45 protein-coding genes and 4 pseudogenes are annotated in these 50,888 nt (G+C 64.8%); 24 read left to right on the top strand and 25 right to left on the bottom strand.

Annotated features, from left to right (window positions below; translation table 11 throughout):
• The first annotated feature begins 148 nt into the window (after positions 1-148).
• The 4 genes and pseudogenes from IVA87_RS04315 (at position 149) to IVA87_RS04300 (ending at position 3,368) form a co-directional block, all read left to right on the top strand.
• Positions 149-1,063, top strand: a complete 915-nt coding sequence (locus IVA87_RS04315) for a DUF692 domain-containing protein (protein ID WP_247305053.1) — start codon at positions 149-151, stop codon at positions 1,061-1,063.
• Positions 1,053-1,832, top strand: coding sequence for a DNA-binding domain-containing protein (locus IVA87_RS04310; RefSeq protein WP_247332823.1), 780 nt, complete (start codon positions 1,053-1,055; stop codon positions 1,830-1,832). The genes IVA87_RS04315 and IVA87_RS04310 overlap by 11 nt, the downstream gene beginning before the upstream one ends.
• Positions 1,832-2,340: pseudogene (locus IVA87_RS04305) on the top strand (DoxX family protein). The gene IVA87_RS04310 and the pseudogene IVA87_RS04305 overlap by 1 nt, the downstream one beginning before the upstream one ends.
• Before the next feature lie 215 nt (positions 2,341-2,555).
• Positions 2,556-3,368, top strand: a complete 813-nt coding sequence (locus IVA87_RS04300; protein WP_247305044.1) for a class I SAM-dependent methyltransferase — start codon at positions 2,556-2,558, stop codon at positions 3,366-3,368.
• A 28-nt stretch (positions 3,369-3,396) separates the two neighbouring features.
• Here IVA87_RS04300 and IVA87_RS04295 read toward each other — a convergent pair whose 3' ends face one another.
• Together IVA87_RS04295 and IVA87_RS04290 are read right to left on the bottom strand one after the other, a co-directional pair.
• Positions 3,397-4,950: a L,D-transpeptidase gene (locus IVA87_RS04295; RefSeq protein WP_247332822.1), complete on the bottom strand. Its 1,554-nt coding sequence runs from the start codon at positions 4,948-4,950 to the stop codon at positions 3,397-3,399.
• Positions 4,951-5,226: 276 nt separating this feature from the next.
• Positions 5,227-6,663: an oligosaccharide flippase family protein gene (locus IVA87_RS04290; RefSeq protein WP_247305038.1), complete on the bottom strand. Its 1,437-nt coding sequence runs from the start codon at positions 6,661-6,663 to the stop codon at positions 5,227-5,229.
• A gap of 262 nt (positions 6,664-6,925) precedes the next feature.
• Between IVA87_RS04290 and IVA87_RS04285 the strand changes: the two genes are divergently transcribed.
• Together IVA87_RS04285 and IVA87_RS04280 are read left to right on the top strand one after the other, a co-directional pair.
• Positions 6,926-8,014 (top strand): glycosyltransferase family 1 protein, encoded by a 1,089-nt coding sequence (locus tag IVA87_RS04285; RefSeq protein WP_247305035.1) that lies wholly within the window; start codon positions 6,926-6,928, stop codon positions 8,012-8,014.
• Positions 8,011-9,078 carry an endo-1,4-beta-xylanase gene (locus tag IVA87_RS04280; protein ID WP_247305032.1) on the top strand — a complete coding sequence of 356 codons (1,068 nt, stop codon included), beginning with the start codon at positions 8,011-8,013 and terminating at the stop codon, positions 9,076-9,078. Before IVA87_RS04285 ends, IVA87_RS04280 begins: the two co-directional genes overlap by 4 nt.
• Positions 9,079-9,188: 110 nt before the next feature.
• Here the strand turns inward: IVA87_RS04280 and IVA87_RS04275 are convergent, their stop codons facing one another.
• Positions 9,189-10,139 (bottom strand): DUF6492 family protein, encoded by a 951-nt coding sequence (locus IVA87_RS04275; protein ID WP_247305029.1) that lies wholly within the window; start codon positions 10,137-10,139, stop codon positions 9,189-9,191.
• Between the two features lie 186 nt (positions 10,140-10,325).
• Positions 10,326-13,790, bottom strand: coding sequence for an AAA family ATPase (locus IVA87_RS04270; protein ID WP_247332821.1), 3,465 nt, complete (start codon positions 13,788-13,790; stop codon positions 10,326-10,328).
• 200 nt (positions 13,791-13,990) lie between these two features.
• On the opposite strand from IVA87_RS04270, the pseudogene IVA87_RS04265 reads away from it, so the two are divergent.
• Positions 13,991-14,107 (top strand): annotated as a pseudogene (locus IVA87_RS04265) (LLM class flavin-dependent oxidoreductase); the annotation flags it as partial.
• Positions 14,108-14,136: 29 nt separating this feature from the next.
• On the opposite strand, the gene IVA87_RS04260 reads toward IVA87_RS04265, so the two are convergent.
• The gene (locus IVA87_RS04260) at positions 14,137-15,162 is read right to left on the bottom strand and encodes a histone deacetylase family protein (RefSeq protein WP_247332820.1); all 1,026 of its coding nucleotides are present in this window, start codon (positions 15,160-15,162) and stop codon (positions 14,137-14,139) included.
• Positions 15,163-15,542: 380 nt separating this feature from the next.
• Here IVA87_RS04260 and IVA87_RS04255 point away from each other — a divergent pair, with 380 nt between their 5' ends.
• The 4 genes from IVA87_RS04255 to IVA87_RS04240 all read left to right on the top strand — a co-directional run bounded on the left by IVA87_RS04255 (position 15,543) and on the right by IVA87_RS04240 (position 18,221).
• Positions 15,543-15,776, top strand: a complete 234-nt coding sequence (locus IVA87_RS04255; protein WP_091884042.1) for a hypothetical protein — start codon at positions 15,543-15,545, stop codon at positions 15,774-15,776.
• Positions 15,777-15,786: 10 nt separating this feature from the next.
• Positions 15,787-15,963 carry a hypothetical protein gene (locus tag IVA87_RS04250; protein WP_247305023.1) on the top strand — a complete coding sequence of 59 codons (177 nt, stop codon included), beginning with the start codon at positions 15,787-15,789 and terminating at the stop codon, positions 15,961-15,963.
• A 268-nt stretch (positions 15,964-16,231) separates the two neighbouring features.
• Entirely contained in the window at positions 16,232-17,821 is a 1,590-nt protein-coding gene (locus IVA87_RS04245; protein ID WP_247305635.1) for a gamma-glutamyltransferase, read from the top strand.
• Positions 17,822-17,969: 148 nt separating this feature from the next.
• On the top strand, positions 17,970-18,221 hold the full coding sequence (locus IVA87_RS04240) for a hypothetical protein (protein ID WP_247332819.1): 252 nt from the start codon (positions 17,970-17,972) through the stop codon (positions 18,219-18,221).
• Positions 18,222-18,277: 56 nt separating this feature from the next.
• On the opposite strand, the gene IVA87_RS04235 is transcribed toward IVA87_RS04240, so the two are convergent.
• From IVA87_RS04235 to IVA87_RS04220, 4 genes are read right to left on the bottom strand one after another with little or no spacing between them, the layout of a single operon-like run.
• Positions 18,278-19,564 carry an FAD-binding oxidoreductase gene (locus IVA87_RS04235; RefSeq protein WP_247305018.1) on the bottom strand — a complete coding sequence of 429 codons (1,287 nt, stop codon included), beginning with the start codon at positions 19,562-19,564 and terminating at the stop codon, positions 18,278-18,280.
• Between the two features lie 12 nt (positions 19,565-19,576).
• Complete coding sequence (locus IVA87_RS04230; RefSeq protein WP_247305016.1) at positions 19,577-20,308, bottom strand: amino acid ABC transporter ATP-binding protein; 732 nt, start codon at positions 20,306-20,308, stop codon at positions 19,577-19,579.
• Positions 20,305-20,958, bottom strand: a complete 654-nt coding sequence (locus IVA87_RS04225) for an amino acid ABC transporter permease (protein ID WP_247305632.1) — start codon at positions 20,956-20,958, stop codon at positions 20,305-20,307. The genes IVA87_RS04230 and IVA87_RS04225 overlap by 4 nt, the downstream gene beginning before the upstream one ends.
• A 17-nt stretch (positions 20,959-20,975) precedes the next feature.
• Entirely contained in the window at positions 20,976-21,734 is a 759-nt protein-coding gene (locus IVA87_RS04220; protein ID WP_247305013.1) for an ABC transporter substrate-binding protein, read from the bottom strand.
• Between the two features lie 179 nt (positions 21,735-21,913).
• On the opposite strand from IVA87_RS04220, the gene IVA87_RS04215 reads away from it, so the two are divergent.
• Positions 21,914-22,570, top strand: coding sequence for an XRE family transcriptional regulator (locus IVA87_RS04215; RefSeq protein ID WP_247305011.1), 657 nt, complete (start codon positions 21,914-21,916; stop codon positions 22,568-22,570).
• A gap of 165 nt (positions 22,571-22,735) precedes the next feature.
• Here the strand turns inward: IVA87_RS04215 and IVA87_RS04210 are convergent, their stop codons facing one another.
• Entirely contained in the window at positions 22,736-24,001 is a 1,266-nt protein-coding gene (locus IVA87_RS04210) for a D-amino acid dehydrogenase (RefSeq protein ID WP_247305010.1), read from the bottom strand.
• 71 nt (positions 24,002-24,072) lie between these two features.
• On the bottom strand, positions 24,073-25,401 hold the full coding sequence (locus IVA87_RS04205; RefSeq protein ID WP_247332818.1) for an aspartate aminotransferase family protein: 1,329 nt from the start codon (positions 25,399-25,401) through the stop codon (positions 24,073-24,075).
• Positions 25,402-25,560: 159 nt separating this feature from the next.
• Between IVA87_RS04205 and IVA87_RS04200 the strand changes: the two genes are divergently transcribed.
• Positions 25,561-26,109, top strand: a complete 549-nt coding sequence (locus IVA87_RS04200; protein ID WP_247280835.1) for a cupin domain-containing protein — start codon at positions 25,561-25,563, stop codon at positions 26,107-26,109.
• A 228-nt stretch (positions 26,110-26,337) separates the two neighbouring features.
• Here the strand turns inward: IVA87_RS04200 and IVA87_RS04195 are convergent, their stop codons facing one another.
• The 3 genes from IVA87_RS04195 to IVA87_RS04185 are packed head-to-tail and all read right to left on the bottom strand — an operon-like array spanning position 26,338 to position 30,141.
• Complete coding sequence (locus IVA87_RS04195; RefSeq protein ID WP_247332817.1) at positions 26,338-28,599, bottom strand: xanthine dehydrogenase family protein molybdopterin-binding subunit; 2,262 nt, start codon at positions 28,597-28,599, stop codon at positions 26,338-26,340.
• On the bottom strand, positions 28,592-29,647 hold the full coding sequence (locus tag IVA87_RS04190) for a xanthine dehydrogenase family protein subunit M (protein ID WP_247305004.1): 1,056 nt from the start codon (positions 29,645-29,647) through the stop codon (positions 28,592-28,594). Before IVA87_RS04190 ends, IVA87_RS04195 begins: the two co-directional genes overlap by 8 nt.
• Positions 29,644-30,141, bottom strand: a complete 498-nt coding sequence (locus tag IVA87_RS04185; RefSeq protein WP_247305002.1) for a 2Fe-2S iron-sulfur cluster-binding protein — start codon at positions 30,139-30,141, stop codon at positions 29,644-29,646. The genes IVA87_RS04190 and IVA87_RS04185 overlap by 4 nt, the downstream gene beginning before the upstream one ends.
• 240 nt (positions 30,142-30,381) lie before the next feature.
• Between IVA87_RS04185 and IVA87_RS04180 the strand changes: the two genes are divergently transcribed.
• Positions 30,382-31,023 carry a TetR/AcrR family transcriptional regulator gene (locus IVA87_RS04180; protein WP_247305630.1) on the top strand — a complete coding sequence of 214 codons (642 nt, stop codon included), beginning with the start codon at positions 30,382-30,384 and terminating at the stop codon, positions 31,021-31,023.
• A gap of 55 nt (positions 31,024-31,078) precedes the next feature.
• Here IVA87_RS04180 and IVA87_RS04175 read toward each other — a convergent pair whose 3' ends face one another.
• A complete protein-coding gene (locus tag IVA87_RS04175) occupies positions 31,079-32,344 on the bottom strand; it encodes an MFS transporter (protein WP_247305001.1) in 1,266 nt (421 codons plus the stop codon).
• Positions 32,345-32,520: 176 nt separating this feature from the next.
• Here IVA87_RS04175 and IVA87_RS04170 point away from each other — a divergent pair, with 176 nt between their 5' ends.
• The 8 genes and pseudogenes from IVA87_RS04170 to IVA87_RS04135 all read left to right on the top strand — a co-directional run bounded on the left by IVA87_RS04170 (position 32,521) and on the right by IVA87_RS04135 (position 39,878).
• Positions 32,521-32,940, top strand: a complete 420-nt coding sequence (locus IVA87_RS04170; protein WP_247304999.1) for a hypothetical protein — start codon at positions 32,521-32,523, stop codon at positions 32,938-32,940.
• Between the two features lie 73 nt (positions 32,941-33,013).
• Complete coding sequence (locus tag IVA87_RS04165; RefSeq protein ID WP_247304996.1) at positions 33,014-33,310, top strand: hypothetical protein; 297 nt, start codon at positions 33,014-33,016, stop codon at positions 33,308-33,310.
• Positions 33,311-33,319: 9 nt separating this feature from the next.
• Positions 33,320-34,759: a TolC family protein gene (locus IVA87_RS04160; protein ID WP_247332816.1), complete on the top strand. Its 1,440-nt coding sequence runs from the start codon at positions 33,320-33,322 to the stop codon at positions 34,757-34,759.
• A gap of 13 nt (positions 34,760-34,772) precedes the next feature.
• Positions 34,773-36,119, top strand: a complete 1,347-nt coding sequence (locus IVA87_RS04155; RefSeq protein WP_247332815.1) for a copper oxidase — start codon at positions 34,773-34,775, stop codon at positions 36,117-36,119.
• Positions 36,120-36,139: 20 nt separating this feature from the next.
• Positions 36,140-36,594, top strand: a pseudogene (locus IVA87_RS04150) (cupredoxin family protein).
• 17 nt (positions 36,595-36,611) lie between these two features.
• Entirely contained in the window at positions 36,612-36,911 is a 300-nt protein-coding gene (locus tag IVA87_RS04145; protein ID WP_247304986.1) for a copper-binding protein, read from the top strand.
• A 331-nt stretch (positions 36,912-37,242) separates the two neighbouring features.
• Positions 37,243-39,384, top strand: a complete 2,142-nt coding sequence (flhA, locus tag IVA87_RS04140; RefSeq protein ID WP_247304984.1) for a flagellar biosynthesis protein FlhA — start codon at positions 37,243-37,245, stop codon at positions 39,382-39,384.
• Positions 39,385-39,677: 293 nt separating this feature from the next.
• Positions 39,678-39,878, top strand: a complete 201-nt coding sequence (locus tag IVA87_RS04135) for a hypothetical protein (RefSeq protein WP_247280847.1) — start codon at positions 39,678-39,680, stop codon at positions 39,876-39,878.
• A 202-nt stretch (positions 39,879-40,080) separates the two neighbouring features.
• Here IVA87_RS04135 and IVA87_RS04130 read toward each other — a convergent pair whose 3' ends face one another.
• The 6 genes from IVA87_RS04130 to fliI all read right to left on the bottom strand — a co-directional run bounded on the left by IVA87_RS04130 (position 40,081) and on the right by fliI (position 46,490).
• Complete coding sequence (locus IVA87_RS04130) at positions 40,081-41,298, bottom strand: NAD(P)/FAD-dependent oxidoreductase (RefSeq protein WP_247332814.1); 1,218 nt, start codon at positions 41,296-41,298, stop codon at positions 40,081-40,083.
• A gap of 144 nt (positions 41,299-41,442) precedes the next feature.
• Positions 41,443-42,402: an AraC family transcriptional regulator gene (locus tag IVA87_RS04125; RefSeq protein WP_247304978.1), complete on the bottom strand. Its 960-nt coding sequence runs from the start codon at positions 42,400-42,402 to the stop codon at positions 41,443-41,445.
• Between the two features lie 253 nt (positions 42,403-42,655).
• A complete protein-coding gene (locus IVA87_RS04120; protein ID WP_247305627.1) occupies positions 42,656-43,696 on the bottom strand; it encodes an anti-sigma factor in 1,041 nt (346 codons plus the stop codon).
• Positions 43,697-43,902: 206 nt separating this feature from the next.
• Positions 43,903-44,448, bottom strand: coding sequence for a sigma-70 family RNA polymerase sigma factor (locus IVA87_RS04115; RefSeq protein WP_247304976.1), 546 nt, complete (start codon positions 44,446-44,448; stop codon positions 43,903-43,905).
• Between the two features lie 175 nt (positions 44,449-44,623).
• Entirely contained in the window at positions 44,624-45,043 is a 420-nt protein-coding gene (gene fliJ, locus IVA87_RS04110) for a flagellar export protein FliJ (protein ID WP_011084990.1), read from the bottom strand.
• 121 nt (positions 45,044-45,164) lie between these two features.
• Positions 45,165-46,490 (bottom strand): flagellar protein export ATPase FliI, encoded by a 1,326-nt coding sequence (fliI, locus tag IVA87_RS04105; protein ID WP_247304974.1) that lies wholly within the window; start codon positions 46,488-46,490, stop codon positions 45,165-45,167.
• 416 nt (positions 46,491-46,906) lie between these two features.
• Between fliI and IVA87_RS04100 the strand changes: the two genes are divergently transcribed.
• Positions 46,907-47,608: a response regulator transcription factor gene (locus IVA87_RS04100; RefSeq protein ID WP_016848562.1), complete on the top strand. Its 702-nt coding sequence runs from the start codon at positions 46,907-46,909 to the stop codon at positions 47,606-47,608.
• A 173-nt stretch (positions 47,609-47,781) separates the two neighbouring features.
• A pseudogene (locus tag IVA87_RS35275) lies at positions 47,782-47,967 on the top strand (DUF350 domain-containing protein); the annotation flags it as partial.
• Between the two features lie 141 nt (positions 47,968-48,108).
• On the opposite strand, the gene IVA87_RS04090 reads toward IVA87_RS35275, so the two are convergent.
• The 4 genes from IVA87_RS04090 to IVA87_RS04075 form a co-directional block, all read right to left on the bottom strand.
• Positions 48,109-48,981, bottom strand: coding sequence for a protein-glutamate O-methyltransferase CheR (locus IVA87_RS04090; protein ID WP_247304968.1), 873 nt, complete (start codon positions 48,979-48,981; stop codon positions 48,109-48,111).
• Positions 48,978-50,165 carry a chemotaxis response regulator protein-glutamate methylesterase gene (locus IVA87_RS04085; RefSeq protein ID WP_247304966.1) on the bottom strand — a complete coding sequence of 396 codons (1,188 nt, stop codon included), beginning with the start codon at positions 50,163-50,165 and terminating at the stop codon, positions 48,978-48,980. The genes IVA87_RS04090 and IVA87_RS04085 overlap by 4 nt, the downstream gene beginning before the upstream one ends.
• A gap of 75 nt (positions 50,166-50,240) precedes the next feature.
• Positions 50,241-50,606 (bottom strand): response regulator, encoded by a 366-nt coding sequence (locus IVA87_RS04080; protein WP_007600538.1) that lies wholly within the window; start codon positions 50,604-50,606, stop codon positions 50,241-50,243.
• A gap of 72 nt (positions 50,607-50,678) precedes the next feature.
• A partial coding sequence (locus IVA87_RS04075) for a chemotaxis protein CheW (protein WP_247304965.1) occupies positions 50,679-50,888 on the bottom strand: 210 nt, incomplete at its 5' end.

Below are 50,888 nucleotides of genomic sequence, written 5' to 3'. Positions count from 1 at the left end.
GGCATCGGGGCATTCCTTGAATCATCGCAAAGTCCTTCTCGCAAAAGAACTTTCGCTGATTCGCGCCCCGATGCGCCTCAATACTGTGAGAAATGCGGGCTAACGCACCGCGTCGCGCCCACGACAACGGTGAAGAGCGGAGGAATCCATGACGACGGCAATCGTGCCCGAGGCGTCTGCGGTGCCACTCCGCTACTCCGCTCCCATCGGCGGTGTTGCCGGGACGAGCTTCAAGCCCGAGCACCTCCAGGCCATCCTGAGCACGGGCCGGCAATGCGGCTTCTTCGAGGTGCATGCCGAAAACTATATGGGCGCGGGCGGCCCGCCGCATCGCGCGCTGGAGGCGATCCGCCGCGACCATCCGCTGTCGCTGCACGGCGTCTGCATGTCGATCGGCGGACCCCAGCCGCTCGATAAGGCGCATCTGGCCCGCTTCCGAGATTTGGTAGCTCGCTACCAACCAGCGCTGGTGTCCGAACACCTTGCCTGGTCAACGCATGAGACCAGCTTCTTCAACGATCTTCTGCCGCTGCCCTACACCGAAGCGACGCTGGCTTGCGTCTGCGACCACATCGACCAGGTGCAGGACGCGATCTGCCGTCCGTTGCTATTGGAAAATCCGTCCACCTATGTCGCCTTTCGCGAATCGTCGATGAGCGAGACCGATTTCATCCGCGCCATTGCCGAACGCACCGGCTGCGGGCTGCTGCTCGACATCAACAACGTCTTCGTATCCGCGGCCAATCACGGATTCTCCGCGCTTGAGTACCTCGCGGAATTTCCGCTGGCGCACGTCGGGGAGATCCACCTCGCCGGCCACGCAGAGCAGGCCGATGACGAAGGCGACCTGCTGCTGATCGACAGCCATGACGGCCCGGTCGCGGATGCCGTATGGAAGCTATTCGAGATCGTCATCCGGCGCCGCGGTGGCGTGCCGACGCTGATCGAATGGGATAGCAAGATTCCGGACTGGCCGGTGTTGCAGGCGGAAGCCGCCGCCGCACAGGCAATCCTCGATCGCTGCAATAAGACTGCAACTGCGGGAGACCGTCATGCCGCCTGAGCAGGGCCTGTCCTTTGCCGCCGCCTTTACGCTGGGACTGCTGGACCCCACGCGGGCGGCGCCCGCGATCGTGGCGGGTCCGAACGGCAAGGCCGCCGGCAAGCGCTACGCTGTCTACCGCAACAATGTCACGGTGAGCCTGATCGATGCCCTCGCCGCGATCTATCCGGCGGTGCAGCGCATCACCGGTCCTGATTTCTTCCGTGCCATGGCGCGCTTCCACATCTGCAGCAGCCCCCCGACTTCCCCGCTGCTGTTCGAATATGGCCGCGAGTTTGCCGACTTCATCACACGATATGAGTATGCGCAGACAATGCCCTGGCTTGCGGATGTTGCACGCATCGAGCGGGCGTGGCTCGATGCCTACCATGCGCAGGACGCCGCGCCGTTGTCGGCCGCTGCGCTGGCGGCCTTCGCCTCGGAACGGTTGGCCGATCTAGTCTTCATCGCGCATCCGGCGCTGCGCATCGTGCGCTCGTCCTTCTCGGCAGTGACGATCTTTGCCGCCAACCGCGATGACGCACCGATCGGGCGCATTGACGCGTCGACGCTGGAAGACGCGTTGATCACCCGGCCCGAATTCGACGTTATGGTGCGTCGCCTTCCGCCCGGCGGCGCAGTGTTTGCCGAACGCCTTGCTTCGGGCGAGCCACTCGGCGGGGCCGCCGCGTCGGCGCTGGATGCATGCCCCGATTTCGACCTCGCTTCCAACATCACCGGCCTGATCGAGGCTGGCGCATTCACTTCGCTTGCTCTCGGAGACGCATGATGATCACCGATCAACGCATGACTGCGGGAAGCGCCCTGCCATCACTTGGGCTGCTGCTCGACAACGCCAACTCTCTGGTACGGACGATTGCCGCGCCCTCGCTCGTTCAGCTCGTGCTGCGCGCGGCGCTCGCCGTTCCCTTCTGGCGCTCGGGCATTCTCAAGTGGGACGGCTTCCTCAGACTCAACGACACCGCGGTGACGCTGTTCAGCGACGAGTTCATGCTGCACCTGCCCGGCGGGCCCTATCACTTTCCTGCGCCGGCGGTAATGGCTTCCTGTCGGGATGTGGCGAGATCATGTTTCCAATCCTGCTGGTGCTGGGTCTCGGCACACGGTTCGCTGCGCTCGGATTATTGCTCATGACCGTCATCGTCGAGCTCACCGTGCCCGACGGCTGGCCGATTCACCTCACTTGGACGGCCATGGCACTCGCCCTCATGGCTTACGGACCCGGGTACATCTCGCTCGATCATCTAATCTGTCGCGCGCGATCGCACGCGCGATAGGACGCTGCGCGCCTTACATCCCGCTCAACCCGCTATCGACGGCGGGCGTCTGCGCGGTGCGACGGCGCGAAATCGTAGAACGAATGGCCGGCTTGGCCGACATCGCCTGGAGCGCGCCCGATGCGGAAACCGGCCTGGTTCACATCTTTGCTTGCGCGCTGAGCTAGCGGTCCATGGTAGCTTGATCTCGCGTCTGAACCTTCAGCGAGGCAAGCATGTCCGACACCGACAAGATTTTCGCCGGCTCCGTCCCAAAACTCTACGACGAATATCTCGTCCCGATGATCTTCGCCGCCTATGCCGACGACATCGCAAGACGGGTCGCTGCGCTCTCGCCTTTCGTACTGCTCGAGATCGCGGCCGGCACCGGCGCGGTGACGCGCGCCGTGGCGGCGGCGCTGCCGCGCAGCGTCCGCTATGTTGCGACCGATCTCAGCGAGCCGATGCTCGCGGTTGCAGCGCAGCGTCAGGCGGACGATGCCCGCATTGTCTGGCGCCAGGCGGATGCGTTGGCTCTTGCGTTCGGCGACGCGGAATTCGACGTGGTCTGCTGCCAGTTCGGCGCCATGTTCTTTCCGGATCGCGTCAAGGGCTATTCCGAAGCAAAGCGCGTTTTGAAGCCGAGCGGCACGTTCCTCTTCAACGTCTGGGACCGCATCGAGGACAACGTGTTCGCCCACGATGCAACGATCGCCTTGGCCAAGCTGTTTCCCGATGATCCGCCGCGTTTCATGGCCCGGACACCGCACGGCTATTTCGACCATGCGATCATCAGGGCCGATCTCGAACGGGCAGGTTTTGGCAGCGTCTCGATCGAAACGCGATCCGCAATCAGCCGCGCGCCAACAGCGGAAGACGTGGCGATCGCCTACTGCCAGGGCACGCCGCTGCGCGGCGAGATCGAGGCAAGAAGCGGCGGCGACCTTCAGGCGGCGACTGACGCGGTCACTGAGGCGATCCGGATGCGCCATGGCTCCGGACCGGTCGAAGCCAAGATTCAGGCTTTGGTGATCACGGCGCGGCCGTAAGCCTGCGCCGCAGGCGATCTCGGCGTCCCTACCAAAAGCCTCGCTGCACCGGCTGCGTCGATTGGTAATACTGATACTGGCCTCTCCGGCGCGGATTGACCGGTTGCACGTACGGATCGCGCTGGAAGAAGAAGCCGAAGCCGTTGCCGCCATTGTCCCAGCCGTCATCGCTCGCGATCATGGCAGGCGCGGTCGGCTTGCGCGTGATGAAGCCGCCCTGCGGCTGATTGCTCAGCACCGCAACGAACTCGGTGCGGTAATTGGTCTCGCTGCTCAACGGCTCGTCCGAGATGATGATCGAGGAGCGCGGCAACGCGGTCGGCGCGATACGGTCGAGCACGTCCTGCGGGATGGTGATCCGGTCGAGCGCGGCCCTCGCCTCGTCGCCGTTTTCGATCGTGACCACGCTCCAGCGCAGGCCCGTATCGGTCCTCGCCATCGCCGTGAAAATATGCGTGCCGAGCGGCTGGTCTGGGTTGCGGATCGTGACGGGGACCTCGATGCTGGTGTCGAACACCTCGCCGCCGCCATCGGGCGCCGGCTTGTGGGTGTTTCGCCGCACGTACAGCTTCTGCGTCGCACGGCTGATGTAGACCGAGACCGGCTCGAGCGCGAGCTTTGCATCGGTCGCCGCCTTCACGGCGTCGGCTTTCCTGGCCGCGGCGACCCTGGCGGCCTCCTTGGTGGCGGCGACCGCCTCGCGCTTCGGCTGCGCCGCGGCCTTTGCGGCATCGAGCTGCGTCGCTGCATCCGCAGCCTTGGCGGCGGCCTTCTGCTTCAGCTCCTCGGCCTTGGTCCGGGCCTGATCGGTCTTCGCGTTCGCGAGCATCTTGTCGGCGAAAGCGAGCTCGGCGTCGGCGCGAGCCTTCTGCTGTTCCAGCTTGCGCAGCGCCGCCGGCAGCGAAGCGGCTTCTTTTGCGGCTGCCGATGCCGCCTTCTTGGCCTCGTCGGCGGCCCTGGTGGCCTCCTCCGCCTCGGCGGAGAGCTTGTCGGCACGGCTCGGCGCCGCCGCAATGGCCTCCCGCTTCGGCATGAAAAGCGAAGGGTGGGAGAACGCGGTCGGGACCGTATCGTCCGGCGAGATGATCACGCGCATCCCGATATACGTCTTGTCGAACAGATTCTCGGCAAAGCCGAACGGCATCCGCACGCAGCCATGTGAGGCGGCATACCCGGGCAGCGGACCGCCGTGCAGCGCGATGCCGTTCCAGGTGATGCGCTGCATATGCGGCATCCAGGCATCATCATACATGGTCGAGCGGTGGTCCTTGTCCTTCTCGATGATGGCAAAGACGCCCGCCGGTGTCTCGCGTCCCGTGGTGCCTGTCGACACCGGCGCGCGCAGGATCCAGCCGTCGGAATCGTAGAAGGTGACCTGCTGGCTCTTGATCGACACGATCGCCATGATCGGCTCGCCGGCTACGCGCGGCGCCACCGCCTCGACCGGCTGACGGGCCTGCTTGGCAGCCGTCGCCGGCGCCACCGCCGCGAACATGGCCAGCGTCGCAAGCGCAATGATCCCGGTAGGCCCCTGACGCAGCACCGCTCTGGTGGATTGCGCCGTCGTCGATCGGTTTTTCATGCCATCCTCGGTCGAACTGCCAGTCCGCTGGTGTCGGTCAAATGTCAAATTGCTATCTCTGGATTAAGAAATCGCATCCGCCTTACGTTCCGTCTGTGGCGAGATTCGGCACGTTCCCGCGACAAATCTCTCCTATACGACGGTTCACATCGGCGGAAGGCGGCCCCCGGCCGAAGCTGGCCCGAAGCCGGCCTCGATCGCTGCGGCAGAATGTCCGGCTAACCTGGTTCAGCTGCACGGGACAATGCCGGGAGCGGGTCAGGCTCGCCATGATCGCTAAACGCCCAGCGCCTTCCGGTTGAACGTTCGCAGGAGGCGCAGCGACAACGTTCGCACGTTCGCGACGTTCAGCAGCCACGCCGCGGCGGCGTAAGCGAAGCCACCGGCGAGGCTCACGACGATGAGCGACCCGAGACCGGTGCCGCCCGCTTGCGATCGCGCGATCAGGATCGCGGCCGCCATCACCGCAGCGGAAGCGGCAACAGCGGCGAGGCGATTGAGGTCGAACGGGACCGGGTGGGCCCGATGCATCAAGAGGACAGCCACGAGGAAGCCGATCGCTTCGGTCGCGAAAGTCGCCAGCGCCGCACCGTAGAGGCCATAGCCGGCGACCAGCGCGAACATCAGGATCACGCTGACAACCAGCGTGAGGAAGGACTGTGCCGCCAGCATGAAGGGGCGTTCGGCGAGTTGGAAGCTGATCTGGACATAGAACTGATTGGCGATCCCGAACAAGCGGGCGAGCACCAGAGTCGGCAGCAGCGCGGACACGCCTGCGCGGAAGTCGACGCCGACCAGCGTGCCGGCGACCTGGTCCGCCGCCAGCGCAAGCCAGACCGCCACGGGCGCAACGACGACGAGCAGCAGCTCGAGGCTTTCGGTTAGCCGCTCCCGCGTCGTGTCATTGTTTTTCTCCGACAACGACCGGAACACCAGCGGCACCGTCGCCGCGGCAACGCTGGAGGCGATCATGACCATGAACTGGCGCGGCAGGTCCGCAGCAACGCCAAAAATGCCGGCGGCATCGTTGCCGAGCAGATAAGCGACGATGAGACGGTCGCAGGCCGAGTAGACCGCAACGGAAAGCCCGGCCAGCGTCAACGGAAGACCGTAGCGCGCCAGCTGCATGAACTGGCTGCGCTGGAAACGTCCGATCTTGGTGCGGTCACCGACCAAATTCAGGATGATGCCGGCGAGCGAGCCGAGGCCGAATGCCGCGAGCAGCCCCAATCCACCCCAGCCGAGCCAGATCCCGGCGAGCCCAAAGCCCACGCTCGACACGCTGCGCACGATCGAGATCGCCGCGAAGCGGTAGGGCCGCAGCTTGGCGCGCTCGAACTCCTGGCCGACATCGACCGCATTGGCCATGATCGCGACGAACATGCTGGCGATCAGCAGCTCGATGCTGACGTCGCTTCGGAACAGGAAGACCAGCGGGGTCGTCGCGCAGAGAACCGCGGCCGTCAGCGCAAAGGCGACCATCGCCGTGCCGCGAAAATCCACTTCCGCCGAGATCGCCTGATAGCGGGATACCGACAGCTTGATCCAGGCGAAAAAGATCGCGCCCAGGATTCCCGCAAGACTGATGCCAACCACATAGACGCCGTACTCCGCCGGCGTCAGCAACCGTGTGTAGGCCGTAACCGCGAAGAACCCCACCGCCGCAGGCAAGATGTAGGCGACGAGATAAATGGAGAAATGGCGATTCAGCATGCGGACTCGGGACCGGTAACGGCCGTGAGGATTAACGAAGCGTTAAAACACTTGGACTTTGGTGGAGCGATCGGACGGCGCGCTGGCGCCGGCAAGATAGCCGCATAAGTCTGCAAATCGGACCGCGAATGGAGCAATCGCGCGCTTATCGCGCGTTAGCGTTAAATTTGCCCTGTCCTTGAACGGGCCGGCGGGATCACGGAAAAGAAACAATGATATCGCAACGTCGCCCCGACTCCTCCGATGTGCTGATGTGACTGACATGGACGTTGCGGAACAAGCACGGGCGAAGCCGGCCTCTCGGCCGCATCGCGGCACCGACGCGCCGCTTGTGCCGGCAACCTCCGGCAACGCTGGCGGCGACAGGATGGTCCTCAACCTCTTCTTCGAAGAACGGGACGACCGCTGGTTTCCCGGTGACCGCCATCTCCGGCCGCTGCTGCGGCGCTTGCTGGTTGGCAAGTCCTATATCAGCGGCCAGCGGCGCGTGCTCCTCAATCTGTGTGCGGGCCTCGATCGGCTCGGCATCCGCTACCGAGTCAACGACTATCGCTACATCCAGAAGCACCCCGAGGAACTGGCCTGCATCATCGGCCGGCCGTTCGTGCTCGACTGGTTCAAGTGGAAAAACCCGCTGCTGCTCGGCGTCGCCATGTACGACCACCCGCTCGATGCGCCGGCGAGTCTGAAGGATCTCAACGTGAAGCGCGTGCTGGTGCCATGTGCCTGGTACGCCGACATGTTCCGTCCGCACTGGCCCCATGTCGGCGCCTGGCCCGTCGGCATCGAGACCGATTTGTGGACACCAGCGCCAACCGAGCAGAAGAGCGTCGACGTGCTGCTCTACGACAAGATCCGCTGGGATTACGGGCGCTACGAGGCGGAGCTGATCGAGCCGATCCGCAGGCATCTCGAAGCAAGCGGCCGCACTGTCGAAGTGATCCGCTACGGCCATTACAGGGAGGACGACTACAAGGCGGCGCTGGCGCGCTGCCGCAGCATGGTCTTCCTGTGCGAGCACGAGAGCCAGGGCATCGCCTGCCAGCAGGCGCTGTCGAGCGGCGTGCCGGTCTTTGCCTGGGATCGCGGCGGGCCGTGGCAGGATCCGAAATATTTTCCGCACAAGGTGAGGTACGAGGGCGGCGTGTCCTCGGTCCCCTATTTCGACGCGCGCTGCGGCATGACCTTCACGGATGCGGATGGCTTCGGATCCGGCTGGGCCCGCTTCTGGTCACACGTCGGCGCGGGGGACTTCGCACCGCGGGACTATGTGTTGGACAATCTGACGCTCGAGAAGGGCGCGCTTCACTATTACGAGATCGCCAAAGCGGCGATGCAGCCTCACGCGTGACTAGGCTCGACCGACGCGAATTCTTGCTCGGCAGCGCCGCAACGCTCGCGGCGGGGGCATCCGCGTCTGCAGTGCCGGCGTCGAAGCGTGCCCAGCGCCGTCCGGGCTTTGGCGCTGCGGCCACGCTCTGGGACCTGCAAGCCGATCCTCGGCTTGGGGACGCCATCAGCACCTATTGCACTCAGGTGGTGCCGGTGCTCGAGCTGAAATGGCCGATGCTGCGGCCGGATGCGCACACATTTGCTTTCGAGCGTGCCGACGCGATCTTGGATTTTGCGCAGGCGAACGATTTGACGATGCGCGGCCACGCGCTTGCCTGGTATCACGACATTCCCGACTGGACCAAGCAGATCAAGGACGGCAAGGGCGTCGAGCGCGCCTTCGTCGATCACATCGGCACCGTCGTATCCTACTACAAGAACAAGCTGACGTCGTGGGACGTCGTCAACGAGCCGATCCCGGACAATCCGAAGAAGATCACCGACCGGCGCGACACGTTCTGGACGCAGCATCTTGGTCACGGCTGGATTCCGCTGGCCTTCCGCACCGCCGCCGCGGCCGATCCCTTCGTCAAGCTCGCGATCAACGAATATGACATCGAATCGGCCAAGGACTCCTTCATCGCCAAGCGCACGGCCTACCGCAACCTGATCATGGACCTGCTCGACCAGGGCGTTCCGCTTCACGCCGTCGGACTGCAATCGCATCTGCATGCCGAGCTCGAAATCGACACACACGGGCTCGCCGAGTTCGTCACCGAGCTGCGTTCCTGGGGGCTCGAGGTGCTCGTCACCGAACTCGATGTCGACGATCAGAAGCTCGCGGGGAGCCCGGCGGAGCGCGACGCCATCGTCGCCAAGCGCGTCGACGATCTGCTGACGGCCATCTCAAGCAGCGGACCGGTGCGCTCGATCCTGACCTGGGGCATCTCGGATCGCTACAGTTGGATCAACGGCACCTTCGCGCGCAAGGACAAGCAGCCGAACCGTCCTCTGCCGCTCGACGGCGAGTTCAAGCCGAAGCCGTTCATGGACGTCATCAGCAAGTTCACGAAGGATGCTTGAGCGCGCTATCGTTTGAGCATGATCTCCGCGCAAACGCGTTCCGCGTTTGTCGCGAGGAAAAACCGCTGCACATTTTGCGCGAACGCCGCCCTTCGGGGTCGGATCATGTTCTAGCGCGTTTTCGGCACCTCGAATGCTGCAGCCTCGCCCATAAGGTCAGGCGACAGGCTCGGCGCGCGCTGGTCGCGCGAATTCAACCGGAATACCTCGCGGATGTCGACGATGGAAGTCGACGAATAGGATTGGATGCAGAGCGCGACCTGTTCTGGCGAGGCCGCGCGCATCATCGCTTCGATGGCCGGACGGTCGAGACGCGTGTCGTCCCAGTGCGACACCGCAATACTGTTTTCCGTGACCCGATGCGCAGCCAGATGCGCGGGTGAGCTCGCGACGAAATGACCATAGAGCAGGTATTCGGAAAACTTCTTCTTGCGGCATAGCGCCAGGACCCAGTTCAGTCCTGTCGCCGCCTTGATGGCGCCGGTCATCGCCCGCGCAGTGTCCTTGTCCCAGACCAGCGCGTTGCCGACATAATCGTCTGCCGGAAACGAGCGCTCCTCGATACCCAGAAGCTGATCGACGGTGCGGAGCCACAGGCCATGCAACGGGTGGTCGGCGCCGATCGCCTTTGGAGTAACGAAGAGCGGCGTCTTCTCGCCGCCGGCGTACTGGCCAACGTCGAATTCGCGGAAGAAGAGATTGTCCGAATCCAGGATGCAGACGCGCTGCTCCGGCGCGTTGAGAACGCCGGCGATCTTGAGGATCTGCTGGATGTGCCAGCCGTGCACCGGTGACGAGAGCAGCGAGAGCCAGACGCGCCGGCTGCTGATGAACTGGAGAGCCGGCGGGAGCGCGAAGAGCCATTTCGGCAGGTAACGCGAGGCCGGAACGATCACGCGCTTGTCGGAGGCAAACCGCTCGAACAGCGGCACGTCCTCATCGTTAACGAGAACATAATGCCGCGTGTATCCCGAGAGCCAGGTGTCGATGCTCTCGCTGAGCAGCGAAAAGCGCTCGATATCCTTGGCGTAGCTGGCGGTCAGCAGGGCAACGGAATGCATGGGCGCGCTCAAATGGGCCATCGGGCCGCAGTCATAGCCGCGCTGGGAGACGCTGCAAACTCACAAACGGAATCAAGGTAAAATGAAACGAAGCATTCGCCATCCGCCTGGAACCCCGTTCAATGCCCCGAAAACGCAGCGGTGCCAGTGCAGAAGCGCGCACCCTCTGCGGCAAGATCGCTCATGTCAGGGGACGACCTGTTCACGAACGGGCGCCTCCGCACCGAGGTCGTTGATCAGTTGCATCGCCTGCTTCAGGTCCGGCGTGTAGAAGCCCTCGCTGAACCTGCCGACGATGGGCACAAGCAGGAGACTTGCGTGCTCGCGCCTGCCGGCCTCGTGCCACAGCCGTGCCAGGCTGACGGCGGTGCGAAGCTCCCAGGACAATGCGCCCTGCTTGCGCGCGGTCTCCAGCGACAGGCCGAACATATCCTCGGCCTCCCGCACCGATGCCGGGGCACCGTCCGACAGCGTGATCTCGCCTTGCAGGCGATAGACTTCGGCGAGGTAGGAGTGATCGCCGGTCCGTCTTGCGGTCGCGAGCGCGCCGTCCAGTGCCCGCAAGGCAGCGTCGCGCATCCCGAGCTTGGCATAGGACTCCGCGAGCAGGCAACGAAACCAGCAGCCGGCGAGCCAGGAATCCATCGCCTCATACTCGTCGAGGCCGACGCGCATCTGGCTGAGGCCTTCGTCGGCTTCGCCGAGCTGAGCCAGTGCCCAGCCGCGCAGGATCGCCGCCTGCTGCTTCCAGTGCAGGAAATTGTGCTCGGTGGCGATGATCATCGCGCGATTGGCGTGATCACGCGTGCCCTCGACGTCGCGCAAATGCTGGCGGAGATAGGCGCCGAACACGAGTGCGAAGGCGAGCGTGAAGGGATGTCGGATCTTCTCGGCGTTCGCGATCGCCTGCTCGCTGTGCTGGCGCGCCGCGTCCGGACGGCCGAGGAACCACAGAAGATACCCGAGATAGGACAGCGAGACCACGCCGGGATCGATGCCGTGGCGCTCCATCAGACCGGAATGCAGGTCGGGACTGTAGAGGTTGATGCAGCGATGCAGATGATGCTGCGCGGCGGCAAAGCGGCCGCGATAGAGCATGGTCATCGCGATCGCGCGGTGCGCCTCGATCAGATAACCGGTCTGCTGCGCCGGCTCCGCCCGCTGGTTCAGCCGCTCGCGCTTGGCGAATCTCAACAGCTCGACGCTGAGATCGTGCGCGCGCGTGAGATCGGCGCGGATGAAATGGCACACCCAGAGCCCGCGCGTGGCGGCGAAGGCCTTTTCGTCGTCGTCGAGTTGCTGGCCAAGTTCGAGCGCGCGGATGTAGTTCTGCTCGACCTCCTGCACGGCATAGCCTTTGGCGGCGATCAGGGCGGTGCCGAGTGCGATCCGGAGCTCGAGCTCGATCTGGTCGGCGCCCTGCACGCGCGCATTGGCCTGCACGACGCTCAAGCCGCGGCGCAGATGACCGATCGCTTCCAGATTGGCGCCGCTCTTGGCCGCCTGCTTGCCGGCCTTGAGCCAAAAGCTGGCGGCACCCTCGCTCTGGCCGGATTCGGTCAGGTGATAAGCGAGCAGCTCCGGTTCGCGCTCGGTCTTCTCCGGATACATCTCGGCGAGCACCTGGGCGATCCGGGAGTGCAGCTTGCGGCGCTCGCTGTGCAAGAGGCTCGCATGCGCGGCGTTCTGGATCATCACGTGCTTGAAGGAGTAGAGCGCGTCCGGCGGATGGCCGCGGCGCATGATCAGGCCCGCCTGCTCCAGGTGATTGAGCGCGGCTTCGATCTGCTCGGCTGGCGTGTTGGCGACTGCGTGCAGCGTCTCGTAGGAAAACTCGCGCCCGATCGTGGCGCCGATCTGGGCGACCCGCTTGAACGGTCCCATGCGGTCCAGTCGCGCCATCAGCGAGTCCGTCAGGGTCGCCGGGATCGCGAGCTGCCGCCACGGACCCGACAGCACGTAGCGCCCGTGCCGCTCGGTCAGGAGGTTGGATTCTAGGACCGTCTTGGTCAGCTCTTCCAGGAACAGCGGCACGCCGTCGGTCTTGACGATGATCTCCTCGACGACCTCCTTGGGCAGCTCCCTGCCGGCGACGCGCTCGACCAGCGTCGTGCGCAGCGGCCGGCTCAGGCGGTTCAGCACCAGGGTCGTGATGTGCGAATGCGCGTTCCAGCTCGGCTGGAATTCGGATCGCGCGGTGATGATGACCAGGATCGGCCGGTTCTGCACCCGCTCGACCAGCAGGTCGATCACCTCGCGTGAGGTCGGGTCGATCCAATGCAAATCCTCGAACGCGATCACCAACGGCATCTCGCGCGCAAGGCCCAGGAAGTGATTGACCAGCGCCGTGACGGTCGCATCCTTCTGCTGCTGCGGCGAAAGGTCGAGCCGCGGATAGCGGTCGCCGGTCGGTATCGACAGCAGCGCGGCAAACAGCGGCGCGACCTGCTCGATGTCGCCATGCGCGGTGGCGATCGCGGTCTCCAGGCTCGCCAGCGACAGCGCGGACGCATCCTCCCGATCGAGGCCGAGGGAGAATTTGAGCTGCTCGACGAACGGATGGAACGCCGTGGAGGTGTAGTAAGGCGAGCACTGGAGCGAGACCTGGCCATGGCGATCGGCGGATATCCGCGCGAAGATTTCCTGGATGATGCGCGACTTGCCGATGCCGGGCTCGCCGAACTTGACGACGACCTGGCCGTCGCCGTCTTTGGCCTGCTGCCAGCGTCCCATCAGCAGCGCGATCTCCTCCTCGCGGTTGACGAGCGGCGTCAGCCGCGTGCCCATGGCGGCGGCGAAGCGGGTCTCCATCCGCGAGGCGCGCACCACGTGCCAGGCCTGCGCTTTCTCGGAGATGCCCTTCAAGTCATGGACGCCGAGACTGCGGTAGTCGAACTTCCCCTTCAGCAGCGCTTGGGTCGATGCGGAGATCACGACTCCGTTGGGCGGCGCCAGGCCTTGCAGCCGCGCGGCGAGATTGACGGTTTCTCCGACCGCGGAATCGCGCTCTTCGGTGCCCTGTCCGACGAGATCGCCGACCACGACGAGGCCGGTCGCAATCCCGATGCGGACGGCGGGCGAGTGGCTGAGCGCACCGCGCGGCTCGATCGCGTGCGCGCTCGACAGCACCCGCACGATCTCGAGCCCGGCGCGAACTGCGCGCTCGGCATCGTCCTCATGAGCGGTCGGATAGCCAAAATAGATCAGGATACCGTCGCCGACGAAACGAGCGGCAAAGCCCTCGTAATGCTTGACCACGCGGACGCAAGTTTCGCGGAAGCTCGCAATCATGTCGCGCACGTCTTCCGGATCGAACTGAACCGATAGCGAGGTGGAATCCACCATGTCGCAGAACATGGTGGTGAGCTGGCGTCGTTCCGCGCCGACCTCCGGCCGCGTTAGCGGCGGCGCCACTGCCGCCGAAGGCTCTGCCGTTTCGGCCTGGAACAGCGCCGACATGGCTCGCTGAAGCCGCTTGCGATCACCGAGCGGCAATCCGAGCTCGACCAGATCGGATTCGGTCAGGTCCGGCATGACGTCGAGATCGAGACGGTGCTGCGCAAAGAGATCGGTGTAGTGGCCGAGACCGATGCCCTCGAGCCAGCGCTTCAGCCCGCTCTCCGTTCCCGTGCCCGGCTCGTTCTCCAGCATGGTGATTTCTGCCCGACCATCATTCCGTCGAAGAACCCCCCTCAACCATAGATTTGGGGCCCGACTTCACCTCAGACTGGACGCGTTCCCTAACTCTTTCGAAGAATAGCTCAATCAGATCAGAAGGGAATGGCGTTGTCGGATGTTATCCCGATCTGACCGCGGACGAACTGCAGCGATATTGAAGCTGGCGGCGCCGTCTCGTCGGCAGCTATGAGGAGGTCGGCGCAAGATCGAAGGATTGTACGGCGAAGGGATTGACCACGATCATGCTCGACATGGTCGCGGACGAAGCCGAGATGCAGCACGTCGGCTAGGCGTTCGCGGCGAGCGGGATGTTTGAAGCTCACCGCGCCTCTTCGAATCCTGCCAGCACTGAGGTGAGGTTCGCGCCCAAAATATCCGAGAGATAGCCACCCTCCTGCACGAACACGGTGGGCAGGCCCATCTTCGCGATGGCCTGGCCGATGCGGCGGAAGCCTGGTGTGGTGACGGCCAATCCCTTCAGCGGGTCGTGTTCGGAGGCATCGAGACCGAGGGCGACGACGAGCGCGCCCGGCGCAAACGACTCGATCGCCTTGCGCGCAACGTCCAGCGCCTGCATGTAGCCATCATCGCCGGTGCCGATGGCGAGGGGAATGTTGAGGTTGGTGCCGAGACCCGGACCCTCGCCGTGCTCATGGGCATAGCCCCACACGAACGGATAATATGCAACCGGATCGGCATGGATCGAGATCGTGTAGACGTCAGGCCGCCCGTAGAAGATGCCTTGCGTGCCGTTGCCATGATGGACGTCGACGTCGAGGATGACGACACGCTCGTGCTTCTGCCGTAGATGCGCCGCCGCGATCGCACTGTTGTTGAGAAAGCAGAAACCGCCCGCCATGTCGCGATAGGCGTGATGGCCCGGTGGACGGCAGAGCGCATAGGTCGCATCCTCGCCGTCCATCACCATCTGCGCCGCGGTGACCGCGACGTCGGTCGCGGCACAGGCGGCCGCCCACGTGCCCGGCCCGATTGGCGCCGCCGTGTCGGCGGTGTGCCAGCCGAGCTTGCCGACGATATGGGTGGGATAAGTCGCCGCGTGGCGCACCGGATGGATATTGCCGATCATCTCCGGGCCGGAATCGCCGAGCGCCGTCCAGGCCTCCCAGGCTTCGCTCAGGAAGGACAGATATTCCGGACTGTGGATGCGCGCGCGGGGTCCCTGCCCGAATTTCGTCGGCTCGACCAGCTGATGCTTGCCGTCCCTCAATCCCTTGAGCAGGCGATCGGCGCGCTCGGGCTGCTCGGTGGTGCGCTTGACGACCCCGCGAACCAGGAAGAATTGCGGATCATGGCTGCGGTGCAGCTCAGTATGGACGGCTTTCACTCGAAAACTCCGTGGGTCGCATGGTCTTAATGTGCCGCAGAGTCTTGATCCCCGCGGCGGCCAGATGCAAGCCTCCAGGCCGCGACGACGTCGTGCTCTTGTAATCCGCAATGAACATGGTGCCGTTCCGATCGAAGCGGATGGCATTCCCGACGCTGCCTTCGCGAAGGACCCATGTCGCCCCCCGGCTTTCGTCGGAGGTTGTTCCAAGCCGCCCAAGCGCGGTCCAGTTGATCATCACCCGCCTGTGATTAAACCTGTAACGACCTCGCCGGCGACCAATCTCCGTAAATTCCCTTACCGGGTTCGACCCGAATGTTTCGCGAATGCCTCGGGTGGTATCAATTTGCCATCCCAATCGCTCCCTACAGGAGGCGTAGATGGTCCAGGTCTACTTTCACTGCTCCAATACCGAGGGCACCCTGATCGATCGCTACGGCGCCGCCGTCTCCAATCTCACCGAGGCCCGCGACCGCGCCGCCCAGATCATGCGATCGATGATCCTGACGCCGAGCAACGAGGACTGGCGCGACTGGGTGATCCATGTCAGCGATGACGACGGCGAGGAGATTTTCGATCTTCCCTTCACCGCCATGCTCGGCAAGCCGCATTGAGGTGATGCCAATGTTGCTCCCTTCACTGAGCCTCCTTCGCCAGCCCCTGAACTTCGTGGCCACCAAGTGGCAGACCTTGATCCGGGTCGCCGGTGACCCGTACCGCCCCGAGCTTCACTACATGCGCGGGCCCGGCCCGAAATGGCGCGCCAAGTATCGGGCCAGCCGGTTGAACCGCTCGCTCTGAGCGGCAGCTCCGCGTCGTCCTATTCGCTGCGTGTTCGTCATGGCCGGGCTCGTCCCGGCCATCGCCGTTCTTGGGCCGCTTGCGGGAGACCTGGATGTTCGGGTCAAGCCCGGGCATGAGGGCTTGGCAGGCGGTTGCCACCCCGCACCATCCCGCGTCTGCCTCACACCAGCCATGTCGCTCCTCGCTTTGGATGTTCTCGTTGTCGGCAGTGTGCCATTGTCCGCGCGCCTAGCCAGCCAAGACAACCGAAGACAAAGACGACATCATGCCTCACCAGTTCAGCCGCGCCCAGCACATCCGCAAACCCGCAGTCAGAGCCAAGGGCGGCATCGTCGCCGCGCAATCGCGGCGGGCGGCCGAGATCGGCGCAGACGTGCTAGCGGCAGGCGGTGACTGTGTTGACGCCGTCGTCGCTACGACCTTCGCGCTGAACGTGCTGGAGCCCTGGATGAGCGGCATGGGCGGCGGCGGCGCGATGGTGCTCTACCGCGCCAAGGACAATCGCTACGAAGTGATCGACTACGGCATGTGCGCACCGCAGAGCCTGCGCGTCGCCGACTATCCGATTACGGGCGAAGGCGCCGCCTCCGACCTGTTCCCCTGGCCGCGGGTTAAGGACGATCGCAACATTCACGGGCCTGGCTCGATCGCGGTGCCCGGCGTCGTCGCCGGCATGGAGGAAGCGCATCGCCGCCACGCCAGGATGCCGTGGAAGGATCTGGTCGCGCCCGCCGCGACGATCGCCGGCGAAGGCCTCCTGGTCGACTGGTGGACGACGCTCATGATCGCGAGCTCCGCCGCTGAGCTCCGGCGCTATCCCGCCAGCGCGGACATCTTCCTGAGGGACGGCCTGCCGCCGAATGCGCCCTGGGGCATCAAGGCCGAGACGCGGCTGCCGCAGGACAAGCTGAAGGCAACGCTGGCCCATCTCGCAGCCGCTGGCCCGCGCGATTTTTACGAGGGCGACCTCGCGAGAAGCATTGCATCCGACATCAAGGCCGACGGCGGCTCGCTGTCGACGGAGGATCTCGCCGCGTTCCGCAGCCACCTGCGCGAGCCGCTGGCGATTCCCTATCGCGCCGGCAAGGTGTTTGCGACGCCGGAGCTCACGGCCGGACCGACGATGGCGCATGCGCTACGCCTGTTGCAGCAGAACCTGAAGCCGGGCGGCACACCGGACGCGGCCGCCTACGCCGAATATGCGCTGGCGCTGCAATCGGCCTATCGCCAGCGGCTGGGCGACATGGGCGATGCCGATGGCAAGCGCTCGCTCGGCGCGGAATACCTGGCGCCGGCCTGCACCACCCACTTCTCCGTGGTCGATCGCCACGGCAACATGGCCGCGGTGACGCAGACGCTGCTTTCCACCTTCGGCTCGAAATACGTCACGCCGCACACCGGCATCCCCATGAACAACGGCATCATGTGGTTCGATCCGACACCTGGCACCACCAACTCGCTCGCACCTGGCAAGCGTTGTCTCACCAACTACACGCCCGTCATCGCCGAGACCCCGGATGGCAAGCGCCTCGCGGTCGGCGCCTCGGGCGGCCGCCGCATCCTGCCGGCGGTGATGCAACTCGTCTCCTTTGCGATGGATTTTGGCATGGACCTCGATGCCGCCATCCACCAGCCGCGCATCGACGCCAGCGAAGGCGCGGTCGTCATCGGCGATGCGCGCCTGCCGGCGGACGCGCGCAAGACGCTGGCGGCGCGATTCGACTATCAGGAAACGCAGATGCAGGCGCTACCGATGAAGTTCGCCTGCCCGAGCGTGGTGATGCGCGAGGGCGAGACCAATTCAGGCGCGGTCGAGATTTTCCAACCGTGGGCCGAAGCGGTGGTGGAAGGCTGAGCGCACGGATGCACTGTGCCAACGCGGATCGAACTGGTGCGCGATTGCGCGTCTGCGCGAGCGTCACGACTCCTCCACATTGGCAGGGAACTTACCTGCCCACCGTTCGTTCATTGAACGGACAAATGCGCTCGCCCCAGTGGAGGACATGATGAAGAAACTTGCGCTCGCCGCGTCGCTGATCGTTGCAGCCGGCCTCACATTTGCCGGCCCTGCCCTGCCCAAGGGCGGTCATGGTCATGGTCATGGTCATGGTCATGGACACGGGCACGGTCATGGCCATGGCCACGCGATGGGCCATTATCACCATGGCACGCCGCCGGGATGGTACCACGGGCGCAAGGTCGGCTGGCGCGGCATGGGCTGCCCGCCCGGCCTGTGGAAACAGGGCCGCTGCTGAACATCGGATCGAGCAAGGCGCTGCGTCGGCGGCGCCTTCTCTACATCTCTAACGATCTAGATGCCTAACCGATCTCGCACGCGGCCCGCGATGACGGCGCTCGTCACGCCGAGCGGCCAGAGCGCGTGCATCGGGATCGGCTTAATGCCCGTGATGGGCATGTCGATCTCCACCTTTGGCCCGCCGATCAGCCTGCGCGCGAGCTGCGCGCCCATCGCGGTGGAGAGCGCAACGCCGCGGCCGTTGCAGCCGAGCGAGATCAGGATGTTCTCCGCGGGCTCATGCACATGCGGATAATGATCGCCGGTGATCGCGAGCCGGCTGTTCCAGCCATGCGTCCAGGCGACGCCCTTGAGCTGCGGCCATAGCCGCTCGGCGTAGCGCATGAGGTAGGCGACGTCGTTCGGCGAACTTATCCAACGCATCGGGCCGCGGCCGCCCATCAACAGGCGGTTCTGCTGATCGATGCGGTAATAGACTGTGATATGGCCGCTCTCGTAGAGCACGGGACGTGTCGGCATGATCGAGCGCGCGACAGCGTCAGGGAGCGGCGTGGTGGCGGCGATCGAGGAAAACACCGGCACGATGGTGCGGCGAAGTGCCGGCCAGAGATCGTCGGTGAAGCCGTTGGTGGCGAGCAGGACTTTTTCGGCATGCACGATCGCGCGCGGCGTCGCGATGCGCCAGCGCGTGCCGTCGCGGCGCAGCGACAGCGCCGGCGTCTCACCAAAAACCCTCGCGCCGGCCGAGATCGCCGCGCGCGCGAGGCCGCGAGCATAGCTGAGAGGATGCAGATCGCCGCCACGCGTGTCCAGCATCGCCCCGATATAGCGATCGGTGCCGGTCATCTCGCGCAACTGCTCGCGGTTCAGGAATGACACCGGCATGCCGCGGCGGATGCATTGCTGCGCGGTGTTCTCGATCGCGGCGGCGCTGGCCTCGTAATAGGCGGCGCGCAGCGTGCCGTTCTGCCGCGCCTCGCAGGGAATCTGGTAACGGCGGATCAATTCGTGGGTGAAATTCGTGGTGCCGTAGGAGAAGTCGATCATACGGCGGCCGAGATCTGCGCCGAAATCGGCCTCGATCTGATCGGGGTCGTGCTTCAATCCGGGATTGGTGTGGCCGCCATTGTTGCCGGATGCGCCCCAGCCGGGCTCCTGCGCCTCCAGCACCAATGCCTCGACACCCTGCTCGGCCAGATGCAACGCCGTGGACAGGCCGGTATAGCCGCCGCCGACGATCGCGACGGAGACGGTCTTGTCGACATCGAGCGGCGGCATGGCGACCGGCGCGATCGCGGTGTCGGCATAGACAGAGGGCGGCAGAGGCAGGCGCACGTTCATGGCGAAGACCGATCAGAGCGGATGCAGCACGCGGCGCAAAAAATCCTGCGTGCGCGGATGCCGGGGTTGATTGAGCAATGCCTTGGCCGGCCCCTGCTCGACGATGACGCCGCCGTCGATGAACAGCACGCGATCGGCGACGTCGCCGGCAAAGCCCATCTCGTGGGTGACGACGACCATGGTCATGCCGTCGTCGGCGAGCTTGCGCATCACGCCGAGGACGTCGCCGACCAGTTCAGGGTCGAGAGCCGAGGTCGGCTCGTCGAACAGGATCGCCTTGGGCTGCATCGCCAGCGCCCGCGCGATCGCGACGCGCTGCTGCTGGCCGCCTGAGAGTTGCGGCGGATGCGCATCGGCCTTCTCGGCGAGCCCGACCTGGGCGAGCAGCGCGCGGCCGCGCTCCAGCGCCTGCGCACGCGCCTCCTTCTTCACATACAGCGGCCCCTCGATCACGTTCTCCAGCACCGTGCGGTGTGGAAACAGGTTAAAGCGCTGAAACACCATCGAGACCTGGGTACGGATGTTCACGATTGACGGCGCGTCGCGGTCGACCTTCAATCCCTCGACACTGATCTCGCCGCGGTCGTAGCTTTCGAGGCCGTTGATACAGCGCAGGATGGTCGACTTGCCGGAGCCTGATGGCCCGATGATGCAGACCACCTCGCCCTTCTGAACGGAGGCCGTGATGCCCTTGAGCACCTCGACTTTGCCAAAGCTCTTGTGGACGTCGTTCAGTTCGATCATCGCTTGCCGGCCCGCTTCTCGAAGTGACGGACCAGCAGGATCAAGGGAATGCTCATGGTGAGATACATCAGCGCAACAAGGGTGAACACGCTGGTGTTCTTGAACGTCGACGAGGCGATCAGCTTGCCTTGCAGGGCAAGCTCGGCGACGGTGATGGTGGAGGCCTGCGAGGAATCCTTCAGCATCATGATCATGACGTTGCCATAAGGAGGTAGCACGATGCGGACCGCCTGCGGCAGCACAACGCGGCGCATCGTCAGCCACCAGCCCATGCCGATCGACTGCGCCGCTTCGATCTGTCCTTTGTCAATCGCCTCGATACCGGCGCGGAAATTCTCGGCCTGATAGGCCGAGTAGGCAATGCCGAGCCCCAGGATTGCGGCCTGCAAGGCCGACAACGTGACGCCGAGATCCGGCATCACGAAGTAGAGATAGAACAACAGCACGATGATCGGGATGCCGCGGATCACATTGATCAGGCTGGCGCTGAGCATCGACAGCACCTTGATGCCCGAGACCCGCATCATCGCCCAGACGAGGCCGAGCACCGTCGAGAGCAGCAGCGAGCCGACCGTGACGATGATCGTCAGTGCGACGCCGTTCAACAGGATCGGGAAGAACTCGACGGTGTCGCGCCAGAAGCCTTTCATCGGCCAGCCTTCATCGATCAACCTTGCGCCTTCAGACCCCATTTATCCAGGATCTTGGCAATGGTGCCGTTGGCCTTGAGCTTCGCGAGCGATGCGTTGATCTTGCCGAGCAGCGCGGTCTCGCCCTTGCGCACGCCAATGCCGACCGAGCCGACCGTGACGGCCTTGTAGCCGTCGACCAGGCGCACTTCGGGGAAGCCGCCCTGTTTCAGATTGTAGGCGAGGATCGGATAGTCGGCATAGCCGGCCTTGAGGCGGCCCGTGTTCACGTCGCGCAGGATGTCGGGAATGGTGTCGTAGGCTTTGACCTCGGCGAACAGGCCGGACTTCTTCAGCGCGTCAACGAAGGCGGTGCCGACCTGGGCGCCCACGGTCTCGCCCTTCAGATCTTCCTGAGACGCATAGGCCTTGGTGTCGCTCTTCGGCACGACGAGGCCCTCGCCGTAAGTGTAGATCGGGTCGGAGAAGTCGACGACCTCCTTGCGCGGGGGCGTGATGAACATCGCAGCGGCGATGATGTCGATCTTGCTCGAGGTCAGCGACGGAATCAGCGCCGAGAACTGCATCGGCTCGATCTGTACGTTGAAACCGGCATCCTTGCCGATCTCGGTGACCAGATCGACCATGATGCCCTGAATGGTATTGGTCTTGGTGTCGAGGAAGGTGAAGGGAATGCCTGTCGGCGTCGAACCGACTTTCAGCACCTGCTGGCCCGAGGCCGGAGCCACGGCTGCAATCGCCAATGCCGCGACCGCGGCCAGACCAAAACGCTTCATCACATCCCCCTTTGGGCCTGGCCGATGGCGGCGCTCGCGCATGTTGTGATCAGACGTTGCGGGCCACGCCGTTTCGGCCTATTTTCACCGATATGAAAATTTGGTCACACTTTCGCGGCGCGCGCAAGCGGTTTTCATGCACATGAAGGAAGCGGTCTGACGTGAGCGGTGGCAAAAGAATGCGCAAGCCGGCCGCCGCCAAGTCGGCCAAGAAGGTGAAGGCCAAGACTAGCCTCAAGGCCATCACCAAGCCCGCCGAGCCGGCGATGGACGTCGCGGTTGGCCGCCGCATCAGGGATCTCCGGCGCGTCAGGGAGTTTTCGCTGGAGACGGTGGCGGCGCGCACCTCACTTTCGATCGGCTTCCTCAGCCAGATCGAGCGCGGCATGTCGTCACCCTCGCTGCGCGTGCTGGCGACGCTCGCAGACGTGTTCGGCGTCGGCATCGCCGCATTGTTCGGCGCGAGCCCCAGCGCCGACGGCGCATCGGACCAGGTGGTGACGCGGGGGCTTCAGCGGCCCGAGCTGAAGCTCTGGCGCAGCGGCGTCTCAAAGCAGTTGCTGAGTCCGGCGAGTGCCGACAACAAGCTCAATTTGTTCCTGGTGCATCTGGAGCCCGGCGGTTCGACGGGCGACGAACTCTACACCCATGATGGCGAGGAGGCCGGGCTGGTGCTCGAAGGTGAGATGATGCTGACGGTAGACAGCGAGACGTGGTCGCTGAAGACCGGCGACAGCTTTCGCTTCGCGAGCCGGCGGCCGCACCGGTTTTCCAATCCTGCGCAGGATGCCAAGGCGGTGGTGCTGTGGGTGAATTGCGTGACGGGGGCAGGGTAGCCCCGTGTTTCGCTTCTCTCGCCGCACTCGGCGTTGAGAGAAATGCGCCGCGCCGCCTCCACATCGTCATTGCGAGGAGCCCTTGCGACGAAGCAATCCAGAGTGTCGCCGCGGAAAGATACTGGATTTGCTTCGCTGCGCTCGCAATGACGAGCGGATGGAGCTTTAGCCAAACCGATGCGCGTACCGGTCCACCGTCAGCGCGCTGACGTCGATGTCTGGATTCCTGCCCGACAGCATGTCGGCGAGCACGCGCCCCGAGCCGCAGGCCATGGTCCAGCCGAGCGTGCCGTGGCCGGTGTTGAGATGGAGGTTGGCGTATTGCGTCGGACCAATCACGGGCGGGCCGTCCGGCGTCATCGGGCGCAGGCCGCTCCAGAAGATCGCCTTGGCAAGATCGCCGCCGCGTGGAAACAGGTCGGTGAGCGAATGATCGAGCGTAGCGCGGCGTGCATCGTAGAGCTTGCTCGAATAGCCGGAGATTTCCGCGGTGCCGCCGACGCGGATGCGATTGCCGAGGCGGGTGATCGCGACCTTGTAGCTCTCGTCCATCACGGTGGATTCCGGCGCGCCGGAGGCGTCCTTGATCGGCACCGTGATCGAATAGCCCTTCACCGGATAGACCGGGAGCGAAATGCCGAGCCGGGCCACGAGCCGCGACGACCAGCTTCCGAGCGCGAGGACGTAAGCGTCTGCCTGCAACAGGCCGGCACTGGTCGCGACACCGCTGACCTGCGCCCCGTCGGTGACGATGCGATCGATGCTCGTGTTGAACATGAAGCGCACGCCGAGCGCCTCGGCATGCTTGGCCAGCGCCTGCGTGAACATGTGGCAGTCGCCGGTCTCGTCCTGGGGCAAGCGAAGCCCGCCGACGAACTTCTCCTTCACGCCGCCGAGCGCCGGCTCGACCGCGATGCAGCCCTCGCGGCTCAGCAGCTCGAACGGCACGCCGTACTGCTTGAGCACGGTGATGTCCTCAGCCGTGCCATCGAGCTGCGCCTGATAGCGGAACAGTTGCAGCGTTCCCCGCGAGCGTTCGTCATACTGAATACCGATGTCGCGGCGCAGATCGCGCAAGGCATCGCGGCTGTATTCCGCGATCGGAATCATCCGGCTCTTGTTGACCGCATAGCGCGCGCTGGTGCAGTTGCGCAGCAGCTTGAGCAGCCAGACCCACATGACAGGATCGAGCTTCGGCCGGATCACCAGCGGGCCGTGCTTCATCAACAGCCACTTGACCGCCTTCACCGGCACGCCTGGGCCGGCCCAGGGCGAAGAATAGCCGGGCGACACCTCGCCGGCATTGGCGAAAGAGGTCTCCAGCGCCGGCTCCGGCTGGCGGTCGACGACCGTCACCTCATGACCGGCACGCGCAAGATAGTAGGCAGAGGTGACACCGATGACACCGCTGCCGAGGATCAAGACTTTCACGCTTCGTCAAACTCCCGCGGCATCACGCGCGCCGCTGCAAGAAGAAACTCCGTGAACCGCAGGAGCAATTATTAGGCCACCTTCTTGATGGCATCGCCGAGGATCGAGACCATCTGGTCGATGTGGCTCTTCTCGACGATGAGCGGCGGCGACATCGCGAAGCTGTCGCCGCTCATGCGCAGGTAAAGCCCCGTGTTGAAGCAGTCGACCATCACGTCGTAGCCGCGCGCGCCGACGACGCCGTCGCGCGGCGCGAGCTCGATCGCGCCCATCAGGCCGCAATTGCGGATGTCGACGACGTTCGGCAGGCCTCTGAGCGAATGCAGCGCATCGCGCCAATATTCGGCGATCGACGCGCCGCGCGTGAGCAGGCCTTCGTCCTTGTAGATGTCGAGCGTCGCGATGCCGGCGGCGCAGGCGGTCGGATGCGCGGAATAGGTGTAGCCGTGGAACAGCTCCATCTGGTTCTCGGGGCCGACCATCAGGCCGTCATGTACCTTGCGGCTCGCGAACACCGCGCCGCAGGGAATGGTGCCGTTGGTGATGCCTTTGGCCGTCGTCATCAGGTCCGGCGTGACGCCGAAGAAGTTGGCGGCAAATGGCGTGCCGAGCCGGCCGAAGCCAGTGATGACCTCGTCGAAGATCAGGAGAATGCCGTGCTTGTCGCAGATTGCGCGCAGGCGCTGGAGATAGCCCTTCGGCGGCGGCAGCACCGCGGTCGAACCCGGCACCGGCTCGACGATGACGGCGGCGATCGTCTCGGCACCGTGCAGGCCGACAAGACGCTCGAGATCGTCAGCAAGCTCGGCGCCGTGCTCAGGCTGATCCTTGGCGAAGGCATTGCGAGTGAGATCGTGGGTGTGACGGATATGGTCGACGCCCGGCAGCAGGGTGGCGAAGGCGCGGCGATTGGCGACCATGCCGCCGACCGAGGTGCCGCCGAAGCCGACGCCGTGATAGCCGCGCTCGCGGCCGATCAGGCGGGTGCGGCTCGCCTGACCGTTGGCGCGATGATAGGCCAGCGCGATCTTCAGCGCGGTGTCGACCGACTCGGAGCCGGAGTTGGTGAAGAAGACCCGATCGAGGCCCTTCGGCGCGATCTCGGCGAGACGCTCGGCGAAGTCGAACGCCAGCGGATGGCCCATCTGGAACGACGGCGCAAAGTCCAGCGTCATGAGCTGGCGCTCGACCGCAGCCGCAATCTGCTTGCGGCCATGGCCAGCATTGACGCACCACAGGCCGGCGGAGCCATCGATCACCTTGCGGCCATCGACGGTGGTGTAGTGCATGCCCTCGGCCGAGGAGAACAGGCGGGGCGCCTTCTTGAACTGACGGTTGGCCGTGAACGGCATCCAGAACGAGTCGGTCTTGATAGTGTTCGGAATCTGATGAAGGGTCACGGCCGCGCTCCTTTGCTGACTTGCCAGCAGAGCCACGGCTTACAAAGCGCAACAAGTCCTTTTCTGATCAGCTGCAAGCCATTGATTTAACTGGAGCTGCCGGTCCATATTTGCGCGATCCGCAACACTTGCAACACGGATCAAGGCAAGGACCAAGGCATGAGCGTCGACATCGGTGGACGGCTGCGATTCATCCGGGCGCGCAACAAGCTGTCGCAGCGTGAGCTGGCAAAACGCGCCGGCGTCACCAATTCGACGATTTCGCTGATCGAATCCAACCAGATGAACCCGTCGGTCGGCGCGCTCAAGCGCATCCTTGACGGCATCCCGATGGGACTCGCCGAGTTCTTCGCGCTGGAGCCGGAGTCGAGGCGCAAGATCTTCTACCGCGCGGAGGAACTGACCGAGGTCGGCAAGAAGCCGATCTCCTACCGGCAAGTCGGCGACAATCTGTTCGGCCGCAGCCTCCAGATCCTGAAGGAGCGCTACGAGCCCGGCAGCGACACCGGGCGCGTCCACCTCGTCCATGACGGCGAGGAAGGCGGCATCGTGATCTCCGGAAAGCTCGAAGTCACCGTGGAGGACGAGCGGCGCATCCTCAACCCGGGCGATGCCTATTATTTCGAGAGCCGCCGCCCGCATCGCTTCCGCTGCGTCGGCGGCAAGCCGTGCGAAGTGATCTCGGCCTGCACGCCGCCGACGTTCTGATACGGGCGGTTCGCCCCCTCTCCCGCAGGCAAGCGGGCTACCGTATTCACGCATCTCTGTCGGAGCCATTCGCCGATTAAGCCCAAAAAGTGAGTCATCCGAGTCACTTGTCTCGATTCTGCAGCGCGTGAGCGTCCAAAACCTGGCTTTTGCTAAGTCATTGAGGATGATTCCATTTTCGAGATGTGTGAATCTGGTAGGGCAAGCGGGAGAGGTCAAGAAGAAGCCTCAACGCTGCGTCAGCAACTCCTCGATCCGGATCGGGAAGCGGCGGACGCGCACGCCGGTCGCATGCCAGACCGCGTTGGCGACCGCGCCGGCACTGCCGGTGATGCCGATCTCGCCGACACCCTTGATGCCCAGCGCATTGACGTGGGGGTCATGCTCCTCGATCGTGATCACGTCGAGCGGCGGCACGTCGGCGTTCACGGGAATGTGGTACTCGCCGAGATTGGCGTTCATGATGCGACCGGAGCGGCGGTCGGTGATGGCCTCCTCGTGCAGCGCGAAGGACAGACCCCAGATCATGCCGCCGAACAGCTGGCTCTGCACCATCCGCGGATTGACGATGCGTCCCGCCGCGAAGGCGCCAACCATGCGAGTGACCCGGACCTGACCGAGCTCGGGATCGACCTTCACCTCAGCGAACACTGCGCCGTGGGCGTGCATGGCGTATTCCTCCATCGCTGCAGGGTTCGGCGCGCCGGTGCCGCGCGCCTCGACCTCGGAGATGCCAGCGCGGGCCAGGATCTCGGCATAGCTCTCGCCGCGGCTTTCGTCGTCGCGTCGAAACAGCTTTCCGTCGCGCGCAACTACGCCGGCATTGCCGGCGCCGAACAGTGGCGAGCGCTCGTCATTCGTGGCGAGATCGGCGAGCTTTGCAATCACGGCCGCCCCGGCGCTGTGGATCGCCGCACCCGCGGTCGCCGTGTGCGCCGAGCCACCAGCGATGCCCCCGTCGGGCAGGTCCGAGGTACCGGCCTTGAATTCCACGCGGTCGATGTCGAGCCCGAGTTCGTCGGCCGCGATCTGGGCCAGCGCGGTCCAGGCGCCCTGCCCCATGTCATGCGCGCCGATCTCCATGGCGCCGGAGCCGTCACGACGGATCACCGCGCGCGCTTCGGCCTGGAACATCAGCGCCGGAAAGGTCGCGGTGCCCATGCCCCAGCCGACCAGCAGGCCGGCACCGTCGCGCATCTGCCGCGGCTGCAGCGGACGCTTCGCCCAGCCAAACCGCGCCGCGCCCTGCTCGTAGCAGGCGCGCAGCGCCTTGGACGAGAACGGTTTTCCGGTGATCGGCTCGACCTCGGCATAGTTCTTCAGGCGGAAGGCGAGCGGATCCATGCCGCAGGCCCATACCATCTCGTCGATCGCACTTTCGAGCGCGATCGATCCCGTCGCCTCGCCAGGCGCGCGCATGAACAACGGCGTGCCGGTGTTGACGCGGACGGCGTCATGTGAGGTGCGGATTGCAGGCGCTGCATAGAGCGTGTGTGAGGCATCGGCCGCGGGCTCGTAAAAATCATCGAACGTGCTCGATACGGTTCTGGCGTGATGATCGAGCGCGGTCAGGCGCCCCTCGCCGTTCGCGCCGATGCGCAGCCGCTGACGCGTCGGCGCGCGGTGGCCCACCGGGCCATACATCTGCTCACGGCGCAGCACGAGCTTGACCGGCCTGCCGACCAGCTTGGCAGCCATCAAGCCGAGGATCTGCGGACCGGTCAAGAATCCCTTCGACCCGAAGCCGCCACCGAGAAAGGGGCTGCGGATGTGAATCTTCTCGGGCGCGAGGCCGAACAGCTCGGCGACGCGCGCGCGGGCCATCACCATGGCCTGGCTCGGCGTGTCAATGGAGAGTGTATCGCCGTCCCAATGCGCCACGATCGCGTGCGGCTCCATCGCGTTGTGATATTGCGGCCTCGTCTCGTAAACCGCGTCGATCTGCTTCTCGGCAGAGGCAAGGCCCGCCTCGACATCGCCCTGGTGATGCTCCGCGGGATTGCCGACGCCGACCACCGGCGGCACGAAGCTTTCGCCGGCGTCGAGGCCGACAAGCGGGGGCAGCGTCTCGTATCGCGGTGCCAGCAGCGCCGCGCCTTCCGTCGCGGCCTCCAGCGTCTGCGCGATCACGACGGCGATCGGCTGGTTCGCGTAGCGGACCTCATTGCTCTGCAACACCTCCATCCGGAACACGAACGGGTTGGTCTTGATGTCCGGGTCGATCGCGAGCGCTGGCTTGTGGTCGGGGGTCATGACGTCCACGACGCCGGGATGGCGCTTGGCGGCGGCGACGTCGAGCGAGGTCACGTGACCCCGCGCGATACTGGCCACGGCCATCACCGCAAACAGCATGCCGGGCGGATGATTGTCGGCGGCATAGGTCGCTCGCCCCGTGACCTTGAGGACGCCGTCACGGCGCGTCAGCGGTTGGCCGATATTCGATCCGTGGCGCAGATGGGCGGGCGCACTCGTGAGATTGAGCTCAGGCATGGACGGCTCCGGAAGTCGAGGCAAAGGGAGAGGCCGGCAGTGCCGGCAGGCGCGCGGGCGTGCCCGCCGCGGCCAGGGTCAACGCGCGCACGAGAATTCGGCGCGCGAGCTCGATCTTGTAAGCATTGTCACCGGACGGCTTCGAATCAGTGAGCGCGCGCCAGGCGGCGTCCCGGAAGGCGTCGACCGTGGGCGCGACATTCCTGAGAACGTCCTCCGCGGCGCGGGCACGCCAGGGCTTTGCCGCGACGCTGCCAAGTGCAAGCCGTGCCTCGGCGATCTTGCCGTTCTCGATCCGCAATGCGGCGGCGGCCGATACCACGGCAAAGGCATAAGACGTACGCTCACGAACCTTGAGATAGCGCGCATGCGCGGCAAAGCTGCGCGCCGCAGGCGGCAGGCGCACCGCAATGATGAGGTCGCCGGGTTCGAGCGCCGTATCGCGCTCCGGGGTGTTGCCGGGCAGGCGGTGCAGTTCGTCGAGCGCGATCTCGCGCCGGCCGGTCCTACCCTCGATCTCGACAACGGCGTCGAGTGCGACCAGCGGGACGCAGAAATCGGACGGATGCGTGGCGATGCAGCTCTCGGTCCAGCCGAGCACGGCATGACTGCGGTTCTCGCCGCCGCGGGCGTCGCAGCCGCTGCCGGCCTCGCGCTTGTTGCAACGGCTCGCCGTGTCATAGAAATACGCGCAGCGCGTCCGTTGCAAGAGATTGCCGCCGACCGTGGCTGCGTTGCGCAGTTGCGCGGATGCACCGGAGAGGAGCGCTTCGGCGACCGCGGGATACGATCTCGCGAATTCGGAATCATGCGCGAGATCGGCGTTGCTGACGAGCGCGCCGACGCGCAACGACCCGTCGGCGAGACGTTCGATCCGATCGAGTCCATCAAGATGCGTGACGTCGACGAGACGATCCGGACGGCTGACGCCGCCCTTCATCAGATCGAGCAGATTGGTGCCGGCGGCGAGATAGACGGCGCCCGGCTGGGCCGCGGCGGCAATGGCCTCGGCAACCGTGCCGGGCCTGACATAATCGAACGGTTTCATGCGGAGCGCCTCTGATTGGATTCGTCCATGCGTCCTTGCGCGTCAAGCACGGCATCGACGATGCCGGCATAGGCGCCGCAGCGGCACAGATTGCCGCTCATGCATTCGCGGATGCGCTCGGGTTCGTTGCCGTGCTGCGCCTCACTCATCATGCCGATGGCGCTCATGATCTGGCCGGGTGTGCAGAAGCCGCACTGGAAGCCGTCGTGGGCGATGAAGGCGGCCTGCACGGGATGAAGCTGGTCGCCGCGCGCAACGCCTTCAATGGTGAGAATGTCGGCGCCATCATGACTGATGGCGAGCGCGAGGCAGGAATTGATGCGCTTGCCGTCGGCGAGAATGGTGCAGGCGCCGCACTGGCCGCGGTCGCATCCCTTCTTGGTTCCGGTCAGATGGAGGCGCTCACGCAGAAGATCGAGCAGCGTGACGCGGGGGTCGTCGAGGACGAAGTCGCGCCGCGCACCGTTCACGGTGAGGCTGATGGAGTGGTTCATACAAGGCTCCGATCAGATATGGTCATGAGTCATCGCGCAGCGTGCCACCGCCGTGGCCGCGGCCGATACGCAGCGGCCAGGCGGGAGCCGGGGCCAACACTCGAGGGAAGATACGGAGGCACCCTCCGCTTAACAAGGGCCGCCGCGAAAATATTGGAATTCGTCAAAGCCCGTGCGCAAACAAGGCGATGCATCCTAGCCAGGGTTCAATCTAACCAATTCGTGATCTACACTGCCGGCATGGACGACCAGACCGACCAGACCCGAAAGCCCCGCGCCGATGCCGTGCGCAATCGCGAGCGCGTGCTCGAAGCCGCGAAAGCCGTGTTCAGCGCGGGCGGCCCGGAGGCAAGCCTCGAAGCTGTGGCAAAGCGTGCCGGCGTCGGCATCGGCACGCTCTACCGGCATTTCCCGACACGCGAGGATTTGTTCGAGGCGGTCTACCGCCGCGAGGTCGAGCAGCTCAGCGAGCTCGCCGAGCATCTGCGAAGCGCCAACGATCCGGTCGACGCGCTGCGACGGTGGCTGCGCTCCGCCGTCGAATTCGTTGCCACAAAGAAAGGCATGTCGGCCGCGCTAGCGCTGACCTATCAGAGCTCGTCGGAGCTCGCCGCCTTCTCGATGGAGCGGCTGACCAAGGCGATCGGCTCATTGCTCGACCGCGCGGTCGCAGCCGGTCAGATGCGCGGCGATGTCAGCCCGGAGGACCTGCTCAGGGCCCTGATCGGCATGTGCTACATGCACGACCAGCCCGGCTGGCAGTCCTCGGTGCTGCGCATGCTCGACGTGTTCGTGGACGGGCTGCGGGTGCAGCCCGGCACCAAAGCCAGGACGCGCGCCGCCGCCAAACCTGCGAAGCGGGGCGCGAAGCGCAAGCGATAGCCGACGGCGGCTACAAGATCACCGGAGGCTCGCTGCTGAAAGCCGGACAGGAGGCCTAAGTCGCAAAGCCCGGGCCGGCCTTGACCGCATTCATCCGCGCGCGAATCAGCAGCGCTACGACGATGCCGATGTTCAGCGCGTTCCACGCCACGCCGTTCGCAAACGCCGCGGCATACGAGCCGCTGGCATCGAAGATGACCCCCGACACCCAGCCGCCGAAGGACATGCCGAACACGGACGCAAAGATCACGATGCCGACGCGCGTCGCGGCTTCGCTCGCCGGCATCGCCTCGCGCACGATGATGGCATAGCTCGGCACGATGCCACCCTGGAACAGGCCGAACATCGCGGAGATGAGATAGAGCGAGGTGAGGCTGTCGAAAAACAAATAGAATACCAGCGCAAAGCCTTGCGCCAGCGATCCCACCAGCAGCGTGCGGATACCGCCGATCTTGTCGGCGAGATAGCCCGAGCCGATCCGGCTGACGATGCCGCAGCCCATCATCAGCGACAACATCTCGGCGCCGCGCGCGACGCCATAGCCAAGATCGCCGCAATAAGCGACGATATGCACCTGCGGCATCGCCATGGCGACGCAGCAGGAGATGCTGGCAATCGAGAGCAGCACCGTCAGTGTGTTGGTCGACAGCTTCAGATCGATCTGGGGCGGCGGTGCATTGGCGTGATCGCGGATATGATCGTCGCTCATCTGCGCGCGGAGGACGAGGACCAGAAGTGCCATCGTGCTCGCGCAGACGATACCGATGCCGATATGGGTGTAGCGCCAGCCGGCAGTCTGTGTGCCCCAGCTCACGATCGGCGGCCACATCGTGCCGGCGACATAATTGCCACTGGCGACGATGGTCACGGCCAGCCCACGATAGCGCTCGAACCAATGCGAGGCTTCCGCCATCAGCGGCGCGAAGGTCGCGGAGGTGCCAAGGCCGATCAGGAAATACGCCGCCACGAACTGCCAGAGCTGAGTTGATAAGCCCGCGAGCACATTGGCGACGCCGAGGAAGGCGATGCTGATTGCCATCGCGGGCACGATGCCGAACCGGTCGGTGATCTTGCCGGCGATCACGCCGCCCAGCCCGAAACCGAACATCATCAGCGTGAAGGCCAGCGACACCGCGCCGCGTGTGGCACCGAATTCCGCCTGCACCACGGGAATCACGACCACGACCGCCCACATGCCGACGGCGCCGATCGAGCCGATCACAAGCGCAGTCGCGAGCCGCATCCAGGCCTGACGGGAATCAGGCGTGAAGGAGGCCGGTCTCTGTCCTGGGTGATTTGGCGCAAGCACGGTCGGGACCATGTTCGCTGGATGCTTTATGGTCAAGCATCGTGGCGCGATATTGGGCATGCGCGGTGCACTGCGGTAAGAAGGAGCTTGGCGAAGGCGCGTTTTGCCATTAATTTGCAATCAGCGTGTGCAACACTGCCGCGCGGGGAACTTAACGACGCAAGATGTTGCTGCGATTGACACGATCGATGCGGATCAAGCTGGGGCGCTTCGTTGCCTTGGCCTATCTGTTCTGCGTGGTCGCGCCGGCAGCAGGCCTCGCCTGGAGCAATGGCCCGGCGCCCTGCCTCGATGAGGCCGTGCTGGCTGAGCTCGTGCCGGCGCATCACCAGATGGCGGCCAGCCACGCGCATGACGGCACCTCGGATCACCACGCCGGATCACATACGCATCACCGGACCGCCGACCAGGACGCGCCAGCCTCGCATGATCATGGCGGCAAGGGAACAGTCGGACCCTGCTGCGCGATGATGTGCGTGAGCGCGCTGCCGGCCGATCTGCCCAGCGTGGCCAAGCCGCTTCTGCCTGTCTCCGCCTGTGCGCCCGAGATCGTGGCGATCCTGCACAGCGCAGCGCCGCCCCTGCACTACCGTCCTCCCATCGCCTGATCTGACGCGACGGCATCAGGTCGCGCGCATCCCCGCGCGAGCGTGTGGTCTTACGACAGATCAGGGATAAATCATGCTTACGCTTTCCGGGGCGAAGTCCGCCGCAGCACTCGCTGCGCGTGGACGACACTTCCGATTCGATTGGCCGCTGCTGGCCTTGGCGCCGGTCTTGGCCGCATTGGCGTTGTCCGGCTGCATGCCGGCAACGATACCCGTCGCCAGTGCGGACCCTGCCGATCCCGCGGCCAAGGTCGCGCCTCTCGGCTATCGGTCGACGATCGCGCCCTACACGAGCCTGCGGCCTGCGGCGCCGGCCCCATGGCGCGGCCGCAACGACGCGGTCACACCGCAGCCAAAACAAGAGCAGTAGGAGCGCGCCATGATACATCATCTCGCGCGCCCCCTGCTTGTTCTCGCCGCGCTCGGTCTTTGCGCATCCGGTCTTGCCGGCTGTGCTGCGTTCTCGCCCGACAGCGGCATGACGACAGTCTCGGAGCTGACGAATCAGAGCATCAACAAGGACGTCGCCTTCGTGCGAACGACCGAGGGCGCCGGCGCGGTTGACGGGCGCGTGCGCCAATTGCTGTCGCGGACATTGACCGCAGATGCTGCCGTGCAGATTGCGCTGCTCAACAACAAGGGATTGCAAGCGGCCTATAACGAGCTGGCGCTCGCCGAGACCGATCTGGTCGAGCAGAGCCTGCCGCCCCATCCCGTGTTTTCGATCTCGCGGATCTCAGGCAAAGGCGCCAGCGAGATCGAGCGCCAGGTGGTCGGCGACATCCTTGCGCTCGCCACCCTGCCGTTCCGCTCCGACATCGCGCGCGACCGCTTTCGCCAGGCCCAGTTGCGCGCCGCACTGGCAACGCTGCGGCTCGCCGCTGACGTCCGCCGCGCTTATTGGCGCGCCGTTGCCGGCAGCGAGATGGTGGTGCTGCTGACCGACGCGAAAGCGACGGCGGAATCGACCGCACAGCTCGCGGTCAAGCTCGGTGAGACCGGCTCACTCAACAAGCTCGACCAAGCACGCGAGCAGGTGTTTTACGCCGAGACCACCGCCGACCTCGCCACCGCGCGGCAAACGACAGCAAGCGCCCGCGAAAGGCTCGCGCGCCTGATGGGGCTGTGGGACGGCGGCCTCGACTTCCGCCTGCCCAACCAATTGCCGCCGCTGCCGCGACGCCCGCACGCATTGCCCACGATCGAAGCCGACGCGGTCGCACATCGCATCGACTTGCAGATCGCGCGGCTGGAGCTGACAGCGCTGGCGAAGTCGCTGAACCTCACCGAGGCGACGCGCTTCGTCACCCTGCTCGATCTCGCCGGCATTTCCCGCCGCACCCGGGATCCGGAAGGCCCCCCGTTTCGCGAGCGCGGCTTCGACGTGCAGTTCCAGATTCCGCTCTTCGACGGCGGCGAGGTGCGCGTGCGGCAGGCGGCGGAGATCTACAATTTCGCCTTCAACCGCCTCACCGAGCGCGCCGTCAATGTGCGTTCGGAAGCACGCGACGCTTATCGCACCTATCGTTCCAGCTACGACATCGCCAGCCACTACCAGCGCGAGATCGTTCCTTTGCGAAAAATCATCACCGAGGAGATGCAGCTGCGCTTCTCCAGTATGCAGGTCGACATATTTGCGCTGCTCACCGAGGCACGACAGCGCCTCGCGTCGTTGCGCGCCGCCATCGACGCCAAGCAACGGTTCTTCCTCGCGCAGTCGGACTTGCAGACCGCCGTCAATGGCGGCGGCTCCCCTGCACCCGGCAGCGACAATCCAACCACCATCGCCGCGGCAGCGCCTCCCGATGGCGGCCACTGAGATGGAGGCCAGCATGTTTTCCCGCCGAGGATTTTTGGGCACTGCCGCGCTCGTCAGCGCCTCCGCGATTCAGGGCCGCGTCCAGGCCGCTTCGATTCCGGAGGCTGCGCATATGGACAAGGTGGTGATGCAGCCGCCGCTGCATCCGATCAGCGGCCCGGACTATCGTCCCGTGGTCACGCTGAACGGCTGGTCGCTGCCGTTCCGCATGAACGGCGACTGGAAGGAATTTCATCTCGTCGCCGAGCCCGTGGTGCGCGAATTCGCCGAAGGCATGAAGGTGAATTTGTGGGGCTATAACGGCCAGTCGCCGGGCCCGACCATCGAGGCCGTCGAGGGCGACAAGCTCCGCATCTTCGTCACCAACAAGCTGCCCGAATACACCACCGTGCATTGGCACGGCATGATCATTCCCAGCGGCATGGATGGTGTCGGCGGGCTGAACCAGCCGCATATTCAGCCGGGAAAAACCTTCGTCTACGAGTTCGAGATGAAGAAGAGCGGAACCTTCATGTATCACCCGCATTCCGACGAAATGGTGCAGATGGCGATGGGCATGATGGGCATGGTCGTCGTGCATCCGCGCGATTCGAGCTTCCGGCCCGTGGACCGCGACTTCGTCTTCGTGATGAGCACCTATCGCGTCGATCCCGGCACCTATCTGCCGCAGGTCAACGAGATGACCGACTTCAACATGTGGACCTGGAACGCACGGGTGTTTCCCGGCATTGATCCGCTGCCGGTCAGGCTCGGCGACAAGGTGCGCGTGCGCATCGGCAATCTCAGCATGACCAACCATCCGATCCATCTGCACGGCCACAGCTTTGCCGTGACCTGCACCGACGGCGGCTGGATTCCGGAGAGCGCGCAATATCCGGAGACGACGACGGACGTCCCGGTCGGCGCGGTGCGTGTGTTCGATGTGCTCGCGGACAATCCCGGCGATTGGGCGTTCCATTGCCACAAGTCGCACCACACCATGAATGCGATGGGCCACGACGTGCGCAACCTGATCGGCGTATCGCGCAAGGATCTCGCCAAGGCCGTCGGCAAGCTCGCGCCCGACAGCATGGCGATGGGCTCGATCGGCATGGCGATGGGCAACATGGAGATGCCCGCGCCCGACAACACGCTGCCGATGATGACCGGTACCGGCCAATTCGGGCCGATCGAGATGGGCGGAATGTTCACGGTGATGAAGATTCGCGAGGAGCTCGCACGCGACGACTATCGCGATCCCGGCCCCTACCAATTCCCGAAAGGTACCGTCGCCTATGAGGTCACGCCGCCGGCCGCAGAGCCGGCACGACAAAAAATCAGGCAGTCCGCCAATGAAGCACAAGATGTGAGCGTTCGATGAACCACCAACTGGAGACGACGATGAAGAAAACGATCAGGCTCGCCCTGGCGCTGACCGCGCTCTCGGCCGCGCCGGCTCTTGCCCACGACAAGCACGGGCACGGGACCTTTTCGGCTGGCGAGCCGGCAATCCCAACAAGCCCGCGCGCAGCATCGAGATTCTGATGAACGAGATGGACTACACACCCGCCAGGATCGAAGTCAAACGCGGCGAGCAGATTCGCTTCGTCCTGCGCAATGTCGGCAAGGAAGACCACGAATTCCTGCTCGCGACACCTAAGGAGAATCTCGCCCATGCGGTGGAGATGAAGAAGCATCCGCACATGGAGCACGACGATCCGAACGGGGTGCGTCTCGCCCCGAACAAGACGGCCGAGATCCTCTGGAAGTTCAGCAAGGCCGGCACGTTCGAATTTTCCTGTCTGATTCCCGACCACCGCGACTACGGCATGGTCGGCCACGTCACCGTGAAGTAGCGAAAAGGGAGACTGCCATGAACCGCATCATCCGTATCACTGCAGCGCTGGCGCTGACGTTAGGCGGTGCCACTGGAGCCCTGGCCGGCGCTGCCTCGATCAGCGGCGAGGTCAAGAAGATCGACGAGGGCGCCGGCAAGATCACCCTCAAGCACGGCCCCGCGAAAAGCCTCGGCATGGAGGAACCCATGACCATGGTCTACCGCGTCAAGGATCCCGCGATGCTGAAGCAGGTGAAGGTCGGCGACAGGGTGACCTTCGAGGCCGAGGAGGCCGCCTCGGGCTACTCGGTGACCAAGATGGAGAAGGCGAAGTAGTCTCCGGTGTCATTCCGGGGCGCCCGCAGGGCGAACCCGGAATCCATTCATCGACCGACTCCGCCGCACGATGGATTCCGGGTTCGCGCTTCGCGCGCCCCGGAATGACGGGCTCAATCACCCAAGCGCCCCTCTTCCTCCCCCTCCGTTAACCCTTTGCTAACCATACACCGGGCAAAAATTGCCGGGTGAAGTCGAGTGTCGTCAGCCGCGTAGAACGGGAGCCCCCGTGGACGCCAGTGCGGTGCCTCACTTTCGGAACGGCGGCCCCTCGGCCGCTGCGCAGACGTTTGGGGCGCGCGGACGGCAGTCGCGCGGGGAGGCAGCTACCATGGTTGATGTCACCGCTGGACAAGGCGTAGGCGGGGCAAGGCCCGGGATCCCCTCCGTCTCCGAGATCGTCAACGTCCTCAAGCGCGGCGACATCGCGCTGGCGCTCGGCATCCTCACCATCCTGGTGGTGCTGATCCTTCCCCTGCCCGCGATCGTGCTGGACCTGTTCCTGGCGATCTCGATCACGCTCTCGATCCTGATCCTGATGACGTCGCTGTTCATCCAGGCGCCGCTGGAATTCTCCGCCTTCCCGACCATCCTGCTGATCTCGACCATGCTGCGCCTGTCGCTCAACATGGCCTCGACCCGGCTGATCCTGTCGCACGGGCACGAGGGCACGGCTGCTGCCGGTCACGTCATCGAGGCCTTCGGCAGCTTCGTGATGGGCGGCAATTTCGTCATCGGCATCATCGTCTTCGCCATCCTGATCATCGTCAACTTCGTCGTCATCACCAAGGGTTCGGGCCGCATCGCCGAAGTCGCCGCGCGCTTCCACCTCGACGCCATGCCCGGCAAGCAGATGGCAATCGACGCCGATCTCTCCGCCGGCCTGATCGACGAGAAGGTCGCCAAGGAGCGACGCAAGGAACTGGAGGATGAGAGCGGCTTCTTCGGTGCCATGGACGGTGCCTCCAAGTTCGTGCGCGGCGATGCCATCGCCGGCCTGCTGATCGTCTTCATCAACGTGGTCGGCGGCATGATCATCGGCGTGGCGCAGCAGGGCATGTCCTTCGCCGACGCCGGCCGCAGCTACACGCTCCTGACCGTTGGTGACGGCCTCGTCACCCAGGTGCCGGCGCTGATCGTCTCGACCGCGGCCGGCCTGCTCGTCTCCAAGGCCGGCGTCTCCGGCGCCGCCGACAAGGCGTTGATGAAGCAGTTCTCCGGCTACCCGCAGGCGCTGGCCATGTCCTCGGCGGTGATGCTGGTGCTGGCGGCGCTGCCGGGCATTCCGACCCTTCCCTTCCTCGCGCTCGGCGCCGGCGCCGGCGCGCTCGCCTGGCAGGCGCGCACCAACAAGAGAATCAGCATCAAGGCCGAGGAAGCCGCCAAGGCCGCGCCTGCTCCGGGCACGCCGGGTGCGCCGGGCGCGGCTGCGGCCGAAGAGCCGATCTCGGCTGCGCTCAAGATCGACGACCTCAAGATCGAGCTCGGCTATGCCCTGCTGCCGCTGGTTAACGGCCCCGATGGCACCGACCGCCTCACCGAGCAGATCAAGGCGCTGCGCCGCTCGCTCGCGGTCGAAATGGGTTTCGTGATGCCGGCGGTGCGCATCCTCGACAACGTCCAGCTCGAGGCCAACACTTACATCATCAAGATCAAGGAGGTCGACGCCGGCAGCGGCAAGATCTGGCCGAACCAGTTCATGGTCATGGACCCCGGCGGCAGCCAGGTGCAGGTGCCCGGCATCCACACCACCGAGCCGACCTTCGGCCTGCCCGCGACCTGGGTCGACGCCAGCTTCAAGGAAGAGGCCTCGCTGAAGGGCTACACCGTGGTCGACGCCGCAACCGTGCTCTCGACCCACCTCACCGAGCTGCTCAAGGCCAACATGTCGGACCTGCTCTCTTATGGCGAGGTGCAGAAGCTGCTCAAGGAGCTGCCGAAGGAGCAGAGCGAGCTGGTCAAGGACATCGTGCCGGGACAGGTCACGGTCTCCGGCATCCAGCGCGTGCTGCAACTCCTGCTGGCCGAACGCATCTCGATCCGCGACCTCTCGACCATCCTCGAAGGCATCGCCGACTCGCTCGCCTTCTCACGCAATCCCGCGACCATGGTCGAGCATGTCCGCGCCCGGCTGGCGCGGCAGATCTGCGCGCAGAACACCTCCTACAACGGCTATTTGCCGCTGATCGCGCTGTCGGCACGCTGGGAACAGGCATTTGCCGAGTCGATCATCGGCCAGGGCGAAGAGCGCAGTCTTGCGATGCAGCCCTCGAAACTGTCGGAGTTCATGACCGCCGTGCGCGAGGCGTTCGAGCGCGCCGCCCGCGAAGGCGAGGCGCCGGTGCTGGTCACCTCTGCCGCAATTCGTCCCTTCGTCCGCTCCCTGGTGGAACGGTTCCGGGCACAGACCACCGTGCTGTCGCAGGCCGAAATCCACCCTAGAGCGAGGTTGAAAACAGTCGGAAGCATCTGATTTGGCTCAAGAAGCCGCGTGTTTTTTGGCCACATGCAAATGGTTTTTGAGTTTTTGGCGGCTTGCGGGCCAAAAGCCGAAAAGGCGCCTCACAGGCAATTACATTGTTGAAATAATTATATAATCGAACGACCAAAGATCGCTTTTGATCGCGACCTTTCACGTCCTGTCACGCTGTTGTGATGGCCTCTTGGGAACGAATCCTCCCAATACTAGGTTGTTGGGCACCGGAAGCATGAACCTGCCTGAATGGGCTGGCGACTACTTCGGGTAGATGGCGGCAGGAGGCTTCCATGAACCACTCGATCTACAGCGCAGACCGCGCGACCCATCTGAAGATTGTGGTCGTGGCCCTCGTCGCAGGGATCGTGGTGGCGGGCCTCGGCATCACGGCACGGACGGGTTCGGATGAAGGCCTGACCCAGAGCGCCCGCGTCATCAAGGCCGGCCAGCCGGTCGTGATTACCAGTTCGAACGCGTCCCTCGTTCGCTAAGGAGACCTGACGAGTTTTGTGAATTCACGCGGCTCTTTACCAGCCCCCCAAAGTCGCCACGTGGATATGTAGACGACCCCAACCCCAAGTCGACTACAGAAAGCGCCCGCCCCCCACGGGCGCTTTCTCATGTCTGGTGTATGTTGCGGAAAATGAATTCGGCGCGGATGTAGCCAGCGATACCGCGACAGTGCGCTTGGGGCTACCGCGCCCGGTACGTCGGCGGCGGCGTCTGCACCGTCGGCGCCGCGGCAGCGAAGAGCTCGTCCCTGCTGCCTGTGAGCGGCGGATAGATGCGCCTGCGGTTGATCGTCTCCTTGGTCACTTTCGCGGCCGCGCCGGTGGCGCGCACCTCACGATTCCAGCCTTCCGTGTAGAGCGCGCCCCAGGTGCCGAGATCGAGCACGGTCACGTACCAGTCGATCCGCAGCGGCAGCATCGGCAGACCGGCGAGATCAGCCACCACGTTGTGACCGGCGAAGCGGCCCATGGGCCGCGCGAACTGACAGGACATCACGGTCGGATGCAGCCCGTCGATCACGCTCGAGGCAACGTCGCCGGCCGCGAACACACCGCCGACATCCGCAACCCGCATGAAAGGATCAACCAGGATGCGCCCGAGGCGATCGCGCGCGTCCGGAAAGCTCGCCGCCAAGGGGCTTGCACGGAGCCCGGCACACCAAATCACCGTCTGCGCCGAAATGAACTCGCCCGAACTCAGGCGCATGCCGGCAGCCTCGACCGAGACAACGCGCATACCAAGCCGCATCTCGACATCGAGCGAGGCCAAGGCCGTCTCGATCACGGGACGCGCCTGCGCGCCGATGGTGGCGCCGACCGCTGGATTGGGATCGACGAGGACGATGCGGCGGCTGCCGCTGATGCCCGCACGCGTTAGCTTCGCGGGCATCTCGGCCGCGACCTCGATGCCGGTGAAGCCGGCGCCAACCACTACCACCGTCGAACGCCCCGGCGCCGGCACGCTGCGTCCAAGCGAGACGAGATGATCCTCGAGGCGGAGCGCCGCGGCATAGGTATCGACGTCGAAAGCGTGCTCGGCAAGGCCTGGAATGTCGGGACGCATCACCTCGCTGCCGAGCGCCAGCACGAGGCGGTCATAGTTCAACCTCTCCTCACCGCCGCTCGTGACCAGCGAGATTTCACGTCGGTTCGGATCGATGGCTTCAACTTCGCCGATGCTGTGGCTGACGCCGATCGGATCGAGCAGTTGCGGCAGCGGTAGCGCGACCTCGCCGAGGTCGGCCTCGTAATTGCGGACGCGGACGTTGTGATAGGGATTGCGGTCGACGAGGCGGATCTCGATGTCGCTGTTCGCGCCGATCTCGTCGCGCTTGCGCGCAGCGCCGATGGCCGCCCACAGACCTGCAAACCCGGCGCCGAGCACGACGATACGCGCCATGTCCGCCTACTGCGCTTTCCCAACGGTCGATACGAGCGACCGACATGCGGATCGAGCGATCCGCCGCAGCCAGATATAGCTCATTCCGCCGCCTGGACCAACTGCGGCAGCATTGACGCGCCGGACAAGATTGCACAGCCCGGATCACGCCTTGCGCAGTTCCGACGGCGTCGCGCCGAAGCGCTTGCGGAAGGCGCGATTGAAATAGGACAGATCGGAAAAGCCCGAGGAATGTGCGATGTCGCTGATCTTGCGCGTCCTGGCGCGGGGATCGCCGAGCAGCTTGCGCGCCTGGAGCAGGCGCTGCTCCAGCACGAATTCGGTGAAGGTCGTGCCGGCCTGCTCGAACAGGCGCTGCGCCTGGCGCGGGCTGAGGCCCGAGCGCGTCGCGATCTCGGACAGGCAGAGATCGTTGCGGCCCAGCGCCGCCATCACGTCGGCGCGCATGAGATCGAGACGGGCCGCCGCATGCCCGCGTCCGCGCGCAAGGCTGGCATGCTCGGCGTCGGTCCCGAGCAGAAGGCCGACGAGGTCGATCATGTGCTGCGCGGTCAGACGCTGCCCGACCGCATCGAGATGCGGCGCCTGATTGGCGGCGAGCGCATGGTAGCGGAAGATGGTCTCGGCGACCGCGCCGTCGGAGAGCACCTGCGACAGCTTCTCCTCTGCGCGCGGATTGATGTCGAGCAGCGCGCGGCGCGGCATGCGGATGGTGGTGAAGCGCTCCTCGTCGGTGTGGCCGACGGTGCCGGTGATGCTCATGTCGACGAGCACCATCTGCGCCGGCGCGAGTTCGACGGTGTGACCGTTCTGCCCGACGCGGACGCGGCCCGCGTGTCCGACAATCAGGACGAGATCGTCGCTGCCGTCGGCGAGGTGGCTCTGCCTACGTGAATATTGTGCGGAAGCGCCTTCGGGAATGGCGAGCGCGATGTTGTCGACGACGCTGACCTGGAGCCGGCAGTCGATGCTGTCGCCCCGGCTCGGCCCAATATCGAGGCCGCAGCACCCGAAGACCCGCTCGCGCCAGTGCTCGAACTCCGGACCGTGCGGCAGCCCCGCATATTGGTGAATGAAGATGCCGGGAGCCTTCACTGCATCCATCTGATTTTCTCGCCCTCTCCGGCATCGCGCTCGGCGGCGCCGCTGCAAATTCCGGGCATTTGACGCCGCCAAGTGCAGCTAGGTTCAAATCGGACGCGGGATTCGGCGGGACTTGTCGGATTACGACGACGGGATGGACCGTGGCGACAGGTTCTGCTGGTAGCTCGAAGCAGAGCGGAATGCCGAACGATGGTCCGGATTGCGCTCCATCCGGGCCACGACGCTTTTGGCCAGGACGATATGAAATGTTGGGCTACTTCGCCGGCTGCGCCGGCGGCACGGTCTCGATCAGCTTGCCGGAAAACACCGGTGCCGAGGTCGGCTGGCCGTTGGGCGAACCGCCGGCCTGCTCGACCGTGACGGCGTAAGTCGCGCCGTTGACGACGTCGGAATCGTAGGACGCGAGCAGCGGACGCGCGGTGAAATCGCTAGCGCCGATCACGCCGAGCGAACGCGGCCGGGGCAGCTTGTCGGAGATCAGCCAGAGCTCGAAGCTCTTGCCGGGCTCCGGGGTCGCGCCGACCTTGCGGACCGTGAAATTCCGCGTCGCGCCGTCGACGGTGAGAATGAAGGCGGGGCCGCCGCCCTGGCCCTGCAGCAGCGCGACATATTGCGCGGAGGCGGCGAGCGGCGCGGCCGGCGTCTTCACTTCCACGGTCTGGATGCGCGGCGCGGGACGCAAGGTAGCCGGCAACGCATCAGGGAGGAATATCTGGAGCGACAGCGTCACGAGCAGCGCGGCCGCAAGCGCGCCGACGGCGGATGCGATGTTGCGCCAGCGCTTCACGCGCCCCTCGAGACGGATCACATTGCCGTCCTCGACGACCGGCGCCTGCGGCGCGCGGCCGACGTTGAGATCCGGAGCATGGACCTGCGGCATGAACTGCGGCGCGATCTCCGGAATAGCGTCGGGCTCGGCACGCGATGTCTGCGGCTGCTCCGCTTCGGGATGCTGCGGCTCCGGGGACTGCACGCCGGCCGTCGACGATTCCGACGAGGCAATGTCCAGCGAAGGCAATTCCGGTATGGGTGGCGGTGCAGCCTCGACATGCGGCTCCTGCGCAAGGGTCGTGCGCGCGATCTCGGACCTGATGTTCTCCCACACGATCGGACGCGGCTCGACCAAGCCGACCATCTGGTTGAGCGCGCCGAGCCGGAACGCCCAGGCCTGCACGACATCGGCGAACGCCTTGTCCACCGCCATCATGGTCTCGACCTGCGCGCGCTCGTCGGCGTCGAGCGTACCGAGCGCATATTCCGCGGCGAGCGCGATATGGTCCTCACTATAGGCCATCACGTCCCTTCACCTCTCCCGGAGGGAGAGGTCGATTTGCACAGGACGATGCGAAGCATCCTCGCATGCAAATCGGGTGAGGGGTTCAGGTGCCGTGAAAGAGCGTAAGCCCTCACCCGGATTGCATCTTGCGATGCAATCCGACCTCTCCCTCCGGGAGAGGTGAAGCAAGAAGGCTGCGCCAGCATACACACTCTCATCATCCACTAAAGTCCGAGGCACTCCCGGATATCCAGCATGCTGCGCCGCAGCCACGTCTTCACCGTGTTGACGGGCGCAACGAATTTCTCCGCCAATTGCTCGCGGCTCCAGCCGTTGTAATAGGCCAGAAGCACGAGCCGCTGGCGGTCCGGCTCGAGCCGGCCGATACATTCCAGGAGCCGTTTCAACTCCTCGGTCATCTCCCTCCGCGCCAGCGGATCAGGACTGTCGGCCGCCACCTCCATCGCCTGAGGCTCTTCCTCGATGGAGACTTCCGACTTCTTGCGAACAACGTCGATCGCACGGTTGCGGGCGATCGACGCCATCCACGTGATCGGCGAGGACATGGCCGCATTGAACTGGCCGGCGCTGTTCCAGATCTTGACGTAGGTCTCCTGAATGACCTCCTCTGCGAGATCCTGCCGGCGCAAGATACGGAGCACGACGCCATAAAGTTTCGCGCGCGTGGCGACGTAGAGCCGCTCGAACGCGGCCTGATCGCCCTTTGCCACCGCCTCAATCAGCCCGACCAGCTCTGCTGGCGTCAGCATTCAGCCCCCCACCGCCCGTCGCTTTCCGCGCAAGCCCAGGCACGTCGCTACCATAGCGCGCGACAAACCTGACCACCAAGAGGCGCGGCGCCTCCACTGTGGACAGCAAATATGAAAACCCGGACCTTGCGGTCCGGGTTTGGCAGATTTCTCGGCGGTCGGGCTGCTGGCGCCGTTAGGCGACGGCGCCGATGCGGGCGCGCATCAGGCCGATGCTGTCGAGATCGGCCTGCTCGCGGGCGTTCTCTTCGGCGCGCTCGCGGGCCTGGTCACGCTCGTCGAGGAGCTCGACCTTCTTCAACTCCTCGAAGGCTTCGGCCAATGCGGCCTTGGCTTCGTCGAGCTGGCCCTTGAGCTCGTCGGCCGAGCGGGTCAGGTTCTCGCGACGCTGGATCGCGGCCTTGGCATAGGTCGGGTAGGCGAAGTGCGAGGGATCGTTGATCCCGGCGCGCTCCTGCTCGGTCTGGATCTCGCGCTCGAGATCAACCGACATCCGCTGGAAGTCGGCGATCATGGTCTCGATCTGGGTGACCCGGCGGCGCTTCTCGTCGACCTGAAATTTCTTCAGGCGAATGAGGGTATCACGTGACTTCATCGACTCGTACTCCCCAGAAGTCCCCTCGCTGCACGTGGGACGGCACCGGTCTCCCCACAGGCCCGATTGCGGCCAAGACCGGCTCTGCTACTCTGTGGGATCGGATGATGACCTGACAAAGTTAGCGTTCCGTTTCCAAATCACCCAGGATTTGCGCCAACTGGCGATAGCCGCCCGCGAGTGATGCATTTTCGTCCTTGCGCTGGCGCAGGAAGGCCTCGAGCGGCTCGTGCAGGCGGATCGCTTCGTCGACCTCAGGGCTGGAGCCGGCCCGGTAGGCGCCGAGCCGGATCAATTCCTCCATGTCGGCATAGGTCGCCATCACCTGCCGTGCCCGCTGGATGGTCGGCCAGAATTGCGGATCGGCCGATTTCGGCATGGTGCGGGAGACGGATTTGAGGATGTTGATGGCGGGGTAGCGACCGCGCTCAGCGATCGAGCGCTGCATCACGATATGGCCATCGAGGATGCCGCGGACGGCGTCCGCAATCGGTTCATTATGATCGTCGCCGTCGACCAGCACCGTGAAGATCGCGGTGATGGCGCCCTCCCCCAGGCCGGGTCCGGCGCGCTCCAGGAGTTTGGGCAATTCGGTGAACACGGTCGGCGTGTAGCCCTTGGCAGTCGGCGGCTCGCCAGCGGATAGACCAATCTCGCGCTGGGCCATGGCAAAGCGCGTCACCGAGTCCATCAGGCAGAGCACGTCCTTGTCCTCGTCGCGAAAATACTCAGCGACCGCGAGCGTCAGATATGCCGCCTGGCGGCGCATAAGCGCGGGCTCGTCCGAGGTCGCCACCACCACCACGGAGCGCGCAAGGCCCTCCTCGCCGAGATCATCCTGCAAGAATTCCTGCACCTCGCGGCCGCGTTCGCCGATCAGGCCGATGACGCTGACATCGGCATCGACGTTGCGCGCCAGCATCGACAGCAGCACCGACTTGCCGACGCCGGAGCCCGCGAAGATACCCATGCGTTGGCCCCGGCAGCAGGTGAGAAAGGTGTTCATCGCGCGCACGCCGAGATCGAGCGGGGCACCGACGCGCTTGCGTGAATGCGCGGGCGGCGGCGTATTGCGGAACGGCATCGGCGAGGAACCTTGCGGCAGGGGCCCCTTGCCGTCGATCGGCTCGCCCAGCGCATTGACGACACGGCCGAGCCAGGCCGCCGACGGCCGCACTTGATTGGCGGCATTGGCGATGACCGCCTTGCACCCGCGGCGCACGCCATCGAGGCCGGCGAACGGCATCACCACGGCATTGTTGCCGGAGAAGCCGATCACCTCGCAGGGGATCGAACGGTTGGCACCGGTCTCGATCACCAGCCGCGCACCCACCGACATTGCGTGAATGGGACCGGCCACCTCGACCATGAGGCCGCGCACGCCGACTACACGGCCATAGATGTTGACGCCGTCGATGTCGCCGATCTGTTCGGCCAAAGCCTTCATAGGTGGGCCTTCATTAAGTGCGCGCCTTCGTCATCCGGGGGCCTCAAGGTGAAAACCTTAAGTTTCGCCATATTTCTGAACGGCGCTTAACTTCGTGTTTACCCGCATCATTAATCATTGCGTCACTGTCTTTGAGACTGAGCGTGACTTCCCTTCAGAAGAAGGCTGAGTCGCGGGAGTCGGTTAGGCCCGCCTCTTAAAGTGGAGCTTGAACAGAACCGGGTGACGAAAGCTGCTTCGCACGCAAGACCTTAGGGCGATTCGACAAAAATTGCACCGGGGGGACTTGCGTTCCAGAATCAGAGTTTGTTAACCATCTGTTGTCAGGATCCGAATCAGTTGTTCAAAGGCGTTTTGTTGAGTGCCGCGAATGCGGCCGACCTGACGCCCAGGAGCGGCGACTATGGGGAACTGGCATGCGCGTTTTGCTGATTGAAGATGACAGCGCCGTCGCGCAGTCGATCGAGCTGATGTTGAAGTCGGAGAGCTTCAACGTTTACACGACCGATTTGGGGGAAGAAGGCGTCGATCTCGGTAAACTATACGATTACGACATTATTCTCCTCGACCTCAATCTGCCCGACATGTCCGGCTACGACGTGCTCAAGCAGCTCCGGGTCTCCAAGATCAAGACACCGATTCTGATCCTCTCCGGCCTCGCCGGCATCGAGGACAAGGTCAAGGGTCTCGGCGTCGGCGCCGACGACTACATGACCAAGCCCTTCCACAAGGACGAGCTGGTGGCCCGCATCCACGCGATCGTGCGCCGCTCCAAGGGCCATGCCCAGTCGGTCATCCAGACCGGCGACCTCGTCGTCAACCTCGACACCAAGACGGTGGAAGTCGGCGGCCAGCGCGTGCATCTGACCGGCAAGGAATATCAGATGCTGGAGCTCCTCAGCTTGCGCAAGGGCACGACCCTCACCAAGGAAATGTTCCTCAACCACCTCTATGGCGGCATGGACGAGCCGGAGCTGAAGATCATCGACGTCTTCATCTGCAAGCTCCGCAAGAAGCTCGCCAACGCCTCCGAGGGACGCAACTTCATCGAGACGGTGTGGGGCCGCGGCTACGTGCTGCGCGAGCCGCACGAGGCCGACGAGCGCATCCCGGCCTGATCCTGGGTTTACGTCGCGCGCCCTCGGGCTCGCTCCTTCCAGCCTGGACCCCGCCGCAAATGGCGGGGTTTTGTTTTTGGGGTCGCCAACGCCGCCTCATCGTCCTCCCGCCATTGAACCGCTATCCTTTCCCCGCCGACGAATGGTCGCTGCACGATGGGGGAACGATCATCCTGCTCGGCTTCGTGGCACCGCTGGTCAGCGCCATCGCCCATTCGGCCAATGTGCTGGATTGCGTGATCTGGGCGACGATCGCACTGGTCGTGCAGGTCATCGTGTTCTTCCTCGTGAAGGTCCCGGTGCCGAACCTGTCGGCGCGGATCTCTGCCGGCGAGTTTGCCCCGGCGATCTGGCTTGGCTCACGAGCCGTGTGGCTCTCGATCCGAGAAGACGAGAGCCCGATCACGGGCAACCGCTCGCGGTTTCTACCACATGCGATTTTGTGAGGCGTGTCGTTCCGGGCTCGGCGCTATCGCGCCGCCCCGGAATGACAGATGAGATCACCGCGCCGCAGCCACCTTCAACGACGGCGGCATCAATCCGCCCATGGGGCGGCCGGAGCGCAAGGGGTTGAGCTGGTAGAGACCGCCGCGATCGGCGATGGGGCGGAACGCATCGGAGATGCCGATGACGGATTCGGCGGCGCCAAGCAGCAGCGTGCCATCGGCCGCCATGCCCTTCGCCATCCGCTCGAAGATCACCGCCTTGGTGTCCTGGTCGAAATAGATCAGCACGTTACGGCAGAAGATCACGTCGAACGTGCCGAGATGGGAGAAGTCCTGCAACAGATTGAGCTGGCGGAACTGCACCATCGATCGAATGTCAGGATTGAGCTGCCAGACGTCCCCGACTTGCGTGAAGTGTTTCACGAGGAGCTGAATCGGCAGGCCGCGCTGCACCTCGAACTGGCTGTAGATGCCGGCCTTGGATTTCTCCAGCACCTCCTGCGACAGATCGGTGGCGACGATCTCGATACGCCAGCCGGCGAGCGCAGCACCCATGTCCTTCAGGCACATCGCGATCGAATAGGGCTCCTGCCCCGTCGACGATGCCGCCGACCAGATCCGGAGTGACCTGCGCGCCGCGCGCCTCTCGACCAGACCTGGAATGATCGTCTCGCGCAAATGGTCGAACGGAATCTTGTCGCGGAAGAAGAAGGTCTCGTTGGTGGTCATGGCTTCGACCACGTCGGTCGCGAGCCGGCCGTCACCATTTCTGATCTTCAATACGAGATCGGCAATGCCCGAGAGGCTCGACTTGCGGGCCAGCGGCAGCAGCCGGCTCTCGACCAGATATTGCTTGTCGGCCGACAGGTCGAGACCGGAGCGCTCCTTCAGGAACTTGCGCAAATATTCGTAGTCTACCGGCGTCACGAGCGGTCCCCCGCAAACAGACGATTGACCTTGGCGCCGATCTGGTTCAGCGGCAGGATCGCCGCGCAGATGCCGGCATTGGCGGCCGCGCCCGGCATGCCCCAGACGACGCTGGAAGCCTCGTCCTGCGCGATGACACTGCCGCCGGCAGCGACGATGTCCTTGCCGCCGCGCATGCCGTCGGCGCCCATGCCCGTCAGGATCACGGACAGGATGCCGCCGTGCCAGATGTCGATGGCGGAGGTGAAGAGCGGATCAACCGCAGGCTTGCAGAAATTGACGGCGGGGCCGTCGTCGAGCGCGATCACAGCGTCGGTGCCGCTGCGCACGACGCGCATGTGCTTGCCGCCGGGCGCCAGGTAAATCCGTCCCCGCTTCACCGGCTCGCCGTCGATCGCCTCGGCCGCCGGCTTGCGGCTCGAACGCGCCAGATGCTCGGCAAGAATGGTGGTGAAGGTCGGCGGCATGTGCTGGGTGATCAGCACCGGGACGCGATCGATCACCGGGCCGAGCTCGGTGACGAGCGCCATCAGCGCCTGCGGACCGCCGGTTGAGGAGCCGATCAGCAGCACCTTTGGCGCCTGGGTCGAGAACGGGCGCGTGGCCGGCGCTCCCGCCGACGGCGCGGCCGAAGCCGGCGCGGCGGGCCGCGCGACGGCCGGTGCACGTACAACCGGCGCGGGGCTCGCGGGCGCCAGCGGCGGGCTCGCAACCGTGGACCTCCTGCGCAGGCGCGCGCCAAGGTGGCGGATCTTCTGGACCAAATCGTGGTGGAAGATGTCCGCGGCCGACGCCTCGCGCGTCGATTCCGGCTTCGGAATGTAGTCGGCCGCGCCGAGCGACAACGCCTTGAAGCTGATCTCCGCGTTACGGCGGGTCAGCGTCGAGGCCATGATGATGACCAGATCGCGCTTCTTCGCCAGCAGTTGCGGCAGCGCCGAGAGGCCGTCGAGCTCGGGCATTTCGATGTCGAGCACGGCGACATCGGGGTTGATGCGTTCGATCTGGTTGACCGCCTCGAGCCCGGTGCGCAGCGAGGCCGCAACCTCCATGTCGTGCTCGGCACCGACCCAGCGCGAGATCAGACCGCGAATGACGACGGAATCGTCGACGATCATGACCCGCAACGGCCCGGCCTCGCGCGACGAGCCCGTGGTCGAATTACCTGCGAACGCAACACTCATTACTCACCAACTCAGACTGAAACGGTTCAGTTGAAAACAAGCGCCGAAGGATCCGTTCAGCCTCCGGACGGTCGCTCAGATAAGGCCGACTTCCTGGAATTTCGCCGTCACGATGTCCTTGTCGAAGGGCTTCATGATGTACTCGTTGGCGCCGGCGTGCAGCGCGCGCGCGATGTGCGCGACGTCGTTCTCGGTGGTGCAGAACACCACCTTGGGCTGGTCGCCGCCGGGCATGCGCCTGAGATGGCCGAGGAACTCGTAGCCGTCCATGACGGGCATGTTCCAGTCGAGCAGCACCGCATCGGGCAAGCCGCGCTTGCAGGCTTCCAGCGCCTTCTCACCGTCTTCGGCTTCGAGGATCTGGAAGTCGAGGCCCTCCAGGATCCGGCGCGCAACCTTGCGGATGACGCTGGAATCATCAACGACGAGACAAGTTCGCATGTGAACCTCTGCTTCCTTCCCCTTTGCCGGGGCGCTTTCAGTTGCAGGCCCGATGACGGCGATGCCGCCGTATCAGGCTGCCATCATCTCGGGCGCGAGCTCGAGGACGCGATCGACGTCGAGGACGACCATGAGCTGGCCGTCGAGGCGGTGGACGCCGCCGGCGAGCTTGGCCATGCGGGAGTCGAGGTTGACGGGGTTGTCTTCCTTGCCGTCCTCGGGCAGGCGCAGCACCTCGCCGATCTGGTCGATGAGCAGGCCGTAGGATTCGCCGCGCAGGTC

The sequence above is a fragment of the Bradyrhizobium sp. 147 genome (assembly GCF_023073935.1).
GTDB lineage: Bacteria > Pseudomonadota > Alphaproteobacteria > Rhizobiales > Xanthobacteraceae > Bradyrhizobium.
Note: the sequence above shows the minus strand (reverse complement) of the source record. Positions and strands in the feature narration are given on the sequence as shown.

Coding starts and splice junctions, on each gene's coding strand:
- IVA87_RS04315 (WP_247305053.1), top strand. CDS start 149: ATGACGACGGCAATCGTGCCCGAGGCGTCTGCGGTGCCACTCCGCTAC.
- IVA87_RS04310 (WP_247332823.1), top strand. CDS start 1,053: ATGCCGCCTGAGCAGGGCCTGTCCTTTGCCGCCGCCTTTACGCTGGGA.
- IVA87_RS04300 (WP_247305044.1), top strand. CDS start 2,556: ATGTCCGACACCGACAAGATTTTCGCCGGCTCCGTCCCAAAACTCTAC.
- IVA87_RS04295 (WP_247332822.1), bottom strand. CDS start 4,950: ATGAAAAACCGATCGACGACGGCGCAATCCACCAGAGCGGTGCTGCGT.
- IVA87_RS04290 (WP_247305038.1), bottom strand. CDS start 6,663: ATGCTGAATCGCCATTTCTCCATTTATCTCGTCGCCTACATCTTGCCT.
- IVA87_RS04285 (WP_247305035.1), top strand. CDS start 6,926: ATGGACGTTGCGGAACAAGCACGGGCGAAGCCGGCCTCTCGGCCGCAT.
- IVA87_RS04275 (WP_247305029.1), bottom strand. CDS start 10,139: ATGCATTCCGTTGCCCTGCTGACCGCCAGCTACGCCAAGGATATCGAG.
- IVA87_RS04270 (WP_247332821.1), bottom strand. CDS start 13,790: ATGCTGGAGAACGAGCCGGGCACGGGAACGGAGAGCGGGCTGAAGCGC.
- IVA87_RS04255 (WP_091884042.1), top strand. CDS start 15,543: ATGGTCCAGGTCTACTTTCACTGCTCCAATACCGAGGGCACCCTGATC.
- IVA87_RS04250 (WP_247305023.1), top strand. CDS start 15,787: ATGTTGCTCCCTTCACTGAGCCTCCTTCGCCAGCCCCTGAACTTCGTG.
- IVA87_RS04245 (WP_247305635.1), top strand. CDS start 16,232: ATGCCTCACCAGTTCAGCCGCGCCCAGCACATCCGCAAACCCGCAGTC.
- IVA87_RS04240 (WP_247332819.1), top strand. CDS start 17,970: ATGATGAAGAAACTTGCGCTCGCCGCGTCGCTGATCGTTGCAGCCGGC.
- IVA87_RS04235 (WP_247305018.1), bottom strand. CDS start 19,564: ATGAACGTGCGCCTGCCTCTGCCGCCCTCTGTCTATGCCGACACCGCG.
- IVA87_RS04230 (WP_247305016.1), bottom strand. CDS start 20,308: ATGATCGAACTGAACGACGTCCACAAGAGCTTTGGCAAAGTCGAGGTG.
- IVA87_RS04225 (WP_247305632.1), bottom strand. CDS start 20,958: ATGAAAGGCTTCTGGCGCGACACCGTCGAGTTCTTCCCGATCCTGTTG.
- IVA87_RS04220 (WP_247305013.1), bottom strand. CDS start 21,734: ATGAAGCGTTTTGGTCTGGCCGCGGTCGCGGCATTGGCGATTGCAGCC.
- IVA87_RS04215 (WP_247305011.1), top strand. CDS start 21,914: ATGCGCAAGCCGGCCGCCGCCAAGTCGGCCAAGAAGGTGAAGGCCAAG.
- IVA87_RS04200 (WP_247280835.1), top strand. CDS start 25,561: ATGAGCGTCGACATCGGTGGACGGCTGCGATTCATCCGGGCGCGCAAC.
- IVA87_RS04195 (WP_247332817.1), bottom strand. CDS start 28,599: ATGCCTGAGCTCAATCTCACGAGTGCGCCCGCCCATCTGCGCCACGGA.
- IVA87_RS04190 (WP_247305004.1), bottom strand. CDS start 29,647: ATGAAACCGTTCGATTATGTCAGGCCCGGCACGGTTGCCGAGGCCATT.
- IVA87_RS04185 (WP_247305002.1), bottom strand. CDS start 30,141: ATGAACCACTCCATCAGCCTCACCGTGAACGGTGCGCGGCGCGACTTC.
- IVA87_RS04180 (WP_247305630.1), top strand. CDS start 30,382: ATGGACGACCAGACCGACCAGACCCGAAAGCCCCGCGCCGATGCCGTG.
- IVA87_RS04175 (WP_247305001.1), bottom strand. CDS start 32,344: ATGGTCCCGACCGTGCTTGCGCCAAATCACCCAGGACAGAGACCGGCC.
- IVA87_RS04170 (WP_247304999.1), top strand. CDS start 32,521: ATGCGGATCAAGCTGGGGCGCTTCGTTGCCTTGGCCTATCTGTTCTGC.
- IVA87_RS04165 (WP_247304996.1), top strand. CDS start 33,014: ATGCTTACGCTTTCCGGGGCGAAGTCCGCCGCAGCACTCGCTGCGCGT.
- IVA87_RS04160 (WP_247332816.1), top strand. CDS start 33,320: ATGATACATCATCTCGCGCGCCCCCTGCTTGTTCTCGCCGCGCTCGGT.
- IVA87_RS04155 (WP_247332815.1), top strand. CDS start 34,773: ATGTTTTCCCGCCGAGGATTTTTGGGCACTGCCGCGCTCGTCAGCGCC.
- IVA87_RS04145 (WP_247304986.1), top strand. CDS start 36,612: ATGAACCGCATCATCCGTATCACTGCAGCGCTGGCGCTGACGTTAGGC.
- flhA (WP_247304984.1), top strand. CDS start 37,243: ATGGTTGATGTCACCGCTGGACAAGGCGTAGGCGGGGCAAGGCCCGGG.
- IVA87_RS04135 (WP_247280847.1), top strand. CDS start 39,678: ATGAACCACTCGATCTACAGCGCAGACCGCGCGACCCATCTGAAGATT.
- IVA87_RS04130 (WP_247332814.1), bottom strand. CDS start 41,298: ATGGCGCGTATCGTCGTGCTCGGCGCCGGGTTTGCAGGTCTGTGGGCG.
- IVA87_RS04125 (WP_247304978.1), bottom strand. CDS start 42,402: ATGGATGCAGTGAAGGCTCCCGGCATCTTCATTCACCAATATGCGGGG.
- IVA87_RS04120 (WP_247305627.1), bottom strand. CDS start 43,696: ATGGCCTATAGTGAGGACCATATCGCGCTCGCCGCGGAATATGCGCTC.
- IVA87_RS04115 (WP_247304976.1), bottom strand. CDS start 44,448: ATGCTGACGCCAGCAGAGCTGGTCGGGCTGATTGAGGCGGTGGCAAAG.
- fliJ (WP_011084990.1), bottom strand. CDS start 45,043: ATGAAGTCACGTGATACCCTCATTCGCCTGAAGAAATTTCAGGTCGAC.
- fliI (WP_247304974.1), bottom strand. CDS start 46,490: ATGAAGGCTTTGGCCGAACAGATCGGCGACATCGACGGCGTCAACATC.
- IVA87_RS04100 (WP_016848562.1), top strand. CDS start 46,907: ATGCGCGTTTTGCTGATTGAAGATGACAGCGCCGTCGCGCAGTCGATC.
- IVA87_RS04085 (WP_247304966.1), bottom strand. CDS start 50,165: ATGAGTGTTGCGTTCGCAGGTAATTCGACCACGGGCTCGTCGCGCGAG.
- IVA87_RS04080 (WP_007600538.1), bottom strand. CDS start 50,606: ATGCGAACTTGTCTCGTCGTTGATGATTCCAGCGTCATCCGCAAGGTT.